This window comes from Fibrobacter sp. UBA7003 (assembly GCA_002449765.1).
Taxonomy (GTDB): domain Bacteria; phylum Fibrobacterota; class Fibrobacteria; order Fibrobacterales; family Fibrobacteraceae; genus Fibrobacter.
The window spans coordinates 287,186-344,856 of sequence record DJXN01000015.1 but is presented as its reverse complement, the minus strand read 5'-3'; the positions used below and the strand labels follow the sequence as shown (position 1 = coordinate 344,856).

At 53.4% G+C, this 57,671-nt stretch carries 49 protein-coding genes and 2 tRNA genes (1 of these 51 cut by a window edge); 25 read left to right on the top strand and 26 right to left on the bottom strand.

Features of this window, described 5'->3' with window-relative positions; all coding sequences use genetic code 11:
- The 6 genes from B2952_RS13585 to B2952_RS13560 all read left to right on the top strand — a co-directional run.
- On the top strand, positions 1-1,584 hold the 3' portion of the coding sequence (locus B2952_RS13585; RefSeq protein WP_290733662.1) for an ABC transporter ATP-binding protein. 147 nt of this gene lie to the left of the window's left edge; 1,584 of the gene's 1,731 nt are visible here — the last part of the coding sequence; the start codon falls outside the window, past its left edge; its stop codon occupies positions 1,582-1,584.
- Between the two features lie 90 nt (positions 1,585-1,674).
- Positions 1,675-2,241, top strand: coding sequence for a DUF3793 family protein (locus tag B2952_RS13580; RefSeq protein WP_290733660.1), 567 nt, complete (start codon positions 1,675-1,677; stop codon positions 2,239-2,241).
- A 42-nt stretch (positions 2,242-2,283) separates the two neighbouring features.
- On the top strand, positions 2,284-2,712 hold the full coding sequence (locus tag B2952_RS13575; protein WP_072799357.1) for a flavodoxin: 429 nt from the start codon (positions 2,284-2,286) through the stop codon (positions 2,710-2,712).
- Positions 2,713-2,798: 86 nt separating this feature from the next.
- On the top strand, positions 2,799-5,153 hold the full coding sequence (locus B2952_RS13570) for an efflux RND transporter permease subunit (RefSeq protein ID WP_290733656.1): 2,355 nt from the start codon (positions 2,799-2,801) through the stop codon (positions 5,151-5,153).
- 15 nt (positions 5,154-5,168) lie between these two features.
- Positions 5,169-6,200, top strand: a complete 1,032-nt coding sequence (locus B2952_RS13565) for a DMT family transporter (RefSeq protein ID WP_290733654.1) — start codon at positions 5,169-5,171, stop codon at positions 6,198-6,200.
- A gap of 25 nt (positions 6,201-6,225) precedes the next feature.
- Positions 6,226-7,014 carry a ZIP family metal transporter gene (locus tag B2952_RS13560; protein WP_290733652.1) on the top strand — a complete coding sequence of 263 codons (789 nt, stop codon included), beginning with the start codon at positions 6,226-6,228 and terminating at the stop codon, positions 7,012-7,014.
- A gap of 9 nt (positions 7,015-7,023) precedes the next feature.
- Here the strand turns inward: B2952_RS13560 and feoB are convergent, their stop codons facing one another.
- The 6 genes from feoB to B2952_RS13530 form a co-directional block, all read right to left on the bottom strand.
- Entirely contained in the window at positions 7,024-9,072 is a 2,049-nt protein-coding gene (gene feoB / locus B2952_RS13555; protein WP_290733650.1) for a ferrous iron transport protein B, read from the bottom strand.
- 2 nt (positions 9,073-9,074) lie between these two features.
- Entirely contained in the window at positions 9,075-9,326 is a 252-nt protein-coding gene (locus B2952_RS13550; protein ID WP_290733648.1) for a FeoA family protein, read from the bottom strand.
- Positions 9,327-9,547: 221 nt separating this feature from the next.
- On the bottom strand, positions 9,548-9,952 hold the full coding sequence (locus tag B2952_RS13545; protein WP_290733646.1) for a hypothetical protein: 405 nt from the start codon (positions 9,950-9,952) through the stop codon (positions 9,548-9,550).
- A gap of 42 nt (positions 9,953-9,994) precedes the next feature.
- Positions 9,995-11,335, bottom strand: a complete 1,341-nt coding sequence (locus B2952_RS13540) for a tetratricopeptide repeat protein (protein ID WP_290733644.1) — start codon at positions 11,333-11,335, stop codon at positions 9,995-9,997.
- Between the two features lie 3 nt (positions 11,336-11,338).
- Entirely contained in the window at positions 11,339-12,304 is a 966-nt protein-coding gene (locus tag B2952_RS13535) for a type I restriction enzyme HsdR N-terminal domain-containing protein (protein WP_290733642.1), read from the bottom strand.
- 54 nt (positions 12,305-12,358) lie between these two features.
- Positions 12,359-12,661 (bottom strand): hypothetical protein, encoded by a 303-nt coding sequence (locus tag B2952_RS13530; RefSeq protein ID WP_290733640.1) that lies wholly within the window; start codon positions 12,659-12,661, stop codon positions 12,359-12,361.
- Between the two features lie 560 nt (positions 12,662-13,221).
- Here B2952_RS13530 and B2952_RS13525 point away from each other — a divergent pair.
- From B2952_RS13525 to serC, 11 genes are all read left to right on the top strand, one after another.
- A complete protein-coding gene (locus B2952_RS13525; protein ID WP_290733638.1) occupies positions 13,222-15,597 on the top strand; it encodes an efflux RND transporter permease subunit in 2,376 nt (791 codons plus the stop codon).
- 9 nt (positions 15,598-15,606) lie between these two features.
- Positions 15,607-16,389 carry an outer membrane lipoprotein-sorting protein gene (locus B2952_RS13520; protein ID WP_290733636.1) on the top strand — a complete coding sequence of 261 codons (783 nt, stop codon included), beginning with the start codon at positions 15,607-15,609 and terminating at the stop codon, positions 16,387-16,389.
- A 144-nt stretch (positions 16,390-16,533) separates the two neighbouring features.
- Positions 16,534-17,745 (top strand): DUF1302 family protein, encoded by a 1,212-nt coding sequence (locus tag B2952_RS13515; RefSeq protein ID WP_290733634.1) that lies wholly within the window; start codon positions 16,534-16,536, stop codon positions 17,743-17,745.
- Positions 17,746-17,754: 9 nt separating this feature from the next.
- On the top strand, positions 17,755-18,477 hold the full coding sequence (locus tag B2952_RS13510) for an energy transducer TonB (RefSeq protein WP_290733632.1): 723 nt from the start codon (positions 17,755-17,757) through the stop codon (positions 18,475-18,477).
- Between the two features lie 11 nt (positions 18,478-18,488).
- On the top strand, positions 18,489-19,070 hold the full coding sequence (locus B2952_RS13505) for a MotA/TolQ/ExbB proton channel family protein (RefSeq protein WP_290732137.1): 582 nt from the start codon (positions 18,489-18,491) through the stop codon (positions 19,068-19,070).
- On the top strand, positions 19,071-19,463 hold the full coding sequence (locus B2952_RS13500) for an ExbD/TolR family protein (protein ID WP_290724109.1): 393 nt from the start codon (positions 19,071-19,073) through the stop codon (positions 19,461-19,463).
- Between the two features lie 113 nt (positions 19,464-19,576).
- Complete coding sequence (gene metF, locus B2952_RS13495) at positions 19,577-20,464, top strand: methylenetetrahydrofolate reductase [NAD(P)H] (RefSeq protein ID WP_173380941.1); 888 nt, start codon at positions 19,577-19,579, stop codon at positions 20,462-20,464.
- A gap of 67 nt (positions 20,465-20,531) precedes the next feature.
- Positions 20,532-20,840, top strand: a complete 309-nt coding sequence (locus tag B2952_RS13490; RefSeq protein WP_290733630.1) for a hypothetical protein — start codon at positions 20,532-20,534, stop codon at positions 20,838-20,840.
- A gap of 106 nt (positions 20,841-20,946) precedes the next feature.
- Positions 20,947-21,471 carry a hypothetical protein gene (locus B2952_RS13485; RefSeq protein ID WP_290733628.1) on the top strand — a complete coding sequence of 175 codons (525 nt, stop codon included), beginning with the start codon at positions 20,947-20,949 and terminating at the stop codon, positions 21,469-21,471.
- Between the two features lie 63 nt (positions 21,472-21,534).
- Entirely contained in the window at positions 21,535-22,299 is a 765-nt protein-coding gene (locus tag B2952_RS13480) for an EI24 domain-containing protein (RefSeq protein WP_290733627.1), read from the top strand.
- 107 nt (positions 22,300-22,406) lie between these two features.
- Entirely contained in the window at positions 22,407-23,513 is a 1,107-nt protein-coding gene (gene serC / locus B2952_RS13475; protein ID WP_088656955.1) for a 3-phosphoserine/phosphohydroxythreonine transaminase, read from the top strand.
- A 72-nt stretch (positions 23,514-23,585) separates the two neighbouring features.
- On the opposite strand, the gene B2952_RS13470 is transcribed toward serC, so the two are convergent.
- From B2952_RS13470 to B2952_RS13440, 7 genes are read right to left on the bottom strand one after another with little or no spacing between them, the layout of a single operon-like run.
- Positions 23,586-23,918, bottom strand: a complete 333-nt coding sequence (locus B2952_RS13470; protein WP_290724119.1) for a GerW family sporulation protein — start codon at positions 23,916-23,918, stop codon at positions 23,586-23,588.
- A 21-nt stretch (positions 23,919-23,939) separates the two neighbouring features.
- Positions 23,940-24,785, bottom strand: a complete 846-nt coding sequence (locus B2952_RS13465) for a hypothetical protein (RefSeq protein ID WP_290733624.1) — start codon at positions 24,783-24,785, stop codon at positions 23,940-23,942.
- A gap of 25 nt (positions 24,786-24,810) precedes the next feature.
- A complete protein-coding gene (locus B2952_RS13460) occupies positions 24,811-25,635 on the bottom strand; it encodes a hypothetical protein (RefSeq protein WP_290733622.1) in 825 nt (274 codons plus the stop codon).
- Positions 25,635-26,486 carry an archaetidylserine decarboxylase gene (gene asd / locus B2952_RS13455; RefSeq protein ID WP_173380934.1) on the bottom strand — a complete coding sequence of 284 codons (852 nt, stop codon included), beginning with the start codon at positions 26,484-26,486 and terminating at the stop codon, positions 25,635-25,637. The genes B2952_RS13460 and asd overlap by 1 nt, the downstream gene beginning before the upstream one ends.
- Before the next feature lie 24 nt (positions 26,487-26,510).
- The gene (locus B2952_RS13450) at positions 26,511-27,347 is read right to left on the bottom strand and encodes a hypothetical protein (RefSeq protein ID WP_290733620.1); all 837 of its coding nucleotides are present in this window, start codon (positions 27,345-27,347) and stop codon (positions 26,511-26,513) included.
- Positions 27,348-27,370: 23 nt separating this feature from the next.
- Positions 27,371-28,315, bottom strand: a complete 945-nt coding sequence (locus tag B2952_RS13445; RefSeq protein WP_290733618.1) for an asparaginase — start codon at positions 28,313-28,315, stop codon at positions 27,371-27,373.
- Positions 28,315-29,271 carry a hypothetical protein gene (locus B2952_RS13440; RefSeq protein WP_290733617.1) on the bottom strand — a complete coding sequence of 319 codons (957 nt, stop codon included), beginning with the start codon at positions 29,269-29,271 and terminating at the stop codon, positions 28,315-28,317. Before B2952_RS13440 ends, B2952_RS13445 begins: the two co-directional genes overlap by 1 nt.
- A gap of 104 nt (positions 29,272-29,375) precedes the next feature.
- Between B2952_RS13440 and B2952_RS13435 the strand changes: the two genes are divergently transcribed.
- The 4 genes from B2952_RS13435 to ychF all read left to right on the top strand — a co-directional run bounded on the left by B2952_RS13435 (position 29,376) and on the right by ychF (position 33,549).
- Entirely contained in the window at positions 29,376-30,200 is an 825-nt protein-coding gene (locus B2952_RS13435) for a TIGR02147 family protein (protein ID WP_173380930.1), read from the top strand.
- A complete protein-coding gene (locus tag B2952_RS13430; RefSeq protein WP_290733615.1) occupies positions 30,200-31,759 on the top strand; it encodes a hypothetical protein in 1,560 nt (519 codons plus the stop codon). The genes B2952_RS13435 and B2952_RS13430 overlap by 1 nt, the downstream gene beginning before the upstream one ends.
- Before the next feature lie 103 nt (positions 31,760-31,862).
- Positions 31,863-32,366, top strand: coding sequence for a hypothetical protein (locus tag B2952_RS13425; RefSeq protein ID WP_290732163.1), 504 nt, complete (start codon positions 31,863-31,865; stop codon positions 32,364-32,366).
- Positions 32,367-32,451: 85 nt separating this feature from the next.
- Complete coding sequence (ychF, locus tag B2952_RS13420) at positions 32,452-33,549, top strand: redox-regulated ATPase YchF (RefSeq protein WP_173364943.1); 1,098 nt, start codon at positions 32,452-32,454, stop codon at positions 33,547-33,549.
- Positions 33,550-33,607: 58 nt separating this feature from the next.
- Here the strand turns inward: ychF and B2952_RS13415 are convergent, their stop codons facing one another.
- The 4 genes from B2952_RS13415 to B2952_RS13400 all read right to left on the bottom strand — a co-directional run bounded on the left by B2952_RS13415 (position 33,608) and on the right by B2952_RS13400 (position 43,007).
- Entirely contained in the window at positions 33,608-34,189 is a 582-nt protein-coding gene (locus B2952_RS13415) for a hypothetical protein (RefSeq protein WP_173364944.1), read from the bottom strand.
- Positions 34,189-36,468 (bottom strand): formylglycine-generating enzyme family protein, encoded by a 2,280-nt coding sequence (locus B2952_RS13410; RefSeq protein WP_290732169.1) that lies wholly within the window; start codon positions 36,466-36,468, stop codon positions 34,189-34,191. Before B2952_RS13410 ends, B2952_RS13415 begins: the two co-directional genes overlap by 1 nt.
- A gap of 90 nt (positions 36,469-36,558) precedes the next feature.
- A complete protein-coding gene (uvrA, locus tag B2952_RS13405) occupies positions 36,559-41,871 on the bottom strand; it encodes an excinuclease ABC subunit UvrA (protein WP_290733612.1) in 5,313 nt (1,770 codons plus the stop codon).
- Between the two features lie 92 nt (positions 41,872-41,963).
- Complete coding sequence (locus B2952_RS13400; protein ID WP_290733610.1) at positions 41,964-43,007, bottom strand: T9SS type A sorting domain-containing protein; 1,044 nt, start codon at positions 43,005-43,007, stop codon at positions 41,964-41,966.
- A 220-nt stretch (positions 43,008-43,227) separates the two neighbouring features.
- On the opposite strand from B2952_RS13400, the gene B2952_RS13395 reads away from it, so the two are divergent.
- Both B2952_RS13395 and B2952_RS13390 read left to right on the top strand, forming a co-directional pair.
- Positions 43,228-46,626, top strand: a complete 3,399-nt coding sequence (locus tag B2952_RS13395; protein ID WP_290733608.1) for an MFS transporter — start codon at positions 43,228-43,230, stop codon at positions 46,624-46,626.
- Positions 46,627-46,727: 101 nt separating this feature from the next.
- A tRNA-Ala gene (locus B2952_RS13390) sits at positions 46,728-46,800 on the top strand.
- Positions 46,801-46,862: 62 nt separating this feature from the next.
- Here B2952_RS13390 and B2952_RS13385 read toward each other — a convergent pair.
- The 7 genes from B2952_RS13385 to B2952_RS13355 all read right to left on the bottom strand — a co-directional run bounded on the left by B2952_RS13385 (position 46,863) and on the right by B2952_RS13355 (position 53,140).
- The gene (locus B2952_RS13385; RefSeq protein WP_290733606.1) at positions 46,863-48,173 is read right to left on the bottom strand and encodes a hypothetical protein; all 1,311 of its coding nucleotides are present in this window, start codon (positions 48,171-48,173) and stop codon (positions 46,863-46,865) included.
- Positions 48,170-48,613: a hypothetical protein gene (locus B2952_RS13380; protein ID WP_173364951.1), complete on the bottom strand. Its 444-nt coding sequence runs from the start codon at positions 48,611-48,613 to the stop codon at positions 48,170-48,172. Before B2952_RS13380 ends, B2952_RS13385 begins: the two co-directional genes overlap by 4 nt.
- 165 nt (positions 48,614-48,778) lie before the next feature.
- Entirely contained in the window at positions 48,779-50,233 is a 1,455-nt protein-coding gene (locus B2952_RS13375; protein ID WP_290724145.1) for a sigma-54 interaction domain-containing protein, read from the bottom strand.
- 13 nt (positions 50,234-50,246) lie between these two features.
- Complete coding sequence (locus B2952_RS13370) at positions 50,247-51,374, bottom strand: serine/threonine protein kinase (RefSeq protein WP_290733604.1); 1,128 nt, start codon at positions 51,372-51,374, stop codon at positions 50,247-50,249.
- Positions 51,371-52,078, bottom strand: a complete 708-nt coding sequence (locus B2952_RS13365; RefSeq protein ID WP_290733602.1) for a tetratricopeptide repeat protein — start codon at positions 52,076-52,078, stop codon at positions 51,371-51,373. Before B2952_RS13365 ends, B2952_RS13370 begins: the two co-directional genes overlap by 4 nt.
- 143 nt (positions 52,079-52,221) lie before the next feature.
- Entirely contained in the window at positions 52,222-52,659 is a 438-nt protein-coding gene (locus B2952_RS13360) for a DUF3332 family protein (RefSeq protein ID WP_173364955.1), read from the bottom strand.
- Between the two features lie 70 nt (positions 52,660-52,729).
- The gene (locus B2952_RS13355; protein WP_173380918.1) at positions 52,730-53,140 is read right to left on the bottom strand and encodes an NUDIX domain-containing protein; all 411 of its coding nucleotides are present in this window, start codon (positions 53,138-53,140) and stop codon (positions 52,730-52,732) included.
- Between the two features lie 99 nt (positions 53,141-53,239).
- Here B2952_RS13355 and B2952_RS13350 point away from each other — a divergent pair, with 99 nt between their 5' ends.
- Together B2952_RS13350 and B2952_RS13345 are read left to right on the top strand one after the other, a co-directional pair.
- Positions 53,240-54,739, top strand: a complete 1,500-nt coding sequence (locus B2952_RS13350) for an extracellular solute-binding protein (protein WP_290732195.1) — start codon at positions 53,240-53,242, stop codon at positions 54,737-54,739.
- Between the two features lie 24 nt (positions 54,740-54,763).
- On the top strand, positions 54,764-56,491 hold the full coding sequence (locus B2952_RS13345) for a sensor domain-containing diguanylate cyclase (RefSeq protein WP_290733600.1): 1,728 nt from the start codon (positions 54,764-54,766) through the stop codon (positions 56,489-56,491).
- Between the two features lie 51 nt (positions 56,492-56,542).
- On the opposite strand, the gene B2952_RS13340 is transcribed toward B2952_RS13345, so the two are convergent.
- Together B2952_RS13340 and B2952_RS13335 are read right to left on the bottom strand one after the other, a co-directional pair.
- A tRNA-Pro gene (locus tag B2952_RS13340) sits at positions 56,543-56,616 on the bottom strand.
- 98 nt (positions 56,617-56,714) lie between these two features.
- Positions 56,715-57,449 carry a hypothetical protein gene (locus tag B2952_RS13335; RefSeq protein ID WP_173380915.1) on the bottom strand — a complete coding sequence of 245 codons (735 nt, stop codon included), beginning with the start codon at positions 57,447-57,449 and terminating at the stop codon, positions 56,715-56,717.
- Between the last annotated feature and the right edge of the window lie 222 nt (positions 57,450-57,671).

The window sequence follows — 57,671 nt, the reverse complement described above, 5'->3', positions numbered from 1 at the left end:
GTCGGTGAATTTGCAGGCAAAACTCCGCACGGGACCTTGTTCTATGTGGGAATTGCGGTAGTCCTGTTTGTCGTGATGCTAGTCATTTACAGGTTCTCGTACAGCGCCACCTACGATAGCGTGTACGACGAAAGCATGCGACGTCGCGTCTCGATTGCCGAAAAACTCCGCAAGTTGCCGCTTTCGTTCTTCGGCAAAAAGAACCTTTCAGACTTGACATCGACCATCATGGACGACTGCAATGCTCTCGAAATGATTTTCTCGCATGCGGTGCCGGAACTTTTCGCTGCCATCGGGAGCGTCACCATAATCGGAATCATGCTGTTCTGCTACAACTGGAAAATGTCTATCGCACTTTTCTGGGTGGTGCCCGCAGCAGCATTGCTCATTGCGCTTTCCAAGAAAATTCAAGACCGCTGGTTCGAAAATTCATATAACGCCCGCCGCGTGATTATGGAAGATATCCAGGAAGGTCTCGAAAACGTGCAGGAAATCCGTTCGTATTCGGGCGAAGCGGCCTACCTCGATCATTTTGACAAGGATTGCATCAAATACGAAAAATCGCAGATGGATTCCGACGTGAAGGTGGGTTCGTTCCTGAATTCGGCGCAAGGCATTCTCAAGATGGGCCTTGCCACGGTGCTGATTACTGGCGCACGCCTCTGGACCAAGGGCGAAATCGATGTATTCACCTATCTGGTGTTTATCGTGTGCGCGGCGACTGTTTACAACCCGGTTTTCCTGGTGTTCAACAACCTCGCTGAACTGTTCTTCGTGAATGTGCGCTTGCGCCGTTTCCGCGAAATGGACCAGATGAAACCTCAGGATGGCGTAACTGTATTCACTCCGCAGAATTACGATATCGAATTCAAGGATGTCGACTTCAATTACAACGAGAACAAGCAAGTCCTGAAAAAAGTTTCGTTCACGGCTAAGCAGGGCGAAATCACCGCACTTGTGGGCCCGAGCGGCAGCGGAAAGACGACTGCTGCAAAACTTGCAGCACGCTTCTGGGATATTCAAGGCGGCAAGGTGACCCTCGGCGGGCAGGACATCAGCAAGATTGACCCTGAAACGCTCCTCAAGAATTTCTCCATCGTCTTCCAGGACGTGGTGCTGTTCAATACGAGCATCAAGGACAATATCCGCATCGGCAAGCGCGATGCCAGCGACGAAGAAATCCTGAAGGTGGCAAAACTCGCGGGATGCGATGAATTCGTGCAGAAGATGCCGCAGGGCTATGACACCGTCATCGGCGAAAACGGTGATACACTCTCGGGCGGAGAACGCCAGCGAATCTCGATTGCACGCGCCCTGTTGAAGGACGCGCCCATCATCTTGCTCGACGAAGCGACCGCAAGCCTCGACGTAGAAAACGAATCCAAGATCCAGCGCGGCATTTCGCAGCTGGTGAAGGGCAAGACCGTCATCATCATCGCACACCGCATGCGCACCATCGCGAACGCCGACAAGGTCGTGGTGCTGCAAGACGGCCACATCGCCGAAACAGGCTCCCCCGCCGAACTCAAGGCGAAAGGCGGCCTGTTCAGCAAGATGCTCAAATTGCAAATGAACAAAAATTAATACAAAATTAGCCTTGACAAACATCAAGGCTTTTTTATATATTTGTTAGAGAAAACTAACTTTACAATTTATTTGTAGTTTGCAATAAAAATGAATCGCCTTTTAGACCACCGTCTCGTTCGCCAATGCGCGCCAACACTCGCCGGACTCAAGGTCGGAAGTTTATTCTGCCTTGAATCTTCATCCAGCGAAACGCTGTGTAAACAACTCGCCCACTGGAACAAGGAACTCAACCCTCGCGGCGTGTGCGTGCGCGTTATCGCAGAACGCTGCGGTCGCAGTTTTATCTACGTCTATCGCGAAGACGCCCTGAAAAAGCTTATTGCCGAGCCGGAAATCCGCCATTTTCTCGCTGCCTACGGCTACGCAGACTTTAGCACCGACTGTGCACTCGCATACATGACGGCGCGCATCCGCAAATGCCACTGTTTTCCGCACGAAGTCGGACTATTCTTGGGCTACCCCCTCGAAGACGTGAAAGGGTTCATTATCAACGGCGGCAGGAATAGCAAATATACGGGCTACTGGAAAGTTTACGGCGATGTAACCGAATGCGAAAAACGGTTCGCCTGCTTTCGCAAGTGCTTCGACGTTTTCAACAAACTATTTGAAAAAGGATACTCGCTGCCGATGCTGACCGTCCGAAACGCAGCGTAATCAAACGACATTTACCTCTTTAATTCACCTAGGAGAATCACAATGGAAAAAATCGCAGTCATTTACTGGAGCGGAACCGGCAACACTGAACTGATGGCAAAATACGTCGCCGAAGGTGCAAAGGCCGCCGGCGCCGAAGCCGACGTGTTCAGCGTCTCGGACTTTTCGCAGGGCCAGCTGGGCGAATACGCCCGCTATGCTCTCGGATGCCCTGCTATGGGAGCCGAAGAACTGGAAGATTCCGAATTCCAGCCCTTCTACGAAGCCGTCAAACCCGCTCTCAACGGCAAGAAAGTCGCCCTGTTCGGCTCTTACGGCTGGGGTGGTGGCGAATGGATGAACCCGTGGAAGGCCGACGCGGAAGCCGCCGGGCTCGTACTTGTGGCAGACCCGCTCGCCATCGAGAACGCCCCCGATGACGCCGGCAAGGCCGCCTGCCAGGATCTCGGCAAGGCGCTCGCCACCGCCTAAAAAGAACATTTCTTTCTTATAGTGTTTTGGATTGAAGCAGCCCTGACGGAATCACACTCCGTTGGGGCTTTTAGAGGAGTTATACAATGCAAGTTTCTCGTGTCAACAAGGTTTTTGCCCGATTGGGGCGTTTTCAGGTTCGTTTTCGCTGGTTGATTCTGCTGGTAACAGCCGTCGTGACGGTTTTGGCGAGTCTCGGGCTCCCGCATCTGCAGATGAGTAGCAGTGAAGAGGACTGGTTCGATGACTGGGATAAGGTGAAAATCGACCAGGCGCATTTCAACGAAAAATTCGGTAGCGACGACGGCTACATGGTGATGGTCCGCGCCGACGACGTTTTTGCGCCAGAGGTGTTGCAGGCAATCGACAGGCTTTCGCGTAGGCTCGAAAACGAGGTCCCGTATGCCGACCGCGTCGTTTCGCTGACGCACAATTTGTCGATTCCGGTCGCAAATGACGAGGGTTTCGAAGTCATAGACCCGTTCGAGGGCGGCATTCCCGATAACCCGCAGGAACTAGAATCGAAAAAGCGACTGATTCTTTCCCGCGAATCGCTCGTGAACAACATCGTTTCTGACGACGCGAAAGAAACCTGGATTATTCTCGCGCTGAAATCATACGAAGGCGGCGTCAATTTTGGCAAGGACAGTATCGCGCCTTTTGCCCGCGAGGTCATCTATTCCGACGAATTCAAAAGCGACAAGTTCGAGATGCTCCCGACGGGCATGAGCTACACCGAGATGGAAGAAAACGAAGTCATCTCGCGAGAATGCGCCATGCGTATCGGTTTCGGGTTCCTGGTGATGCTTGTATGCCTTATCTTGTTTGTAAGGTCGTTGCGTGGCGTGGTGGTGCCCGCGATTGCAACAGTCGGCGGCATCGCTTCGGTACTCGGCATTAATGCGTGGCTCGGCGTTGTCGGCGACGAGAGCATGGTCGCGCTCCCGGTGCTTTTAGGCATGGCACTTTCGGTGGGCTATTCCATTCACTACATCAATTCATTCCGCATGCACTTTAGGCGCACGGGCAACCGCCGCGAATCCGTGATTTACGCCGTCGAAGAGACGGGCTGGCCCATCCTCTTTACCGTCATTACCACGGTCGCATCGCTGATTTCGTTCCTGTTCGCAGGCATTCGCCCTATCCGCTGGATTGGCGGGATTTCAGCGGGCATCGTCACGATGGTTTATCTGTATGTCATCATCTTGATTCCGATTCTCATGAGCTTCGGCAAGAACGCAGAACCCGACCCGACGCAGGTAAAGTCCGCAGGGGCCACCAAGGCGGACATTCTCTTTGAATTCTTCGGGCGCAAGGTGTGCAGGCACAGCGTTATTGTCGCAGTGATTTCGGCTGCAATTATGCTGTTGCAAGTTCCAGGCATGATGCGTATCGACGTGAATATGGACTACACCGAAACTATGGGCGAAAAGATTCCCTTCGTGGTGCGGCTCAAGGACATGCTCAGCGGAAAGCTCGGAAGCCTTTACGACTTTAACGTGATGGTGGAATTCGATGACGCGGATGCGCTCAAGGATCCCGCCAATATGAAGCGCATCGAGCAACTTGAACAAAAACTCGGAACGCTCCAGCTCACGAAAATTTCGGGCGACAAGCCGCGCGTGCAATCGGTGACGCGCCTCGTGAAAGAGATGAATCGCACGCTGAACGCCGACAGCATCGAGTATTACAAGATTCCCGACGCGCAGGACATGCTCACGCAACTGCTGTTCCTGTACGAAATCTCGGACCCCGACGCGCTCTTTGAACGCATGGACGAAGAATACAAGACCACGTTCATCCACATAGAACTTTCGGGCTATGATGCCAACAAAATCGTAGAAGACCTGGATTCGGCAAACGCCTATGCCGCCCGCATTTTCCCCGACGCAAAAGTCTCCGTGGTGGGCGAAGTTGTGAACTACGCCGAAATGAACGGCAAACTGGTCGGCGGACTTCTGCGCTCCTTCGGCGGTTCATTCGTGATTATCGCCATCATGATGATTCTTGCGTTCGGAAGCATCAAGGCGGGCCTTATCGGGATGATTCCAAACGTAGCGCCGGTTCTCCTGATAGGCGGCGTCATGGGCTATTCGGGCATGCCGCTCGACATGATTACGATGATCGTGATGCCAATGATTTTGGGCATCGCCGTCGACGATACCATCCACATGAACAACCACATCAAATACGGCTTTGAACGCACGGGCAGTTACAGGCACGCGTTACTGCTCTCTTACCGCGAAATCGGAAAGACCATGGGCATGACCACTTTCATCCTTTGCGCGATGTTCTTCGTGTTCATTTTCAGCCCCATGGGGGCCCTCCACAACGTGGGTTTGCTCTCCATCGTGGGCCTCGGTGCCGCACTCCTTGCCGACTACACGCTCACCACCGCACTTGTGTACCTGAGCAAGCCATACGGGATATCTTCAAATTAATTCTACATTTAAATCATGGACAAGAATGTCGTTGCGATTGGTTATGCTATAGCGGCGGCCGCATTTTATGCACTGAATGTCCCCTGCTCCAAAATGCTGCTGGCCCACATTTCGTCTATATTCATGGCGGGACTGCTCTATATTGGCGCGGGGCTCGGCATCGGCATTCTCTACCTGTTCCATATCCGGCGCGAGTCCCAATCGGAACGGCTCCGCAAAAAAGATTTCCCCTACACGCTGGGCATGGTCCTGCTCGACATCGCCGCACCCATATTGCTCATGTTCGGCGTCAAGTACGGAACATCCAGCAACGCCTCCCTGCTCGGGAACTTCGAAATCGTCGCGACAACGTTGATTGCGCTGTTCATCTTTAGAGAAAAGGTGTCTACGCGTTTGTGGATTGCCATTTTATTTATAACATTATCCAGTTTCATTCTCTCGTTCGAAAATGCCGATGGATTCAACTTTTCGATCGGATCCATCTTCGTTCTCGGCGCGACCATCTGCTGGGGGCTAGAAAACAACTGCACCCGCAAAATTTCGGACAAAAGCACATACCAGATTGTGACCATAAAAGGCCTCTGTTCCGGAATCGGTTCCATCGTCGTTTCGCTTACTACAGGCGAAATGAACTTCGCCGCAAAATACATCCCGCTCGCCCTGCTGCTCGGCTTTGTGGCTTACGGCCTGAGTATTTTCACCTACATCCGCGCGCAACATTACCTGGGAGCCGCAAAGACCAGCGCCTTTTACGCCTTTGCGCCCTTTATCGGCGTCTTGTTTTCTGTCGTGCTCCTGAACGAAAAAATCACGCTGCAATACATCGTGGCGTTCCTGGTCATGATTGCCGGAACCATTTTCGTGGTCTGCGATACGCTTGTCCGCTCACATTCGCACATGCATCAGCATATTTTCACGCACACGCATGGCGGCATAACCCATACGCACGTTGTTGTGCATTCCCATTTGCACAACCATGTCTTCTCCGATGCAAAGCACAGCCACAGCCACGACATTAAGGACCTAGAGAAAAACTCGACACACTGATACGCATTATGCTATCTTTCAAAGTATGAACGAGCCGGTTATACAAATTGCACAAGGTCTAGCCATCCCGTTTTTAGGGACGGTTCTCGGTGCCGCATGTGTTTTCTTTATGAAGAAGCAGATGGGGCAAAATCTCAAACGTGGCCTTTTGTCTTTTGCGGCGGGCGTCATGGTGGCGGCTTCTATATGGAGCCTGCTTTTGCCCGCAATCAGCGCGAGCGAATCGATGGGCAAACTGGCTTTCATCCCGGCGACGGTCGGTTTCTGGGCGGGCATTCTGTTCCTGTACATTTTGGATAAAATAACGCCGCACTTGCATTTGGGTAGCGCCACGCCAGAAGGTCCCAAGGCAAAACTCAAGCGCACGACCATGCTTACGCTAGCGGTGACTTTGCACAACTTGCCCGAGGGCATGGCTGTCGGTATCGTTTTCGCAGGCTGGCTTTCGGGGAATGTGGCCATCACGCTTTCGGGGGCGTTTGCGCTTGCCATAGGCATTGCGATTCAAAATTTCCCTGAAGGGGCGGTGGTTTCGCTCCCGCTCCGTGCCGAAGGGGCTTCCCGCAAAAAGGCTTTCGCCTTGGGAGCGCTCTCCGGAGCCGTAGAACCCGTAGGCGCGTTAATCACGCTGCTTGCGGCTGAGGCGCTCTCGCCGTTCATGCCCTACCTGCTCTCGCTTGCGGCGGGCGCCATGATTTATGTTGTAATCGAAGAAATGCTCCCCGAAGTCAGCGAAGGAGAGCATTTTGATGCCGGCACCATCCTTTTTGCCGTGGGCTTCACGCTCATGATGGTGCTCGACAGCGCGCTATAAAATTTTCCGTTAAAAAATCAGCAATCCGATGTGGTAGCCGATAAAGGCGAGTCCAAGAGAAATCGCCAAATAATACCCCATGATGGTGGCTAGCCACTTGAACGAGCCTGCCTCGCGATAGGTGGTGCCCATCGCCAGTACGCAGGGAACGTTGAACATCGACGCAAACAGGAACGCGAGCGCTTCGGGCTTGCTGATGGTACTTGCAAGAGCCTCGCCCAAGTTTTCGCTTGCAGCCACGCGGGTCACAAGAGAGAACGCCTCGCCGGTGTGGTTGAAGAGCGTGCTCATAATGCCAAGCGAAGCTTCCTTACTGAACATACCGCCCAGATAAGAAACGAAAAGTTCCCAGCGCATGCCAAAGAACATCGTCACCGGCTCAATCGCATTGCCAATTTTGTAAAGGAGCGTATTTTCCACATTCCCGTCGCCTGCGTAAGAGAGCGCCCAGAAAAGGGCCGCCACCACCAGGATCATCTTCAAGGCCTTCTTGAAAATGCCCCAGGTGCTGCGCCCGACCATCGCGGCAATCATCTTCCAATGCGGCTTATGATACGGCGGAAGCTCCATAATCATACCCACACGTTCATTCTGCGGTACAAGCTTTTTGCCAAACAGGCGCGAAGACAGATAGAAACTCGCAAAAATCAACGCCACATAGCCAATACCGAACAACGGAGCCGCCGACCCGAAGAAAGTAGACGCCAGGAACAGCACCACCGCCACCTTGCTCCCGCACGGAATCGCCCACAACAGAACGAGCGCAAGCAGGCGCTGACCGCGGGTATCGAGCACGCGCGTACCGCAAACTGCACCCGCCGTGCAGCCAATTCCGGAAAACAGCGGCATAATCGCCTTGCCCTGTAAGCCCAGGCGCGAAAGCCAGTTGTCGAACGCATACGAGAAACGCGCCATGTAGCCAATTTCTTCGAGAATGCGGAATACGAAAATGATGGCGAAAATGAAACTCGTCATACAAATCGTGATGCAAGTTCCACCGACAAGCACCAAGTTGATGAACGAAATCACCACAGGCCAGACGCCAAGTGCGCCGCCAACACGTTCTACGAGCGACTGCAATACAGGCTGCATTCCAAAACCGATTCCCATGCCCGGGAAAGCGAGAATCATGCACGCAATCAGCGAGACGACCATAATGCCGAACGCAAAGAACTTGCCCTTGATGTGGTGCGTGGCGATGCGGTCCCACTTGCTAAAGACCTTCTCGATGGACTTGGGCGTCGCCAATTCACGCACAATCTTCGAAACCCAGCGATACTTGGCTTCACCAGTAAGCATACCGCCGTCACGCCCTTCTTCGCTATCGAGAATCGCGTCAATCGCATTTTTATGGGCAAACGGAAGCATTTCATTCACGACACCGCAAATGAGCTTGTCTTTTTCAAGGAGTTTTTCCGCAATCCAAATTTTTTCGCATACGCCATATTCAAAGTCACCGAGCGCGGCTTCGATGCGGCTAATGAGATTATCCGTTTTTTCAGCAAGCTCTCCCCCGCCAACGAGTTCCTCGCGCAGGCTCCCGCTATCGAGGCAAACAGGCGTCTTGATAGCCGAAACCATCTTCTTGAAAAATTCAGGATAACGTTCCGTTTCGGCCGCACTGAAGCCAAGCACCGGAACGCCAAGGCGCTTTTCAATCGCAGCCACATCGATCTTCTTGCCTGCCGCTTCGGCCACATCCATCATGTTGAGCACCAGCATCACGGGCAAGCGAATGCCCACAAAATCCGCCAGCATGTAAAGGCTGCGTTCCAGCTGCGACGCATCTACCAGGATGCAGACGAGGTCCGCCTTGCCGCTCTGAATGTAGTCGCGGGTGACGACTTCTTCTTCGGAGTTCGCCGAAAGTCCGTAACTGCCCGGAAGGTCAATTACTTTATATGTCGTGCCGTCAAAAACAAATTCACCCTCGGCCTGCTCCACCGTTTTGCCGGGCCAGTTGCCCACGCGCTGGTGAAGTCCCGTTAAGTTGTTAAAAAGCGTCGATTTACCGGAATTGGGTTGCCCGAGCAAAGCAATAGTCTTGATTTCGCTCATCTTTACGATTCTACCTTGACAAAAATCTGTGAACTTTCCTTATGGTTGACAGCGATAACCGTATCGCGGCAAAAAACGAGCACCGGCGAAAGTTTATCGTTCTTGAGGAGCGTAAAGGCGGAACCCGGCGTAAGCCCGATGGAAACGATTCTTGAAATAAAGCGGGAATCGCCCTCAATCTGGGCAACAGTTCCGCAACGATTTTCGCCCATTTCGGCGAGGCTCAAACGGTCAACAAAATCAGCATTTTTCATGCGCCAAAAGTAGCCGAAAAACGCTCAAAAAACCGCTCCAAACGGGTTTTGAATGCTCCGAGGGGATTTAGAGGGGAAAGCCTTCCCCTCGCTCCAGCCCCGCCCCACCCTTATTGTCATGCCCGACTTGGTCGGGCATCTCTTAAGCCCACCCCAACGGGGCTTCCGCTACCCCTTCTATGCGGGCTTCAGACGCCAGCCCGCAACGCCTGGCTTTATTATTAGTTCACGTTTGATTTGTTAGTATGGTTATCATGCTCTTTCTTTGTTTCTACAGACTGAACTGTTTGATGAATCTGGTGATAAAAATTGCACAAAACCCCGTCTTTTTGCTTTTCATTCATTTCTGACCACAGCTTCGACAATTCAGAATTATCCATCCGTTTCATCCATTCGTGTAAAAGAATTATTCCAAAAGGTAGCTGAACATAAAGGAGAAGTAAAGGCTCATTAGAATTAATATAGTCTGCATATCGATAAACATCCTGCATGAACTTATCAACATCGTCTCCAAACCACTCCTTTGCTCTCTCATAGAAATGTTGGCTTTTCCGTGATTCTGCCGATTTCGGGTCATAATCTGTTTTTTTATTTGGGTTAGTATTTTCTGAATCTGTTTTTTTCATGATAATGAACCCTCTTTTTTGAAAAAAAGTAATACAAGTGTATCAACTCATAACTTTTGATTTTCTTTGACGAGATATTGCCACGCCAATTCTTTTCGCCTGTTCCCGACATTTCTCTAAATCAGAAAGTATAGTTTGAAAATATTCTGCTTCGCGATTATCTTTAGCACAAACGGCTTTTTCACGACAAGATTTTGCCAGTTCGATTATCTTTGGATTCACTTCCATTGGATATCCATATTTTCGGGACGATTCACGAACATCTTCAATTGAAACATCAACCAGTTTGCTTGATTTACTATCAGTCCTATTATTTCGTTTGCCCGGTTCCTCTAGGGGCTTAATATACGCATCGCATAATTTTTTCACACGCAAATTTGTTGTGCGTTCTGATCTAGAAAAGATTTGAAAATCCTGAGCGACATTCTTTCTGGTTTTATCCGAAGACACATATTGCATTTTCAAATAAATACAACATAAAACATCCTTGTTCAAATTCCTGCCATCGAAATAACACATCAAAGCATCATAAAACGCCCTAAAATGGGATGGACGATACGCATATTTTAGGCCTCGAATGATTGTATCTAGGCTTTGTTTCCACTGCCTTCGCTCTAGATACACACGAGCGAGAAACCACAAACCATATGCGGAAACCGGGTTCCATTTCAGTGTTTCATTCAGATACTTTTCTGCTTCTGAATATTTTTTCATTTCAAAAGCAATGGCAGCATTCTCTAAATAAATGTATTCTACCGGACAAATAAAGTTAATGTTCCTAACATTAGAATTTGACGATTTGTTATAATGCTGATAAACAAACCATTCCATTTCGTTCATAATAGAGACATATTGGAAGGATTCATTTGAAACAAACGGATTATCGTCTAATATTTTGAGTAGAGTTTTTGACTGTTTTGACGCATCTTCGAAATTCTTTTTTCTCAACATTCCATTCAACGCCAACAGTTTATCTTCGACGCCTTTGCGTCCACCATATTTTTCTAGACTGGCGCGAAAGAAGTCAGCCTTTATTTGAAAATAATAGTCTTCTATGATATCTTGCTTTTGTACAGGTGAATTCTTTTTCCACTTTTCGTAATTTTCCACCTTGTTCATGAACCTCATCCAATCATTCATAAGAATGATTGCACACGAAGCATTGTCAAATTCAATAGCCTTTAAGACGAACGAATCTAATTCAGGTTCATCTCTCTCAATACGTTCATTCCACTGTTCACCGTATTTTTCTAAAAAGAGTTCGGCATCATCCTTGCCGAGAAGTTCTTTAACGAACTTTTCAAAACGTTTGATATCGGCATCCTCTGATGTAGTTTTTGTTTTGGGCATAGGATTTATTCTGGCATTTTCAAACCATCTCACACATTATGATAAAAATTCGTAATATCGCTTAAGACCATTCTTAATTGCGGCATGCCTTTCTAGACCAATTTTAGCATACTTACCATCGCTCTCATAATCACGAACTAAATCTCGAATGGTTCCCTTTGATGCATTCCATATATCAATATTATTTCCTAATTTGCATTGGTGTTGTTCAATATAATTAACCGCACTTGCATATCCGCTTGCCACATTTGGAGAATACTTATGTGCAGTAAGCCATTCTTTAAATTTTTCCATCCGCTTATTTGCCGTATTTCTACGGTTACGTAGTAAAGGTTGTGGCGAAATCTGGTTATGTTCACTATCAGCCTTTTCAAATTCTTCTTTTGTAAAACCTCTTTCATTTATGAAATACTTCTTTAGCAATTCCTTAATAAGGCTATCATTTATTTCATTTTTTATTTGAGCAACATTTTTGTTAAAATTGTTTTGTTTTTGCTTTAGCAATTGACGTTCTTCATTCTTTTTTGCAATCCATTCTTTAATTTTTCTTTCGTCAAAATTGGATGAATTAAACAATTCTACAAAAGAAATTCCATCTAAATTATTCTCTTCAAAAGAAATCTCTACATAAGGTTGCTTTTCAGCATCTCGTCCATATTGATAGTCATAGACATACAATTTATCGCAAACAAGAACGCCAATAGATACACGATCTATTTGTTTAAGATATGAAAATAACTGATTTCTGCCTTCGTGCAATTCAAATCTTTTTAATTCTACAATACACATTTCCTTATTTTCTTTGCAAAGGACAATGTCAGCAATTTTATCCGTAGAACCGATTCTAATTTTCCGTTGAGAATTGATACAATCTTTCTTATATTCTAAATAATCTCGGAGAATAACGGATTCCCACATTGTTTGAACTGCTTCTTCCTTTTTTCCAGAAAGATCTTTTTCTTTCTCAACTATTTTGTTCCAAGCATCTTGATAATTCATCATTACTCCTTTCAAATATTTGAATTACTTTTTTGAGTTTTGTTCCCAGTTTACTTGCTACCTTGATAATAAATACAGACTCGATCCAATTGCAAACCCATGCACCAAGACTTCCAACAACAATTTCTCCTTACATTTTTCATCCGTTCTCAAATACTTTTTCATGGCTTCTAATTTTTTGCATGAATAAGTATGTTCATCATTAGACTTTGTACAAGAATTTTCACTATCAAGATAATCATATAAATTAGGACATTCCCCAATATAAACGAAACTAGTACCAATCAATTTATCCGTATCGTAGTCAATGTTGCACGAACAAAGAAATATGGCAGCCAAAGCCAAAATCGTCTTTCTCATCTCCCACACCCTTCTGCCAAAGGCAGTCTGCGAGCAGCGGTCTTATTCAGAGAACCGTTCTAAACCCATACTTTTTGTTAAAACAAAAAAAGTATGGTGTCGCTCGGCTCATTATCTGGAGGCTCTGGTAAACCCGCAACTTTAAGCACGACAGTAAGCGAAAACTCACCGTGGGCAAACGCCCAACGACCCACACCCGATCGGTGTGAGCGTTCGTCTTCTTCCCAAGTTGCAGGGGCAAGCCCCAAGAAATTTTACCAGAATTTCCAGATAGGGAACAAGAGTACTACTCTAATTCATTATGTCAATAGAAATATAAATTCTTACGTCTTTCTAGAAACAAAATAAGCCCATTTTTTATGAAAAACAGGCATATTTGGACGTAAAGTCGTCCTGCACGTGCACTTTTGCTCTAAAAGTCGGACAAAAACAAGAAAACCATACCATTTAAAAAGCAGTCCACACTGTTTTGCGTGGACCCATTTGGTTTTTAGAAAACCATTTGGAGTAGAATTTTTAGACCCAAATCCCTATTTTTGCCCAGCAAAAAAGAGGGAAAAATGAGTATTCCAAAAATCAACATTGAAAGAATCAACGAGCGGTTCGGCCGTTTTGGCGAATTTTTGCTCAACCACCGAGCCATTTTGCTGGTGGCGTTTGTCGTTTTGCTTGCGGTTTCGATCGTGGGCATGAAAAAAATCTACGTCGAGGCGTCGTGGGACAGCTACTTTATCGAGGGCGACCCGATGCTTGTCGAAACGGACAAGTTCAAGGAAACTTTCGGTAACGACTACTTCGTGGGCGTGCTGGTCGAGAGCGACCATTCCATCTTGACGCCGGACAACCTGAAGCTTTTACGCGAACTTTCGAACGAACTGCGCGACAGCCTTTCGTATTCCGACGGCAAGGCGACTTCGATTGTCGATTTGGAATACATGCTCGGTACCGAAGAGGGCATGGAAATCACGCAGATTGTGCCCGAAGAAATCCCGACGGACGAGGCGGGCCTCGCTGAAATCGAAAAACGCCTGGCCGACAAGCCGGAACTGGCGAAGAAGCTGATTTCGAGCGACCGCAAGCAAGCCTTCATCAACATCAAGCTGCGCCCCTTCCCCGAAGATTCCGTATGGAAGGCCGAAGGCGAAGCGAAGGGTGAAAAGGCTGAAGCTCCCGACATGCAGACGGGCCGCGAGACAACAGAAATCATCGCGAAGGAAAAGTATGCGCCGCTGCACCCGCGCGCCACAGGCATGCCCTACCTGAGTTTCCAGAAGCTGAAATACATCGGCGAAGAGATGGGCCGCATTTTCATCATGACAATTATCTGCGCCATCATCGTGATGTTCTTGGTGACGCGTTCGCTCCGCGGAATTGTCTCTCCGCTGATTACGACTTTTGCAGGCGTCATCATGACATTTGGCCTGGTGGGTTATCTCGGGCTTTACATGGATGCGACCAACATCATGGTGCCTGTGATTTTGGCCTTCGCCGTCTCGATTGCATACAACATACACATCAATTCTTTCTTCCGCAAGAACATGATGCTTACGGGCAAGCGCAAGGAATCGGTGCTTTACGCCATGCGTGAAACCGGCTGGTCGGTGCTGTTCTCGGGCCTTACCACGATTGTCGCGTTGCTCAGTTTCCTTTCGGTGATGCTCAAGCCGATTCGCTCCGTGGGCATTCTTTCGTCGATTGCGGTCGGATTCATTTTGCTTGTAGCGTTGACCATTTCGCCGATTCTCTTGAGTTTCGGCAAAGACAAGAAGCCGAACGCCAAGGTGCTTGAACGCGGCGACACGCACATGGGAATCATTCTCGATTCTGTCGGCAAGTTCGTTCTCGGGCACGGAAAGCCCATCGCCATCGTATTCGCCGTCGTGACCGCGATTTCTGTTTTCGGGCTCACCAAGATAGAACCCGCCTTTGATGTGGAACGCACCATGGGCCGCAAGGTCGAATACGTGAACAAGATGCTCTACGTGGCAGAATCCGAAATCGGAAGCTTCTACTCTTACGACTTGGTGATTGACTTTGGCGCAAACGACAAGGCCAAGGAAGTCGAAAACCTGAAAAAGCTCGATGAATTGCAGGAACACGCCGGCAACTACCCGCTTACCAAGCGTTCCACCTCGATTCTTGATATCGTCAAAGATTTGGACCGCACGCTGAACGAGAACCGTCAGGATAAATACGCAATTCCCGAAACTGAGGAAGAAGTCGCACAACTGCTTTTGCTCTACGAAAACGCGGGCGGCAGCGAGGCAACTTACTGGATGGATTACGATTACAGGAAGCTCCGCCTGATGATTGAAATTTCAAGCTACAACTCCAACGAACTCCAGAAGGAAATCGAAGACTTGCAGAATTTCGCACGCGAGCTTTACCCGGACGCAAAGGTGACTGCCGTGGGTAACTTGCCGCAGTTCACCGCCATGCAGCAGTACCTGGAAGTGGGCCAAATGACTTCGTTCCTGATTTCTGTAGTCATCGTGGCAGTCCTTTTGATGATTGTCTTCGGCAGCATTCGCACGGGCCTTATCGGCATGATTCCGAACATTGCGCCGGGTATTTTCGTGGGCGGTTACCTCGGGCTTACGGACATTCCGCTTGACATGATGACAGCGACGCTCATCCCGATGATCATTGGCCTTTCCGTTGACGATACGATTCACTTTATCAACCACGGGCATGTGGAATTTGACCGCACCCACGATTACCGCGAATCGATTCTCAATGTGTTCCGCACGGCGGGCCCGGCTCTCGTGATGACGACGATTATCATGGTGGCGACCTTTGCGGGCTTTACCACCTCGGCCGCAACGCAGATGTTCAACTTCGGTTTCGTGGTGTTCGTGGGACTTGTCTCGGCACTGCTCGCAGACCTCTTCGTGACACCGCTTTTAATCAAGAAATTCAAGATTTTTGGAAAATAGGAGAAAAATATGAATATGAAATTCGCAAAAAAAGCTGCGACAATTATTGTCGCCTTGAGCGCCATGGTAAGCGCAGAAACTTTGACCGGCCGCGACATCGTGCAAAAAGTGCATGACCGCCCCGATGGCAACACCCGCAGTTCCGAACTCTCGATGACACTCATCAACAAGAGCGGGGCCAAGCGCGAACGCAAGATTACCTCGTTTGCGATGGACGTGGGCAAAGACACCAAGCAGATTATGTTCTTCCGCTACCCCAACGACGTGAAGGGCACGGGATTCCTAACCGTCGATTACGACGACATCAACAAAGATGACGACAAGTGGCTTTATCTGCCCGCCATGAAAAAGACGCGCCGCATTAGCGGAAAGAGCTCCAAGACGGATTACTTCATGGGTTCCGACTTCACTTACGACGACGTGGGCCAGCGCAACATCGACGAAGACACCCACAAGCTCCTCCGCGAAGAAAAGGTGGACGGAATCGATTGCTGGGTTATTGAATCCGTGCCGAAAAAGGGCGACGAAATTTTCTCGAAGAAAATCTCCTGGATTCGCAAGGACTGCCTGATTGCCGCCAAGGTGGAATACTACGACAAGCTCGGCAAACTGCAGCGCTCGCTGAAAGTTGAAAACGTGGTTCAGGTAGACGGATTCTGGTCTATCGCCAAGATGAGCATGGAAAACGTGCAAACCAACCACAAGACGCTCCTTGAATTCGGCGACATCAAGTTCAACATTCCGCTTGACGCAAAGACATTCACCGTGCCGCGCTTGGAACGAGGATTATAAGGAACTATCCCCACTTTTGTCATGCCCGCGACCTGTGGTGAGCGAAGTCGAATCAAGGCGGGCATCTCCCCTTTACAAAACATTTTTTTAGTAGAAAAGGAGATTCCCGACCAAGTCGGGAATGACAAATTAAGGAGAAATAAAGTGACGAAGCAATCTCTAGCAGCATTGTTATTGGCGGCGACGACCGCTGTTGCCCAAGAAAGCCCGTTTCAATTCAACGGCTTCGTGGACACGTATCACGCCGTCCAGACGCAGCATCCGCACGATTTTACCACGTCGCGGACGCGCCTGCGCGCAGAACTTCGCGTAGATTACGAGAACGCCTATTTGTTCACCAGCCTGAATGGCGTACAAAACAGCATTCTCGAAGACCGCACCGGAGTGCAGTTGCAAGAGGCGTATTTCAACTACCAGAATGACTTTCTTGAAATACGCGCGGGCCGCCAGATTGTGGTATGGGGCGTTGCCGACGGGCTTCGCGTTACCGACCTGATTTCGCCTGTAGATTACACCGAATTCATGTCGAGCGACTACGACGACATGCGCATGGCTGTCGACGGTTTCCGCATCAAGTACCCCGGCGAACGCGTGAATGCTGAAATCGTTTACGTGCCCGTGCCGCGATACTTCCAGATGCCCATGCAAGAAGATAACCCCTGGCGTCCTGAATTGCCCGAAAAAGCGAGCATCGATTTCCCGGAAGGTCCCGATGCCAAATTCAAGAACGGAGATTTCGGAACGCGAGTTTCGTTCTTCCTCTCGAATCTGGATTTCTCCATTTCGGCGCTTCATACGCACAACCAGTCGCCCGTTACGGTCGCAGGCTACGACCCCGTCAAGGATTCCATTGTCATCCACGGCATACACGAAACCATGACCATGATCGGTGGCGACATGTCGATGCCTATCGGCGAATTTGTGCTCCGTGGCGAAATCGCAGAATACTTCGGTGAAGCGCTCGGTTACGCAAGCAATCTCGATTACGCTCGCAAGAACACCTTCAATGCCCTCGGAGGAATCGACTGGTACGCCGGGGACAACTGGACTTTCATGGTGCAGTATTTACACAAGTACATCGCCGACTATTCGCATAACTTGGCCGCCGAAAAGAATTCTTCTGAAATGACCTTCCGTATTTCAAAGGAACTGCTGAACAACACGCTCAAGCTTTCGCTCTACGGCATGTTCGACATCGACAACCTTGCCTATTACGCGCGTATTTCGGGAGATTACTCCGTCACCGACCAAGTAATGATTTCACTTGGGTACGACCACTTTGGTGGAAAACGCGGACAACTCGCAGGCTACGACAAGAACCGCGAAATCTGGGCGAAAGCGAAGTATTACTTCTAATAAGACCTGATGAATTTTGAAATTGAACCGACATCGCGCCCGCGCAATCCCTATTCCGCATTCACGATGCGGCGCGTATTTTGCATTGGCATTGTCGTTGCCATTTTGCTGCACGTGGGCTTTTACGCCTGGGGATTCCTGAAGCGGACGCAGGTGGTTACCACCCGCGAAGATGCCGAAGTGATTCATGTGGAGCGTTTGCTCTTGCAGCCGCCTCCGCCTCCACCCGAAGTCAAGAAAATCGTGAAGAAAGTGGTCCGCGCGAAAATTATCCCGAACATTGTGCAAGATACGGTGCCAGAACCTGAACCCGAGCCAGAGCCGGAACCGATTGTGGTTACAGACGCGGAACCCGTTGTAGAAGCGCCTCCCGAGCCCGTGGCACCTCCTCCATCCCCGCCGCCACCGCCACCACCGAAACCATCGAAGGATTCGCTGATGAAGGTGACTCGCGCTTATCTGATGGGGCTGAGCAAAGCTTTTGAAAAGCAGAAGGACTACCCCGCTACGGCCCGCCGCCTAAAGCAAGAAGGCACCGTGCGCGTGCAGTTTACGGTTGCAAAAGACGGAAGCATCAGCGGTGCGGTTGTGGCAAAACCCTGTCCGTATTCTTCACTGAACGAAAGTGCGCTTGCCGCCGTGCAGGCCGTGCCCAAGTTTGACCCGATTCCAGCTGTACTTGGCAAGGACACCTGGAAAATGGAGATTCCAATCAAGTATAACCTTCATTAAACAGGAACACAATGAACTACATCTTAGACTTTATTCAACAGGGCGGCGTTATCGCCTACGTGCTCGTGGCGATGAACTTCGTCGGTTATTCCATCATCGTATGGAAAATCATCTCGCTGATCCTCTTCAACAGGAGCATCCGCAAGCGCCTTCCGGCGAAAATCCTGCATCGCGTGGTGACGCACAATACCGACCATCACATCATTATCGAAAGCATCCGCACCGAAATTGCGCTCGCCTTCTCGCCGTTACAGAAGGGTATGACTACGATTGAAAACATCGCGAGCATCTCTCCGCTGCTCGGCCTTTTGGGCACCGTGTTCGGCATATTCAACGCCTTCAGCGTCATCGCTGTTTCGGGCCTTTCTGATGCGGGTGCGTTCGCTACAGGCATCAAACTTGCTCTCATTACGACGGTGATTGGCCTTGTGGTCGCCATTCCGCACGTCATTGCGTTCAACTACCTGAACGCCCGCATGGAATCCGAGCAGGACAATGTGGAAAACGACGTGCTTTTGCAGCTGGGCCGCATTCTCAAAGAAAAGGACCACATCCGTTCTCAGAGCGCCGATTCCGCAAACGAGGATGCATAAATGGCCAAGCGCACCCGCCGAATCCGCCCCGACATGACGCCACTCATCGACTGCGTCTTTTTGCTGCTGGTGTTTTTCCTGGTGACATCAGTCTTCAAGCAAGACGAATCGGTGCTCAAGCTGATTCTGCCCGAAACACAGACCGAAACCAAGCGCGACACGCCCGAGGGTCTGTACATCGAGCTTTCGGAGACGGAACTCGCCTTTAACGGCCAGCGCGGCACGCCCGACGAACTCCGCGAAAAGGCAGCAACGGTGCAGAACAAGAAATCCCCTGTCGCCATCAAGATCGACAAGGGAACCACTTACGAACGCATCGCCGTCATCCTCGACATTTTACAGGTGCAAAAACTGTACAATATCCAGCTGATTAACGAGATGGAAAAAGAATAGCCTACTTACACGCGCCCACTTGCCAACTTCATTGAAACTATATATATTTATGCATGTATTAACATATTTGCATAAACCTCGGGTGCCGGTCCGACCCGCCCCACGGAGAGACGATGAAGATTATAGACATTCTGAAGCAAGACAAGATGAGCCTTTCGTTTGAAGTGTTCCCGCCCAAGAAAGAGACGAGCTTCGAAAACGTGAAGGCGGCAACAGAATCCATCGCGGCCCTCGGCCCCGCATTCATGAGCGTCACCTACGGCGCAGGCGGTGGCGTAAGCCATTTCACCCTCGACATCGCGAAGAACCTCAAGGAAAAGTTCAACATCCCGATGCTCGCCCACCTCACATGCGTCTCGAGCAGCAAGGAGACAGTGCACCAGCGTATCGAAGACATGAAGGCGGCGGGCATCAAGAACGTGATGGCGCTCCGCGGCGACCTCACTCCCGAACTCATCGAGAAGGGCCGCGACAACTGCGACTACCACTACGCCGTCGAACTCATCCGCGAACTCAAGGCTGCCGACGCCGACTTCTGCATCGGTGCTGCCTGCTACCCCGAAAAGCACCCCGAAAGCGCAAACCAGGCCGAAGACATCAAGCACCTCAAGGAAAAGGTCGACGCAGGCGCGGATTTTCTCACCACGCAGATGGTTTTCGACAACAACCTGTTCTTCAGCTTCCTCTACAAGCTGCGCGATGCGGGCGTGAACTGCCCCGTGCTCCCCGGCATCATGCCCATCACGAACGCGAACCAGGTGGAACGCGCCATCAAGCTTTCCGGCTCCTTCATGCCGCAGCGCTTCAAGTCGCTGGTCGACAAGTTCGGGAGCGACCCCGAGGCCATGAAGCAGGCGGGCATCATCTACGCGAGCGACCAGATTATCGACCTGTATGCCAACGGGATTACAAACGTGCACGTTTACTCGATGAACAAGCCCGATGTGGCCGAAGGCATCCTGAAGAACGTTTCCGCTATTCTCGGGAAGAATTTTGCCTAAAAAATTGTCCTCTTTTCCTGCCTTTATGCTATATTAAGGAAGGAAATACCCTCCAAAGGACAATCAGATGACCGACGAACAATTCCGCCTTTTCCTGGATGCGATAAACGCCCAGACAGACGCCATCAAGACCCAGACCCAGGCTTTAGCACAACTCAAGAGCGTCCTTGTTCTGAACACGGCTCTCAGTCTCAGCAAGACCCGTTCTACCGAAAACATTCCCCTCCAGGAAGAAGGCGGACTTGCCGGTGCTATCGAGGATATCGGCAAATTCCTCGAAGAATCCAAGGTTCCCGAAAACTGGAAGGACAGCGTCACTAACGAGATTTACGTGAAGACGTTCTCCGGCAAACCGCTAAAAATGGAAGAAATCTGACAATCATTCCATTTTGGACGATAATGCAACAAACTCTCCGGTTCATTTTATATATATTGTGCTAGAGCCCACCGGGCAAACAAGTTTTTTATCACAAGGAACAAACATGCTCTCTTACGCAGACGCCTACAAGATTGCCGCCGAAGTCCACAAAGGCCAGAAGGACAAGGCCGGCGGCCCCTACATTGACTTTCTCCAGAACGTTGCGGATTACCTCAAGAACAAGGGCGAATCCGAAGACGTGCAGGTTCTTGCGATTCTGCAGGACCTGATTACGGGCGCCACCAAGAAGACCCCGGAAGAAGTCATCGCGATGGGCGTTCCGGCAGACATGGTCGAACTTATCCAGAAGATGACCTACCACAAGAACCAGGGCTGGATTGACGAGTACAGCTGCAGGCTCATGGAAAAGGGCGTACCCGCAGAAGACGCGACTTACGACGCCCGCGAGAAGGACTTTGTGCGCTTCGTGGAAACCCTCAAGGACAATCCCGTCGCAGCAAAAGCCAAGAGCGCCATCTTGAACGTGCTCATGGAAGACAAGTACATCCACAGGCAGGAACGACGCGAACTCAAGACGAAGTTCCGCCTCAAGAAGTACAAGGCCGCCATCGAAGCCCTCGGCGTGTAGGCCACAAAAGACACCTTTTCGCCCCGCACTGCGGGGCATTTTTTGTAAGGGAAAAAGCAAGGAATGATTCGAATAAAGGAACAGATTGTAAGCGGGCTCGTCGCATACCCCAAGGCGCTCCGCCTGATATGGACAAACAAGCTCACCAAGTACCTGGTGCTGCCCGTCGTTTTGAACATCATTGTGGTTGTCGCGCTCATTTTCGCGGGATTCGGTATCGGCGACTGGATCAACGGCACCATCGAACGACACACCGAGAACATGAACGGCTGGATACAGGCCGGCATGGTCGCCATCAAGATTGTCCTCCCCATCATATTCTTCATCGTCTTCATTTTCATCGGTGGCACCATCGTGAACGTCTTGATGTCGCCCATCTACACGATGCTTTCGGAAAAGGCAGAAACCATCCTCACAGGCAACGAGTTCCCGTTCGACGCGAAACAGACTCTGAAGGACATCTGGAGAGCGCTCCTCATTGCCCTCCGGAACACGGCGAAGCAGCTGGTCCTGACCGCACTCTGCCTCCTCCTGAACCTGATTCCCGTCGTCGGGAGTGTCATCTCGATTTGCCTGATTTTCATCATCAACGCCTACTACTTCGGGAGCGGCTTCATGGACTACACCTTCGAGCGCTGGCGTTACTCCGTCAAGGACAGCCTCAAGGGCACGAGCGAACTGAAGTACCTGGCTATTGCGAACGGGGCCGTGTATTCGCTACCGTTATACCTGTTCTGCGGGGCATTTATCGCAGCCTTTATCGGGGGCGTTTCGGCAGTCGCCGCGACAATTTCGCAAATAGAGATAAAGGGAAAAACGAGACGATAGGTAGCACCCGTAGACCATTGCCGAGCATAGCGCATTTTGCTATTTTTACGCGCGTAATTTAAGAGTCCCCGTAAACCATGCGGGGCAAAACAAAAAGGAACACAACCATGGCAAATAAAGTCTATAACTTTAGCGCAGGACCGTCTGTCCTGCCCGAACAGGCACTCAAGGAAGCATCTGCTGCATGCATCGACTTCGAAAACAGCGGCATCAGCATTCTCTCCATGAGTCACCGTTCAAAGCCGATTGAAAACATGTTCGCCCAGACGGAACAGTACCTCCGTGAATTGATGGGCATCCCTGAAGACTACGACATCGTTTTCCTCGGTGGTGGTTGCTCCCTTCTGTTCTGCATGCTCCCGATGAACTTCCTCAACCAGGACGCTACGGCAGACTACGCTCTGACTGGCGTTTGGGCAAACAAGGCTTACAAGGAAGCCAAGCAGTTCGGTAACGCTCTCGCCGCTTGCGACACCAAGTCCGAAACTTACAGCCGCATCGACAAGAACCTGAAGCTTTCCGACAACGCCACGTATCTCCACGTGACTGCCAACAACACCATCTACGGTACCGAATGGCACAACTTCCCGAAGCCGAAGTCCGGCTTCCTCATGGCTGACGTGAGCTCCGACTTCCTCGCCCGCAAGATCAACGTGTCCGACTTCGGCGTTGTGTACGGCGGCGCCCAGAAGAACATCAGCTGCGCAGGCGTGACTGTTACCATCATCAAGAAGGGCCTCCTCGGCAAGGTGAACCGCACCATCCCGACCATGCTCAACTTCCAGACCCACATCGATGCGAAGAACATGTTCAATACGCCTCCGGTTTTCGCCGTGTACGTGATGAACCGCACCCTCAAGTGGCTCAAGGAATTCGGTGGCGTGGACGCTATCGAAAAGGTGAACCGCAGCAAGGCTGCTCTCCTTTACAGCGCCCTCGACGCTTCCAAGGTTTTCGTCGGTACCGCTGCCAAGGAAGACCGCTCCATCATGAACGTTCCGTTCGTGTTCAACAAGGACGTGGTCGCTGCAGACAAGGCTGACGACCTCGCCAAGGAATTCCTCGAATTCGCAAAGGCTCGCGGTCTGCAGCAGCTCAAGGGGCACCGCTCCGTGGGTGGCTTCCGCGCATCCATCTACAACGCGATGCCGGTCGAAGGCGTGCAGGCTCTTGTCGACTGCCTCGGCGACTTCGAGAAGAAGGTACTCGGCTAAAAAAAAGATCCCCGTGCAAACGGGGATGACAAGCTGTTTTAATCGTCACCCTCGCAAAAGCGAGGGTCTTTTTTATTCTGCGTCAGACTTCTTGAATTTGTTCACGACGTCGGGAACGATGTCCATGACCTTCGACACAAGCGAACTGTCCTTGCTAATAGGCATCACGCGCACATCGTCGCCCTTGATGACGAGGAAGGCGACCGGTTCGACCGAAGCGCCACCGCCGGAAGCGGACGTATCGCCCTTGGACTGGTGACCGCCAAAGCCGAAACCGACAGACACGCGGCTCACGGGCACAACGGTAGATTCACCGGCCTGGATGGGGTTACCGATAACCGTTTCAGCCTTAGTGATGAAACGGAGCTTTTCCAAAAGAGTTTCTGCAAGTTTTTCAATAGCCATGTTTTTAATATAGATTAAAGATTAGAATCTGGCTTCATAAATGCGGTCGCTCGCCGTGAAAAAGCGACGTTCCAGGTCAAACCAGCCAAGGTAGCCCCACACGACAACGATTCGCCCACCGGGTAGACGCGAAGCAATGCCGTTCACTCCTTCGCCGGCGTTGAAGTAAGTATTTTCCACATCGCGGACAACGCCCTTGGGTTCAACCTTTTTCAGTTGCGCAGCCCACCGGTCATAGGTATCGGAATCCACCTGTTCCCAGCTTCGCGCAACGTTCCACTGCAAATTCGCATCGCGATAACTCTGCACCAGAACCGGGAAATACGACTTGACGCCCAAGAAATTCTGCGTCTGGATCGAAGTCCGTCCCGCCTCGCGATGTTCGAAGGGCAGGCTCAGGAATTCCTGCGGGAACCCGCCGCGATAGCCGGGGAAATTGCGGACATACTGTTCGAGGTCGCTCCTTTCGTACCGGCGGAAACTGTCGTGACGGAATATGAAAATGCGAGCGTCGGAGCGAATACTTTGTTCCAAGAACGAGCCGCGGAGGATTGGAACAATCCCCTGGAAACGACCGCTGTTGGTGTAATAATCCATCGCATAGACATCGCTCTTGAATTCGAGAATAGACACATCGAGCGTATCGCCCGGCATTACCGGATAGCTAAAGTCCATCCGCTTCACAAGCGAAGGGATGTTCTCACCCACCGGATTTTCGTTCACGTTCACATGCGACGGACGAATGTTCTTATAAAGAATCGAGGCATGGTCCAGCGGCGGGACTTCCTTTTCCTTGCATGCGCAAACAGCCATCGCCACGAAGGCGAAAGCGGCAAGCAGGCAAAGGCGTGCGACCCGGCAATTCATGACGTTAAATTTAGAATTGAAGAATCTAGTCATGCCGAACCGCATTGTTGCAATGTTCATAGAGAGGGCATTTTGCGCACCGGCACGTCGACTCGCGACAAATAAAGTCGTTTTTTCCCCATTCCAGGTAAAACTGGAGCGCATGCGCTGCCACATAGGGGCAATCCGGACTAAGGATCTTGCAATAATCGTCCAGCATCTTCTGCTTTTTTTCCGGTTTCAGGTCCGCAAAAGAATCGTCCCGAGCAGGCCCCAGCATCGCAAGGAAACGCCTCGCCCCCATCGTCAAGGGGAGGGGCGCCGGACGTTTGGGAGATGCGCAACCAAGCCCCAGGCCAATCGGAGCGGGAATCAGCAGACGGTAGATGGCGGCACAGGCCTTCGGCCTCGGGTTTCCTTTTCCAACAAAATAAATTTCACCGAGATCGCGCCATATTCCCTCGGGGGTTCTGGAATTGAGCCACTCCAGCATGTTGCCGTGACGACGCACAAAGAGCCCGACACTCCAGAAAATTCCGGGAACATCCGGCAAGAGTTTCCATTCGTAGCCTTCGAGGGCAGATTCCGCGCACGACTGAATTTCCTTGACACTCGGCACAGGGAGATTCCAAAGGCGGTCGCCCGGGAACTGCTTCTGTAGCGCCGAGAGAACCGAGACAAACGCCGGATAATCGATTCCCTGGAACAAAGTCGTCCCCAAAAGCGTCCACGCAATTTTGGCCGAGACGTCGGATTCCCTAGACGAAACGGCGACAACCGGATCGGGGACTTTGCTGAAATGTCGTATAAAATCGACGGTCGACTTGAAAAGCGCAGGCTCGTCGCTTGCAAACCGCCTCGCCGAAACCATTAGAGTGCCTCGCCCACCTTGACCGCCATACCCACGCGGCTCTGGAAAAGGCCCGGATTCCTTTCGCGGATTTTCTTGTCCACCACGAGAATCACGGTGCTACCCATCTCGAATCGGCCCAACTCGCCACCTTTTTCCACCTCAATTTTTTGAGGCGGATTCCAGTCGTAGCGTTTGCAGTCCCTGGGAAGCTTGCCCGCATTCACCAGGAGGTCGTCAGTATAGGCGACCCCGATGCGGCCCACGTTGGTAGCCCCCACCTTCACCACGAGCATCTCGGAACCGTCGTCCAGGCGGATGTGGCTCGTGAGGCGTTCGTTGATGCAGAAGAGGCCTTCCACTCGTTCCACGCTCCCGACATTCACCGGCCAGAGCGTCCCGGGACAGTAGCTCGCCCCCACCACTTCCCCCTTCACGGGACTATGGATGCGGTGGTAGTTGAACGGAGCGAGGTAAATCGTAGCAAAGGCGCCGCCCTCAAAACGTTTCGCCATTTCTTCGTCGCGGAGCAAATCCTTGAGCGTATAGGTCTTGCCCTTCGCCTGAATCAGTTCCTGTTTCTCGTCGAAAGTGGCTGTCTGCGAAAGGACGCCATCGACAGGCGAGACAATCTCGGAATCCGCAATCGGACGCATGCCGGGTTTGAGCCTGCGGATGAAAAGTTCGCCAATATTCCTGTAATGCGAAATCGGGTATTCCGATTCCTCCATGTTCAGCTTGTAGTAAGCGGCAAAAGCGTTGCGCGCAAGCTTCGAAAAAACGGGAATGCGAAGACGCGTAAAGACACCGAAGGCGCGGCTCGCGGCGTTCTTCGGCAAGAGTTTCATGAAAACGTAAAAAGCGGTATTCATAATTTGCAAGATAGAAAAAAGTCGCTAGTGATTTTCGATTTTGCCCACATCCGTGCTGAACATCTTCCACAGGCGAGGCGCAAAGGGGCGAGACCATTCCTTCTCGGGAGCGACCCGGCTTGTCGTTGCCGCCGTAAATTGCGAATACGTCAAGAAAACAAGCTCCCCATACCGCACATCCCACATGGTCCAGAGGATTTCCCAGGTAAAGCCGCCCTTCTTGCCCAAATCGGGAAGCATTTCAACCTTGAGGTAAATCGGCATGGTGACATACCTGATTTCGTAGCGGGATGCGATATCGTTCAACAGGTTCTTGAGCTTGGCAGGGACCTCGCGCTGCAAATCCTGCTCTACGCTGTCACGCGACACCCAGGGAGCCATATCCGAAAGCGGCTTCCCATCGGCGAAGACGCTTTTCAGCAAGCGGAACGACAACGTGTCCAGATAGAGAGAGTCGGCATCGGGCAGCCTCATCCCCGGAAGCAGCAGTTCTCGCCGCATTTTAGGGAAAGCTTTCGCGAACAGGGAATCCTCGACATGCGCAAGGTCGAAATCGAGAGCATCCGCGCTAAAACTGTGGCACATGCGGCAATCATCCGGACGTTTCGCCACCACCTTGAGCGTCGGGAACACCCCAACGACAGCCGAAGAATCCAGGCGCGAATAGGCAATGCCGTTCCATTCGCGATACGACTTTTCGTCGCTGATCTTGAGTTCGATATCGCCACGGGTTCCACATTCCTCGCACGGCGCATCCCGCATGCCGGAATCTCCGTCACCGGAGCCGCCGCGGGCATCGTCGCGAAGGCCGGCACAACCCACAAGCGAACAGATAACAAACAAAGCAAAAAAACGTTTCATCTTCATCAAAATAACAAAAAAAGCTACAGGGAGAAAATCCGCCGCAAGTCACTCACCCTGTCCGTCACAGTCAGGGCGAGGCGCAAAAGGACTGCGGCCTTTTGCGGCGGGAGCCGTCCGGCACATATCCGGCCTGGGGCCAGGCGCTCGTTAAGCGTAACGAGCCCGTGGTGGATCCGCGTCGAGACCACCACGGGGATATCGATGCCGGACAGGGCTTCCGCCCAGCCACGGCTGAACTCGCCCGACCCCGCACCCGCAATCACGAGCCCGTCCGAAACGCTAGATGCATACAGGAGGATTTTCGGGTTCGCATCCACAGAGAAATACACGACGTTCACGCGCGGGAGCGAATCGAGCCCGGAGACATCGAAAAAATTCTGTTCCTTGAGCGCATTCCAGTTGGAACCTTCGCCGGGATAGTTCACGCCCATGGGATTCATGGCGCTCGCGCTGCACTTCTGCACGCTGCGGGCATCGAAAAGTTCGCCACCGAAATAGACCCACACCTTGTTTTCGGGAGGGTCGTCATCCACGGCAAAACCGGCTGCAGCACGCACGGCACCAAGGAGATTCGCAGGGCCATCCGGATTCTTCGCCGTCGAAGGTTTCATCGCGCCCGTCAGGACAACCGCCTTTTCGCACTTGACGGTGAGACTCAGGAAATAGGCCGTCTCGTCCATCGTGTCGGTCCCATGCGTTATCACGATTCCATCGACCGACTCGTCTTCCTGCAGTTCCTTCACGCGGTTCGCAAGCGAGATCCATATTTTGTCTGTAATATCGTCGGAATTGATATTGCAGATTTCTTCGACCCGCACGTCCGCATATTCCAAAAGTTCCGGCACGGAGGCCACCAGGGTTTCGCCCGGGACCTTTCCCGATTCGTAATCCAGATCCTTGCCGCTCTCGCCGACGCCCGCAATCGTTCCACCCGTCGTAAGGACAACTATCCTCTTCTTCGCCATCACATCACCTCTTTGATCAGCAAGTCCGTATCAACGCCATAGAACTTCTGCAGGGCCTCGTCGACACTCATCGTGCGCAGGCTCTTGACAAACATCTTGAAATGCGAGAAGTCCGCATTCCGCGAAAGCATGCGTTCCACCATTTTTTGCGAATACCAGTACAGGCGATTGGCCACGTCGGCATTCGGCTCCTTGACAAACGGTTCCGTGAGGGCTTCCTTCGAAGGAATCCCCCCAGCCGGACGTGGATTCCCCGTCCGCGAGCCGTCTATAACCTGCGCTATGCCCTCGTTGATCCACAAGGGCACCTTGGCATGCGTCATCGCCCGCACAAAGGAATGCGTGAGTTCATGGAAAAGAACCGGACGGTATATTTCGCGGTAACGCATCATCTCTACGGGTACACGGAGCTTTCCATCGAAAACCGCGCCAACCCATTCGGGCCGCGGCCCCATGCCCTGGTACTCGTTCGACCTGTAAAGCACGAGGCTCATCTTGTTCTGGGGCCTAAAATCAAACAGGCGGCAGAGGGAATCATAGGCGACTTCGAGAACCGCAAGCGCTTCCATCACATCGCTTTTCGAAGGATGCCCCTCGAATTCTACGCGGAAATGCATCGAGCGCTCTATTCCGAGTTCTTCCATTTCGCGTATGAGCTGCGCCGACTTTTTCTTCAGGAAATCAAAATCAGGAGTTTTCACCCCGATGCTGTCGACATAGCGGATACATTCCTCGTACCTTTCCTGCTCGTACAGGATGCCCGCCAGGTGGAGTTGCAGGTTCGAATCGTGAGGAGCATCACACAAAAGGGCTCGGACGCTCTTCTCCGCACATTCCCAATTCTCCGATTCCAGGCATTCCGTGGCGCTACGGACGAGAGCTTCCCTACGCTCGAACTCGAATTTCTCGGCCCTCTGCGCCTCAAAAAAACGCCAGCCCGCATAGAGCAAAAGCATTGACAAAAAGGTAACGATTAAATTTTTCATTTCGGGAAAACCGCCCTGTCCAAAATATATATTTTTTTACAAACGGCCACTTCCTGAGGCCTTGGGACAGCAACATGACCATATACGACTACACAGATTACCGTGACATCATTCGGGATTTCTATCTCGAAAAGAAGAACGGCAACGGCCGGTATTCCTATAGCGTGCTCGGGCAGGCCATCGGCCTCAACGCGAGCCACGTCTTCTGCATCGTCGAAAAAAAGAGAAACCTCCCCGTCCGCTGTGTTCCCGCCGTCAAGAGAATTTTGGGCCTTACCGGCCGTGCCGCACGCTACTTCGACTTACTCCTCGCCGCATCCCGCACCAAATCCGAAAAGACAAAGACCGAAATCCTTGCAAAGGCCTTCCTGCTGCGCGATGTCAAGACGCACAGCCTCGCCGACAAGGAACAGAAATACCTGAGCGACTGGTGGACCCCCGTCATCCGCGCCCTCATCGAGGTGAACCAGGGCAAGGTCGACGCGAAGGAGATTTCCGAAAGCCTTGAACCCTCCATCGAGGAGGATAAAGTCCAGGAAAGCATCGATATCCTGAACGAACTCGGATTCATACAGGACCTCGGGAACGGCCGCGTGAAACTCGCCGACGCCCATATCAACATCGCCGGAGAGCAGAGGGCGCAGGCCATACGCCAGTTCCAGGCCAACGTCATGCAAATTGGCGCCCGTTCCCTCAACACCATCGACCCGGCCGACAGAGATATTTCTACACTTACAATGGCTGTGGACCAACAGGGTTTCGAAGACATCAAGGCCATGATCCAGGAATTCCGCAAGGACGTCCAGATCCGGGTCGACAAGTGCGGCAAGCCAACCCGCGTGTTGCAGATGAACCTCGCCCTGTTCCCCGTAGCCTTCAATAAGAAGAAAACAAAATAATGAAGTTCGCGTCGAAAATATTATTAGCGGCTCCCCTTGCGTTTTTCGCGGCCTGCACAAACTCCGGCACCGCCGGCAGCACGACAGAAACCGAAAACGCAATAGCCAAGGAAGAAGGCGGCACCGTCTCCATCCAGGTATTTAGCGGCACGGACAAGGCAGAAAAGGCCTCCTACAAGGTTCTACCCAGCTGGTTCGTCACCGATTCTACGGAAACCATCCATTCTGAAGACTACGCCTACATCGGCGAGACGGACAACCTCGGCAAGATTTTTATCGAGAACCACAAGGAAGGCTCCTACACCATCCAAATCGAGAAGGGCGATTCCGCCGCGGTGTTCCAGTACACGCTGAACAGCCTCACCAAGAACTACACCCTTTCCAAGGCGAACCTCCGCAAGCGCGGCGCCATCAAGGGATGGATTTCGCTTCCCGAAAACGCGACTCACGCCTGGGTCAACGTGGAAGGCATCGGCCGTATCCAGAAGACTGATTCGCTCGGGTTCTTCCAGTTCGATTCGCTCCCTGCAGGCAAGCTTTCGCTCAAGTCGTGGAGTCCAGAAAGCAACGAATGTATCGCCGACGCGAACGTTTCCGTCATCTCCGACGAGACAACCCATGTCGGCCATGTGCTCTCCCCGGCAAAGAAGGGCTACGTCCATTCCATGAAGTTCAAGCCCGTCGACCTCGTCTCCGACTGGATGCGCCCGATTAAAGCCCCCTACGTGCTTGTCCTCCGGCTCGATTCCACGAACTTCAAGTTTGCCGAAGCAAGCGAAGACGGTAGCGACCTGCGGCTTTACGCAAGCAACGGAGCCGAAGTCGAAATGGAAGTCAACGGCTGGGATGCATCCATCAAGAGCGCGACCGTCAACATCCGTCTCGAGAACCTGAAGGACACTTCCGACACCTGGACTCTCGAATGGGGCAACACCGATCCGAGCGACAGGGAGCCCGCCGATATCTGGAGGGACATCAGCGATTCGCTGTGGTACGACCTCAATACCGTCGAGATATTCCATTTCGACAGCGGGACCATCCGCAGCGATCTTCCCGCCCCCCTGACAAGGGACAACTGGTACATCCAATTCCACAAGAAGGATTCGCTGACCGATTCCGTAACGACTTCGTTCCTCAACTCCCTGAGCGTTCTCCAAAGCGATACAAAGGGCCGTTCCGGCAAGGTGATGCATATCGAATACGATGTCGAATACCCGGATATCGTCGTCTTCGGCACACGCCTCACCCGCCACCCGCACGACTGGAGCCGCATGGATTCCGTGGTCGTATGGCTGCGCGGCGACTGTGAATTCGAAGTCATCCTCGAATCCCTCGACGAAGATCTCAACTACAAGGCCTCGTACAAGGGCGAAGCCAAATCGAACTGGCAGAGGCTCGTGCTGCGTCCCGAAGACTTTACCTACAAGCTCCGCGATTACCACGGCTGGGACATCACGCGCAACAAGATAACGAACTTTACCGTGTTCATGTACAACGGTTCCAATCTCTGGCTCGACAACGTCCGCGTCTACGGTATCAACCGCGACGACCTGCGATAAAAGCAAACAACATAAAGCAACGCAAAAACCTCGGCATAATCGCCCGGGGTTTACTATATTGTAAGCACAAACACCCTCATTGGGGTAAAAAAGGAGACAAAACGTGAAGTTCAAATCCATGGCTCTATTTCTGTTCATTTTCGCGCTCTTCGGCAATGCGTTCGCAGATGACGGAGATGTCAAATTATCCCCCTCCATCGCAGGCAAGAAGCTTTCCTTCCATGACAGGAATTGGTTCATGGGCGAACAGATTGTCGACGCCGATGTCGCCATCAACGCCATAAAGTCGAAAGAAGAATCCTCAAGTGCCTACAGCACTGCCATGGGATTCTACTATCCGGGCCTGGTGCTTGCCTATGCAGGCGGCGCTGCACTGGGATACGGAGTCGTAGAATGGATCTGGGGAGACGGAGACCTCGGCATGTACCTCACCCTCGGCGGTGCCGGAGTCATAGGAATCTCGCTTCTGCTCTCGCATATCGCAGACGGCTACATGCACGACGCCATCGACCTCTACAACAAGGGAATCGGCATTTCGGAAACATCGCTCCGCCTTAAGCTCGTCCCCACAGAACAGGGCGGAATCGCCGTGGCGCTTGCATTCTAGAGCCACCCTGCAGCTCGCTTTTTTCTAAATTTACCCGCGTTCAAAGAGCGCGGGTTTTTCCGTGCATTTTCAATCGGAGTTTACCATGGGTTTCAAATGCGGTATCGTAGGCCTCCCGAACGTAGGCAAGTCCACCATCTTTAACGCAATCACCAACGCCGGCGCCGAAGCCGCGAACTACCCCTTCTGCACTATCGAGCCGAACGTAGGCATGGTGAGCGTCCCGGACAGCCGCCTCGACGAACTCGTGAAGGTCTACAACCCGAAGTCCATCGTCCCCGCCGTCACTGAATTCGTGGACATCGCCGGCCTCGTGAAGGGGGCCGCCCAGGGCGAAGGCCTCGGCAACCAGTTCCTCACCCACATTCGCGAATGCGAAGCCATCATGGAAGTCATCCGCTGCTTCGACGACGAGAACATCGTGCACGTGAGCGGTTCCGTGGACCCGGTGCGCGACGTGGAAGTCATCGAGACCGAGCTCATCCTCAAGGACCTCGACACCGTCGAAAAGCGCCTTTCTACCGAAGCGAAGGGCGCCCGCACCGGCAACGCCGAAGCGAAGGCTCGCCTCGCCGCCTGCGAACTTTTGAAGAAGACCATGGAAGAGGGCAAGGCCGCACGCACCGTGATGCACGACAGCGACGAGATGGAGCTCATCGTCAAGGACCTTGCGCTCCTCACCGCAAAACCGCTCTTCTACTGCGCCAACGTGAAGGAAGACGACATCCTCACCGGAAACGCCTACGTGGACAAGCTCAAGGAATACGCCGCCGCAAACGGCCACGAAGTCATCGTCATCAGCGGCAAGATTGAAGAAGAACTTTCCGCGATGGAACCTGCAGACAAGGCCGAATTCCTGAAGGAACTCGGCATGAAGGAATCCGGTCTCGACGCCGTGGTGCGCAAGGGCTACGAAATCTTGGGCCTCCGCACGTTCTTCACCGCGGGTGAAAAGGAATGCCGCGCCTGGACGTTCCACGCGGGCTACAAGGCCCCGCAGTGCGCAGGCGTCATCCACACCGACTTCGAACGCGGCTTCATCCGTGCAGAAACACTCAGCTATGCGGACTTCCTCAAGCACGGCAGCTGGAACGCCGCAAAGGAAGCGGGCCTCGTCCGCACCGAAGGCAAGGACTACCTGGTACAGGATGGCGACATCATGTACTTCCTGTTTAACGTGTAACTACGAACGAGGAAAGCCGTCCTTATTTTTGTAGACCTTAGGGAGGGCGGAGCCTTCCCTATTTTCTTTTCGCTTTGAATTCTACGATAATCGGGCGGATGATTGCGGCGAGGTTCATCGCCGTTCCGATGAGAATCAGCACGGACGCAGCATAGATTCCAGCGCCCGGCTCCACATGCAGAACCTGCATGCCCATATTGACACAGGCGCGCCCTATCTGCGAGAAGAACGCCCATAGCGCAAACATCGAGAGCATGCCCATTGTCAGTGAGCCAAGCGCCGTAAACCAGGCAAAGGCAGCCGCGAGCACCAACGCGCCAACTATCCCGAACAGATGCGGAACCGGTTCCAGCTGCGGGAAACCGGGGAGCGATTCCTTGAACCTTTCCAGGGACTTCGGGTTGCTCTGTTCCATCTTCTCAAGGTAACCCTTGGCAGGCTCCTTCAGCGCTTCATGCATGTCGAGTCCGGAAGCAATCTCGTAGAACGACGGTTCCGCAATGACCTGCGTGTCGCCACACGATACCGTCATAAGCGGCATCAGCAACCCGAGAAGGGCCAGCAGGTAGGGAACCGAGATAATCTTCCGGAATAGCTTGAATCGCTTGTCGCTCTTGAGTTCTTCAGCGGCCGTCGCCATTAGCGTCCCTCAAAAAGTTTCTTCGGGAATACGCAGCGGAACCCGATGGCGTCGGACCAGTAGCGCGGATCTTCGTCATCGCTTTCCGTCAGGTTCTGCATCGATTCCTTGTCCTTCCAGGAACCGCCCTTGTAGACCTTGGTCGAACCCATCATCGCACCTGTCGGGTTAGAGGATTCCACCCAAAACGAGAACATGAAGTACTTGTCGCGGGTCCATTCGGCAACGTTTCCGGACATGTCGTAGATGCCCCATGCGTTCGGCTTCTTCGATGCGATAGGCTGCGGGCCGTAGGCAGGGCTCTTCTTGCCCATCTTGTACGAATTCTCGCGGTAGACGGCGTAATCGCCGACATCGCCGTCCTCGTCCAGGACCCAGATGGCGCCTTCGTTATTGTCGGCACGACCGGCAAATTCCCACTGGGCTTCCGTCGGCAGATCACCGCCAAGCATCTTGCATGTAGCACGAGCATCATCCCACGTGATATTGTGGACCGGCTTCGAAGGATTCTTGTAGACAGAGCGGTTCTTGATATGCTTGGTCGTATCCGGTTCGCGGAGCATGGTCTGGTCGAAGAGCTGCTGGCTCATCTCGGTCGTCATGATAGCGAACGGGGACATCTTGACTACGCGGCCCTTGTAGCGGAAGGAACCCGAATCAATCAGAGCGACCGCGCCGTAGGTGTTGTCGCGGATAATGCGCGGAATGCTCATCTTGCTGAAGCCCGGCATATCGACATCCTTCGCATAGACGGTATCGTTCTTCTGCTGCGCGGCGACAGCCTTCGCCTTCGCTTCGGCGGCGGTCTTCTGCTGGAGAGCAATATCGTCCGCATCATACTGGTTCAGCCATTCCTGCACCTCCGGTTCGTCCACGATATATTCCGGCAAGATGAAGTCGCCCAGTCCCACCAGGTTCTGGCCATTGTATTCGAACTCGATGCGAGTGTAGCGGTAATGGTGGCGGCCAGTAATCACGCCGTCCTTACGGATCCACACCGGCTTGTTCTGCTTGAGGCTTATAAACACCTTGACTTCGCCCGCATGGTTCTGGAAGAGGGAATAGAGACTGTCAGCATTCATGCCCTTGGCCGTTCCCTTCCACATCACGTCGAAGCGCTGGCCATCCTGGCCGAACTTGAACTTGACTTCTTTCATGGGTGCCGACGCAGAATCGACGCCTTCCCCTTCGACCACCCTTTCACGGACGGGCTCAAAGGAAACAGGAGCCATCGTTCCACGGAGCGGGAGCGCCTGCAAGCTGTCGAGCTTTTTCTTGAAGGCCGTATTGATTTCGCTAACGCCCTTCATGTGGGAATTGCGCCACGCTTCTTTCGCCCTAAGACGCACGCCTTCATAAGCGGACCTGTAATTTTCATAAGTAGCATCGCCTTCGTAGAGGCCAACCGCCACAGCAGGCTTGACCTGGGGATAGCCCTTCGCAAAAGCGTTCGTATCCAGGATATCCACGACCTTCTGCAGTTCGGCGATGAACTTGTCATAGAGGATTTCCGTTTCTTCGAGGTTCTTGGCCGCCTTGACAGAAGCTTCATCCATCGAAAGTTCGACCTTCTTGTCGGCCTTGGAGGAATCAATCTTCATTAGCTTGGGCTGCATCACGAGAATTTCGCCGGACTTGACCGATCCGATATCCACCAACGGAAGAAAACCCGGGGCAGAGAATTCGAACACGTAGGCGCCTTCCTTGAGCGGATAAATTGCCTTCGGAAGCTTTTTCAACGGAGCCTCTTCGAATGCGGACTCGAGCCCCTTCACATCGCTCTTGAAGACCACGACACCGGGCAAGGCAGTCTCATTCAGAATCTGCCACTTGCCGTTCTTGATGAACAGGAGCTTCGGCACGCGGGGAGAATAAATGAAATACTTGTCGAAGTAGAGATCGTCCTCGTCCTGGAAAGCCTTCTTGTTCTGCGAAGCGTAGAAACGCATCTGGGCAACTTCGAAGGAGTTCAAATGCGCATCCTCGAGGCTAAAGGCGTGAAGTTTCTTGAAATTGTTGTAGTTCAGCTGCCCCGGAACCCACTGGTATTCCTTCGGACCCTTCTTGTGCCTCCAGTAGAGGGTATTTGTCTTCAGCGGGAAGACCGGCTTCTGCGAAACGAGGGACGGCCCCTTCATCTCGACAGCCATGTTCGCAATGGGATCAACCACGCTTCCGGTCGTAAACTGGTTCGGTGCGACCTTGAAATTCTTGTCGGCATCGGCAAAAGAAAGCGCCGGGACCAACAGCAATAGAGGCAGCAAACGGGCAAAGGACATAACTTCTCCTGTTAATTACTCACGGCTACAGAAAAAACCATAGCCCAACCATATTTAAAGATAACATCTTTGTAAGGACTTTGTTCGTGATTATTGGTTGTTTTTGCCCATTTCGAGCAAATATCCGCCCTTTTCGCCACCGACGGGCCCGAGTTCCACCTTCCAGTCGGCGAGGCGGATAATGTCCGGGTGGTGTTCGATGACAATAATGGTATCGCCACGGGCCGAAAGCTTGCGCAACATGTTCCAGAGAATCTGAATGTCCTTGAGGTGGAGCCCTGTAGTCGGTTCGTCGAGCAGGTAGACCATTTCCTGGGCAGGCTTGCGGGCAAGTTCCGCCGCCAACTTGAGGCGCTGGGATTCGCCGCCGCTGAGCGTGGTGACGGACTGGCCGAGTTTCACGTACGGGAGACCCACATCGCGCAGGCATTCCAGTTTCGGGAGGATTTTCGGCTGGTCCTTGAAGAATTCGCAGGCTTCGGCAACGCGCATGTCGAGCACATCGGCGATATTCTTGCCCTTGAAAGTAACGGTGAGGGTTTCCTGGTTGTAGCGTTTGCCACCGCAGACATCGCAGACTTCCCACACATCCGAAAGGAAGTGCATTTCCACCGAAATGGCACCGCGGCCTTCGCAGGCCTCGCAGCGGCCGCGAGCCAAGTTGTAACTGAAGCGCCCGTAGTCGAAACCTTTCAACTTGGCTTGCGGCAGTTTGGCGAACAGCTTGCGGATGTCGTCAAACACGCCCGTGAAACTCGCGGGCGTGCTGCGAGGAGTCCCCGAAATCGGGCTTTGGTCCACCAGAAGAACTTCGCCGTTCTGCTTTTTGCGACCGCGGGCCTGGAATTTCTTCTTGAGGCGCGGGTAGATTTCGTCCATGACCATGGAGCTCTTGCCCGAGCCAGAAACACCGCAGACCACGCTGATGGCGCCCTTCGGGAACTTTACAGACAAATTCTTAAGATTGTTGTGATTCAATTTTTCGAATTCGTAGAATTCCGTGGAATCGGTAATGGGCTTTGCCGCAATTTCGTTCGCCATCGGGATGGTGTGCGTCAAATACTTGACAGTCTCACTGCGCGGAAACTGCTGCAAGGCGTAAGGCTTGGAAAGCTGTTCCGGAGAACCTTCGGCAACGACTTCGCCGCCAAACTCGCCCGCCGCAGGCCCCATATCGATAATGTGGTCGGCGGCCTGCATCATCTTCATGTCGTGTTCCACCACCACGAGCGTGTTACCCAAATCGCGCAGGCGGTAAAGCGTATCGAGCAGCATGGCGGTATCGCTTTCGTGCAAGCCCACCGTGGGTTCGTCAAGCACGTAAAGTACGCCTTCGAGGCCGCTACCGATCTGGCTTGCGAGACGAATTCTCTGAGATTCACCACCGCTGAGCGTGTCGCCCGCGCGGTCAAGGCCGATGTAGCCGAGGCCTACCCCCTTCAAGAAATTGAGGCGCCCCACAATTTCGCGGAGCAAAGGTTCGGCAACCGTCATCTTGCCGTCGGGATTTTTGTCCTTTCCGAAATTGTCACGTTTGAAGTTTTCGTTGCTGAACCATTCAAGCGCCTGGGCGATGCTCATGTGGTTCACATCCATGATATTCTTGTCGCCAATGCGAACCGCCAGATATTCAGGCTTCAGGCGTTCGCCGTGACAATCGGGGCAAACTTCGCCGTCCTTAAAGTGGCCGAGGCCAAGGCAGGTTTCGCAAGCGCCCCAGTGCGTATTAAAACTGAAGTGCTTGGGATTCAAGGCTGAATCCATGTACCAGCCACATTCAGGGCAACCCGGCTTTTCGGAGCAGGCAAGGCGTCCGCCCTTCTCGTCTTCCACATAAAGGATTCCGTTGCCATCGCGGTAGCCACGTTCAAAAGCTTCTACCAAGCGGGCGCGGTTTTCTTCCTTGACCACGACCGTATCGACCACAGCGAACAACTGCTTTTCGCGGGTCGGGATTTTCGGCAGCGGAAGTTCCACCAGTTTATTGCCGAGGTAAACCTTGCGGTAGCCTTTTTCCGTGAGAATCTTGGAAAGCTTCAGCACGTCCTTGATTTCGAACGGGGCAAGCACCGTGACTTTCTTATTCAAGTCGCGGTCGAAGGCGTATTGCATCAGGTCGCCCGCGCTGTACGAAGACACAGGCTTCCCGCATTTCAGGCAATGCGGGGTGCCGACCCTCGCCCAGAAAATGCGGAAGTAGTCATAAATTTCGGTGAGGGTCGCCACCGTAGAGCGCGGGCTCTTGCTTGCACTCTTCTGGTCGATGGCGATTGCCGGCGCGAGGCCCGAAATGGAATCGATGCTTCCGTGGTCGGGACGTCCCAAGAATCGGCGGGCATACGTGCTCAACGTCTCTACAAAGCGGCGCTGGCCTTCGCTAAAGAGCGTATGGAAAGCGAGGCTCGATTTTCCGGAGCCCGAAACGCCCGTCACGACCGTAAGCTTGTGGCGCGGAATCGTCACGTCAATGTTCTTGAGGTTGTGCTTGCGGGCGCCATGCACCTCGATATCGAGCGACAAGTCCTCGCCGCCCTTGAGCGTACGATCAAAATGATGATTTTCACCATGCTTTTTCGCAAGCACCGGCGCAAGGTAGCGGCCCGTTTCCGACTTCTTGCATTTCGCAATCTGTTCCGGCGTTCCCGTCGCAATCACGCGACCGCCGTGAATACCCGCATCCGGGCCCAAGTCAATAATCCAGTCGGCGCACTTGATTACGTCCAGGTTGTGTTCGATAATCACGACGCTGTTGCCGAGGCTACGCAGACGATTCAGGCAATCCATGAGCTTGCGGATATCTTCGAAATGCAAGCCCGTCGTCGGTTCGTCGAGCAGGTAAAGCGTCTTGCCGGTACCCGGGCGGCGCAGTTCAGAAGCAATTTTAATGCGCTGCGCTTCACCGCCGCTGAGCGTTGTCGAAGGCTGGCCCAAAGTGAGGTAGCCGAGGCCCACCTCCACGAGCAAATTCAGCGGTTCTGCAATCTTCGGAATATCCTTGAAGAATTCCGCTGCATCGGCAATGCTCATGTCCAAAATTTCGGAGACGTTCTTGCCCTTGAAATACACTTCGCGGGTTGCATCGTTAAAGCGCTTGCCGCCGCAAACTTCGCAAGTCACCTGAACGCTCGGCAGAATGTGCATGTCCACGATTTTCACGCCAGCGCCTTCGCAGGCATCGCAGCGTCCGCCCTTCACGTTAAAACTGAATCGGCTCTTGCTGTAACCGCGAATCTTGCTTTCTTCCATGCTGGCGAAAAGGTCGCGGATATCGTCCCAAATTTTCGTGTACGTTGCCGGGTTGCTTCGCGGCGTGCGGCCAATGGGCGTCTGGTCGATTTCAATCACCTTGTCGATGTTTTCGAGGCCTTCCAGATGGTCGAACTTGCCTACCGGTTCTTCGGAATTGTAGAACACGCGGGCCAATTCGCGGCGCAGAATCTGATTAATCAGCGTACTCTTGCCGGAGCCCGACACGCCCGTCACCACCGTGAGCGCACCGTCCAGCGGAATTTCCACATCGATGTTCTTGAGATTATTCTCGGCGGCACCGCAAATCTTGAGTTTCGGCGTATTCTTGTCAATCTTCTTGCGCTTTTCGGGAATCTCGATTGCCTTACGGCCGCTCAGGTACGCACCCGTCAGCGACGCCTTATTCTTTTCGAGTTCCTCGACGGTTCCAGCCGCAATTACGCGACCGCCTTCCACGCCGGCACCCGGCCCCACGTCAATCACGCAGTCCGCATGGCGCATGGTGTCTTCGTCGTGTTCCACGATAATCAGGGAGTTACCCTGCGCACGCAAATGTTCCAACATCCCGAGCAGTTTATCGTTATCGCGGGGGTGGAGCCCGATGCTCGGCTCGTCAAGCACGTAAAGCACGCCCTGCAGACCGGCGCCCACGGCACTTGCAAGCCTGATTCGCTGCGCTTCACCGCCCGAAAGTGTAGACGCCTTGCGGTTGATATTCAAGTAGCCAAGCCCCACCGCATTCAAGAAAGAAAGTCGCCCGCGAATCTCCTTCAGAATTTCCTTGCCAATTCGCTTTTCCTTTTCGGACAAGTCAATCTTGTTGAAAAATTCCACCGACTTCTCGACGGACCATTCCGTCATCTCAGTCAGATTCACTCCATGGAACGTGACCGCATTCGCCGTACGGTTGATGCGCGTGCCGTGGCATTCAGGGCAAATGCCTATCTGCATGTACTTGCGGAAGTGGTAGATGTGCCACATGTCCCACAGTTCTTCCATGATGGGCATGATTCCCCGTTCGCTCCCGCTGGGCGTGCCGTACAAGACGGCATCCTGTTGCGCCTTCTTGAGCTTGTTCCACGGCGTATCGAGCGAAAAATGCATCTCGTTCGCGATGTTGCGCAGGTTGCGGCGACCGAAATCGCTGAAAATCAGCGTGCCGTCGTCCTTCTTGATGGTCGCAATGCAGCCGTCCTTGATGGACTTCGTCTTGTCCGGGATAATCAAATCCAAGTCGAACTTGTAGCTTTCGCCCATGCCCTTACAGGCGGGGCAACGGCCCTTCGGATCGTTGAAGCTGAAGAACCGCGGTTCCAGTTCCGGAATGGAGATGCCGCACTTGGGGCAAGCCAAGAGCGTGCCCTGCAGGCGATATTCTTCCTTGGCCGACGCATTTCCAGTCTGCGACGCATCCCCCGCACCCGCAGAACCAGCCGCAGCCAGCAAGAAACTCACCAACTTTCCGTCGGTCAATTTCAGTGCGCCTTCCAGCGCCTCGCGCAGGCGGCTCATGTTCTTGCGTTCCAGCGTCAAGCGGTCAATCACCGCTTCAATCGTATGCTTCTCGTAACGCACAAGCGCGGGAACATCTTCCAGGCGGTAAATCACGCCATCCACGCGGGCACGCACAAATCCGTTTTCCTTGAGTTCGGCCAGTTCCTTGCGGTATTCGCCCTTGCGCTCCTGCACAATCGGCGCCATCACCGTAATCTGCTTGCCCTCGTCGCTCACATACAAATTATCGACAATTTGGTCTACCGTCTGCGCCTGAATCACGCGCCCACAATCGGGGCAATGCGGCACGCCCAAGCGCGCAAAAAGCAAACGGTAATGATCCAAGATTTCTACCACCGTACCCACTGTGGAACGCGGGTTACGGTTCACCGTCTTCTGGTCGATCGAAATCGTCGGCGAGATACCGCGCACGCTCTCCACCTCGGGGTGCTTCATGCGGCCGATGAACTGGCGCGCATACGCCGAAAGCGACTCCACAAAGCGGCGCTGGCCTTCCTGGAACACCGTATCGAACGCGAGGCTCGACTTGCCCGAACCGGAAACGCCGGTTACCACCACGATGGAATCGCGGGGAATGGAAAGGTTCACATGGCGGAGGTTATGTTCGTGCGCATCGCGGATTTCGATAGACTTGGTCATGCCCCAAATATAAAAAAAGACGGCCTAGCCGTCTAATTTTTAGTGAACATTTGTGCAAAATTTCAATACAAAGCGACCTTTTTACGGAGCATCTACTTCAGCACAATCTTCTCGGTCAGTTCCAGATTGCCCTTGACCTTGAGCAGGTAGCTACCGGACTTTACGCCGCCGAAATCGATGTTCCCAGCGGCATAGCCACTACGGACCACGTTGCCCTGCATGTCGAAAAGTTTGTACTGCACGTTCTGCCCAAGTCCGTTCAAGGTCACCAATCGGCCCAACACAGAAATCGATGCAGACGAAACGGTTTTCAATCCGCTAAGTTTGGTGAAACATCCAGGACCACCACACGGCGGACATTGCGCATGTCCATCGCCATCGGACTTGCATCCGGATCCGGGCCAATAATCCTTAACTGTCTTTCCGCCCTTACAAGTCCCTTTGGGACCGACCTCGAAAATACGAAGTTCGCCATCCGCCACAGACGCACCGCCATCGATTTTAAACATGACAGACCGAGCGGCCTTGAACGCCTCCATGCAACTGGCAACTTTGTTAGAATCAGCAGCCCACGTCGGCTGAGCAAAATCCTCGATTGCCTTGTCAACCGTCGTCGGCTCTACAGCCTTGGGAAGCTTCGCAAAACATGGGGTGTTGCCGGTTTTGTCTGTAATGACCTCAAGCCATACTTCCATATCTGAGGTATAAGTGGCACAAAGCCCCCCGATCGACGAAATGTCGAGCCCAGGGTCGCCCATTTGAACTATATTGAAGCCGAACTTGACGAAGTTGTAAGGATATTCTTCTGTTTGCCCCGTAGTTGTCGGGTCTTCCAGACGGTACTTGACAGCCAAGTAGCCGAGACTGTCAATCATCGGAGCGATCAACGAGCCGTTATAACCCGTGGTGTCGTACGGATACGCGATATAAGACCCACCATGGTCATTCTTGCGGTCATCAAGATCGTACCAATAGCTGCCAAGTATTCCTGGGTCATGCGAAAGATTTTCTGGATTAGGGGTACTTATCCACATTTCTGCATCAGTTCCATCGAACCAGATTTCAGGATTCACATACTCTGCAAACGCAAACGACGCTGCAACGGCCATACCAACAGCAAGAACTTTTGCTTTCATAGACTCCTCCGTCTCTAAGGATTGGTGATCCCAATACCATCCTTGCCGAAAATATAACTTTCTTTTCGAATAAAAGAAAATTTTTTTCAAAAAAAACTTTCCGACTTGGAACATGCCCGACGACCGGCCAAAAGTAATAAAATTGTAAGTTTTTTGACCTTAAGCGAACACTTCCCTATATTCTACATAATTCTATTATTAAGCATCTTTTCGAGGATCTATGAAACTGAGCAAGTACCCCAGCGTCTTCGCGTTCCTGTTGTTCGTCTTTTGCAGCATTTTTGTGCAGATGGGCCTGTTCGTCCACTTCCAGCGCTGGCTGTCATTCTCATTCGAGGGGTCCGCGTTCTGGTGGCGCAGTATGTTACTCCAGGTCGCCATTTTTGCCCCGAGCATATTCATGATGCCCGCGGCAAGCTACTTCGCAGGCCACTTCCACAAGGGTCGCGTGATGGCATGGTCGTCCGTGGGGATGCTGGCCTCCGTCATCGCGATTGTCGTGTGCTACGTGGCCGGCGCCGAATGGGTCGCCTACGGTCTTCTCGGCCTCTACGGCATTTTCCTCGCGGTACTGAGCCCCGCAAAGCTCGGCATCATGAAGGAGATGGTCGAAAGCGAAGACCTCGTAAAAATCAACTCCTGGTACATGGTGCTCTCCGTCCTCGGCACGGCGGGCGCGGCGTTCTTCGCCATGGGGCTTTCGGGCAGGCCCGATTCCCCCGTAAGCATTGACCTTACTCTCTGGATTTACCTTGGACTCAGCGTCGTCGCGACCATCGCCGGGTTCTGCATCCGCGTCGGAGCACACCACGATTCGCTCAAGCTTCGTTCCCCGATGCGCAACTTCTCCGCCACCTGGAGCCACCCCATCGTGCGCCTTTCCATCCTCGGGCTTTCCGCGTTCTGGGGCGTGACGCAGATATTCCTCATCCTCATCCAGAACATGACCGACATGCTCAACACGGCGGTCATTCCCATCTCGATGTTCATCGTCACGCTGGGCTACGTCATCGGCGCCCTGTCGGCAAGCTGGGCATCCAAGGGATTCGTCGAGACCGGATTCATCCCCTTCTCGGCCGCCGTATCGGCTGGCACGATGGTCGCACTACCCTTCGTACACAACGACTGGCTCCAGGGCATCCTCTATGGCATCATCGGATTCTGCGCCGGCTCCGCATTCGTCATCCTCCGCACGGTCATCCAGAGTTTCACGCGTCCCGACACAGCAGGCCGCATCCATGCCGTCGCCAACTGCATCCAGATGGCGTTCCTCGTGCTCATCATGGGCGGGCAGACACTATTACTCATCTTTACGCCAATAACGGTCGACCACTGCTTCATGATCCTCGCGGTCATCCTGGCGCTGACCTTCATCACGAACCTCAGGCAGACCCCGATGGCCCTGCTGCGCGCGGCACTGCGATTCGCATTCGCTTTCGTATTCCGCTACCGCGTCAAGGTGATGGGCGTGCAGAACATCCCCGAGACGGGCCCCCTCCTCCTGGTGGGGCCGCACTTCAGCTTTATCGACTGGGCCGTACTCCAGATGTCGAGCCCAAGGCCGCTCCGCATCGCAAGCAACAGGAACACGTTCGCCGACTGGTACCTGCGCTGGCTTTCGCACGGAAAATTCGTCATCGACATCAACAGGCGCGACCCGGCCCCCGCCATGGAAGAAATCCGCAAGGCGCTCCTGAATGGCGAAGCTGTCGTCATCTTCCCCGAGGGCGAAGTCTCGAAAACTCCCTTCGTTTCGACATTCTCCCTCGACTACTCCAAGGCAATCGAGGGTACAGGCGCCCAGATTGTGCCGTTCTACATCCAAGGGCTCTGGGGCAGCCGCTACAGCCAAGCCTCCGAATGCGTCAACCGTCCGCAATCCTTCAACCGCGTCATCAGCGTCGGATTCGGGAAGCCGCTCCCCACAGACGCCAGCGAGAAGCAAATCCGCAAAGACCTGCAGTTCCTCGCCACCGACATCTGGAACATGGCGATGGACCACTCCGAATCGATTGTCCCGCTCTGGTTCAAGGCCATGCGCAAACGCCGCAGCCGAGTCATCCTTATCGACCCCGCAGGCAACCACGTGAGCGGCTACGGAATGATTCGCCTCTGCCACTACTTCGGCAAGAAAATCCGCTCCGTCGCAAGGAACGACCAGAACGTGGGATTCATGCTCGCGACCAGCCGCGACGCGGCACTCGGCATCATGTCCATCCTGGGCGCCGGAAAGACCAGCGTGAACCTCAACTATTCCTCCCCCGTCGACACCATCCTCGGCTGCATCGAGAAGGCCGATGTTTCCACGGTCGTCACGACACGCGCGTTCTACGAGAAAATCTGCGGCAGGAACCCCGCGTTCGGGCAAATTGCCGGGAAATGCAAAATGATCTACCTCGACGAGGAAGAAGCGAAGATTACCACGTTCGACCGTATCTTCTCAACGTTCATAGTCATCGCGACTCCCAAGCCCATCCTCCGCAGGCTCTGGTTCACTTCCGCCAAGCTTTCCGACGATGCAGTCATCCTCTTCAGTTCCGGTTCCGAAGGTTCGCCGAAGGGCGTGGAGCTCACGCACAAGAATGTCATCTCGAACGCGCAGCAGGGCGACCACATCATCAAGCTCCGCCGCACCGACGTAATGACGGCGCTCCTGCCCCTGTTCCATTCCTTCGGCTTCACGCTCACGTTCATGATGCCGCTTTTGGACGGCGTTCCCATGGTGCTCTGCCCCGACCCGACCGACATCAAGACGCTTGCCCGCGTGTGCGCCCAGTACAAGACGACCATCATGATGGGCACGCCCACGTTCCTCCGCGCCATCGTCGTGAGCCGCTGGGTCCACCCCATGTGCCTCGATTCGCTCCGCTACATCATCGCAGGTGCCGAAAAGCTCCGTCCCGAGATGCGCGAGACATTCAAGCTCAAGTTCGGAAAGGATATCTACGAAGGCTACGGCTGCACGGAACTCACGCCGCTTGCCACGCTCAATGCCCCGAACGCACTGCTCGACGACTTCCTCACCCTCGAAAAGTGCTGCGACCTGTCGAGCATCGGCATGGGAGTCCCGGGTTCCATCGCGGCAATCATCGACCCCGAGACCAACGAGTTCATGCCGCAAAGCGAAGAGGGCATGCTTGTCGTGTCCGGCCCGCAGGTAATGAAGGGCTACCTCAAGGATCCGGAAAAGACGGATTCCGTCGTCATCGAGATCGACGGCAGACGCTGGTACAAGACGGGCGACAAGTGCAAGCTCACCCCCGACGGGTTCGTCCAGATTCTCGGCCGCTACAGCCGGTTCGCGAAACTCGGCGGCGAAATGATTTCGCTTACCGCCGTGGAGCTCCGCATTGCCGAATCGAAAATCCTCGACAACATGGAATTCGCCGTGACCGCCGTCCCCGATTCGGTGAAGGGCGAACGCATCGTGCTGCTCGTGAATGGCGACTGCGACGTCGAGGAAATCTCGCGCAGGCTGCGAAAGTCCGGAATTCCCCCGCTGATGCTGCCGGGTTCCGTATTCAATGTCGAAAGCATCCCCAAGCTCGGGAGCGGCAAGTGGGATTTCAACGGCATGAAGAAACTCGCCACCGAGCTCGTGGAAAACAGGAACAAATAGCCAGTAGACGAATCTATCGCCAAATCTGCATCAAAATGCGATTTTTGAGGCATCCACACTTGACGGAAGCGCACTTATAAGATATATTTGGCATCACTTACGGGGATATAGCTCAGTTGGTAGAGCGACAGGTTCGCAATCTGTAGGTCATGGGTTCGACTCCCACTATCTCCATGAAAAGAGGACGGTTCATCCGCCCTCTTTTCTTTTCCCCAAAATCAGCATCAAATGCTGCGCTAGATGTCGAATTTCACCCCGAGCTTCACTTCGTTCACGAGGCTGTTGTCGGGGAAATAGTTCTTGAGGCTGTTGGGAAGCCAGTAATGCAGGTAGAGCTGCTCGAAGCCAACGTAAAACGTGAAAATGTTCGGGTTCCATCCGAGCGAAAGGCCCCACGAGACAGAGAACTTGCGCATCTTCTCGTATTCGCTAGACGCGCCATCCACCAAGAACGCGTACAGCAGGTTCATCTTGGATTCCAGGGAAAGCCTGTTCCGGAACCGGTACGAAATCTTCGAGCGGACCGTAGGGCCAATCCAACGGCTCATACGGTATTCCATTTCCACATCGGAAGTTTCCGCCTGCGCCATCTGTTCTAGCCAGTCGGCGTAGGCAGCATCCATATACGATTGCAGGATGCCATTCCTGGAATCGGCACAGACTTCCTCGCCATGGTCCCTGACGCACTCCCCCCAGAAATCCGTAAAGGGGGGCATCGTCCCGGGGGGCATGCTTCCGTCAACACACATTCCGAATTCGTTCCGCTCGCAATCTTCCGAGAGCTTGTCGACATAGCCGATGACATCGGCGAGGGAATCGGCCTCGTACTTAACACCCGCATAGACCTGGCCGTTCAGGCCCAGCGGCACAGTCCGGTGCCACGTCGCATAGACGGCCGCAGTCGTATTCCCGCCCCAACGGGTATAGCCCCAAATCGCGGCTCCGATACGCTGTTTCTCGAAGCGTTTCGCATCGAACTCGAACCATAGGAACGCGGCGGGTTCAAACTTATCCATGTCGTAGATGTTGTATTCCATGCCAACATCGAGCATGAGGCTTTCCCCAACAAGGGAATACTCAATCCCGGGCACCAGCATCCAGGTACAAGTGTCCAGCACGGGGACGTTGTCCGCAAAAATGCGGTCCATCGCAAAAGAGAGGCCAAAGGAGTGGATCCAGTCGCCCACGTTCCAGTCCAGGAACGCGTTCAGCGTCAGGTAAGCATCTCCGCCATATCGGGCGCTCGAATCCGAAGCGGAAAAATCATCGTAGCGCAGGGCATAGCCGCCCACATCGCCCTGAAGACGGAACGAGACCGAACTGCCGTCACGGGAGATTCCCAGGGCATCGTAGTATTCGTTCACAATTTCGCGGATTTCGTCGGTATATTCGCCGCCGATATCGATGGCGCGTTCAAACAACGAAAGGGAGCCGGAAACATCCCCGGCTTCTTCTGCCTTCAACGCCTGATAGTAAACCTCCTCCTGGGTCTCGGCCAAGAGGACAGACGAAAGCAATAGTATCAGTACTACTGCGATTTTATTCATTTCGGAGGCATCGGACCCCAGCCCCACCAAGGAAATGGCATGAAGCCGGGATTGCCCCGCATCGGATTCATTTCGGGAGAATCAGCGCGTTCCGGACGTTCAGCCTCCGGACGACGCTCGCGAGGCTCTTTTTGATGCTTTTTCCCTTCGAAGTGAGACTCTTCGTTCCGATTTTTCGAAACCTTCTGACGTATATCCTGCTTCTCGACGTTGGAACTTTCCCTCAACCTGGAGAGGATCTGTTCCCTCGCCTGCTTTCTTTCTGCACGTAGCTTTTGCCAGTCTGCACTTTCCTTAGCGCCCAAATCCGGGGTTCCTTGCGAAACTTCCGTCTTTTCGGCAGGGGTCGGAATGCTGGACTCCGGAGCAGCAAGGCCATCACGGGCGAACGAGAGCGCCGCCGCGATGAGAACCATTGATATGAAAGTCAAGCGTTTCATACTCTTCCTACTGCAAAAACCGTGCCAACATCCCTTTAGGCTTTCTTTCTAGGTTTTTTAGCCACCTATCGTCAATAATATAGATAAAATGCATCCAAAAGCAAAGTAAAAATTGATACCCATTGTCCCACCGGGTTCAAAAGTCCCGTTTTTCCAAATTACGCATCAGTTCCGGAAATCCTCTTTCTTGATACCCAGGCGCTCCATCACCTCGCGAAGCACCTTGCGGTCAATCCCGAGGATCGTGGCCGCCAGCGTGAGGTTCGCGTTGCTGTCCCGCAGGGCCCTAGAAATGACGTCGCGTTCCACGGCCTCGCGGGCTTCCTTGAGCGTGCGGGGACTTTCCTTCGTCTGCTCCTGCAGGTCGTCGAGTCCCAGATCCTTGGGCTGGATGACCCCGTGGACCGCCTGGACAAGCGCCTTCTGGATGCGGTTCTCGAGTTCGCGGACGTTTCCCGGCCAATGGTAGCCGAGCAGCGCCTTCTCGGAATTGCGGCTTAGCTTGAACTTTCCGCGACCGTATTCAGCGCCATACCTGCGAATAAATTCTTCGGCCAGGAGAACCACGTCCTGTCCGCGTTCACGCAGGGGCGGAATCGAGAGGGGCATCACCTGGATACGGAAGTAGAGGTCCTCGCGGAACTTCTTTTCGCGCACGGCCTCTTCCAGGTCCACATGTGTCGCGGAGATGACGCGCACGTTCACCGGGATTTCGCGGTTATCGCCCACGCGCGTGATATGCTTTTCCTGCAGCACGCGCAACAGTTTCACCTGCATGTTCAGCGGCAGGTCGCCGATTTCGTCGAGGAATATGGTGCCGCCGTCGGCTTCCTCGAAAAAGCCCTTGCGAGAATCGATGGCACCCGTGAACGAGCCCTTCGCATGCCCAAACAGGAGCGATTCGATCAGGTGTTCCGGGATGGCGCCGCAATTCACCGCAATGAACGGGCGTTCGGCGCGCGGGCTCTGCCTGTGGATGAACCTCGCGAAAACTTCCTTGCCCGTGCCCGTCTCGCCACGGATAATCACCGGGAGCGGGAGCGGTGCGAGCTTTTCGGCCAAGGCGACAAGTTCGGACATCGCCGGGCTCGAATACACGATTCCATCCTTGCGGACAACGTTCTTCAAAACGTCCAGGGATTCCTTGTCGCGCAGGCGGTCGTAGGCCGCAAACGCAAACTTTTCACAGACAGCGACAAACGAATCAAACAGTTCGCTGTCTTCATCGGTAAAGGGTTCCTTGCGGGCGGCGCGCTGCAAGTAGAGGTAGCCCGATTCGCTATCGGGAGTGCGGAAAGGCGACACCATGATACTCGTGAGCTGGTTTTGCACAATCGACTTCGAGAGGTCCGCCCCATCGTCGTCGAGCTGGTTCCACACCACCGCCTTGCCTTCGCTTTTGGCCTGTTTCACCGCCGAGATAGAAATGGATACCTGTTCCGGATTCGAGAAGTGGAGCGGAGAATCGCCGGCGATATCAAGGACACCGGCATCCGCATGCAGCACACCCTTCGCGACCGAAAGTATCTTCGGGAAGAGCTCTTCCGGCTTGTCCTCGTCGAGAAGCGTCTTCACCACATCCAGCATTTTCTCTGTTGCAAGCATCGATTCCGATTTCATAAACATCCTTTCCTTATTCTTCGCCGTCATTCGTTCCCGGAACCGGCAAGGATTCCAGGACAGCCTCGGGCATCTTTTCGAAAGGTTCCGGGGATTCCGCTTCCGGAACCTCGGTCTCAAGAGCCCTCGACTTTTCAAGCATCCGCTTGCCCGTTTCGTCTACGGAATTACCCGCAGGCAACAGCAGCAAGAATAGAGCCATTACAGACAATATAAGAACAATCGCAGCAAGAAGCAGCGCAACTCGCCGACGCCCTGTGCGTTTGGTCACGGCAAACGCTACAGGCAAATCGCTCGTTTCACCTCTATTGCAACAATTCGTTCCGATTTTTGATTCGACCGAAGCCAAGAACGCCTTGCGGGTAGAATTCCAAACAACTTCACCGCCGCATTCGGCATCGAAGGCGATTTCGAGCAGTTCGTCGAGTTCGTCGAAATCTTCCACGCGGTCTTCGGGACTAGAACGGAGCAGTCCCTTCCACAGAGGTTCGAGCCTCGCTAATGTTTCTGCGCCCACGCCCTTCGCATAAAGCAAAGTCGTCGGGTCGAGACCATCCGCAGAATTCGCGGCAGCCGCATACGCGTCGAATTTTTCCGCCGAAAGCAGCGGTTCCCCCGCGAGCCAGCAATACAGGAGCATGCCCAGGCTGTAGAGGTCGCTCTTTTCCGTGGCGGGCTTCCCCTGAAAGCGTTCCGGAGCGGCAAAGGCGGGAGCACCGGGACCGACTATTCCGCAGTCGATAACGACGGGTTCGCCGTCGCGACCGAAAATCACGTTCGAGGGGTTCAGGTCGCCATGATGGACACCCTGCCTTGCAAGGTCCGAAAGGGTCCGCGTCACCTTCCGCAAGGAATAGAGCGCGACCGCAGGCGGCAGCGGCGCGACGGTATCCGATTCCGCGCCTTCGATAAATTCGTAGACCAGGTAGGCCCGGCCATCGCGCACCCCCGATTCAAAAATCCTGTAGGCACCGGGGAAACGGCCACGCAGCAGGACTTCGACCGAGCGACTGTCGATGCGGACGCCTTCCGCATACCACTTCAGGACAAAAGAACGTCCGCCGGAATTAAACTTGTAAATCCGGGCCTCGCCGCCTTCGTGCAGGAGGGTGCATCCGCAAGCATCGTCGAGTACGCTCATAGTTCCCCGGATTGGACCATGGCCTTGAGGGAATCCTCGGCGACACGCGTCCAGCGTGCAAGAGCGGCATCCTTAGGCAGGGCCTCGTGCCCCATCGACCAGATATCCCAGGCCGATTCCACATCGTGCTCTTCCCAGTAGAGATTTCCGAGGTTCAGGTACGCAGACGCGAATTTCGGTTCCTTCGTCACGATGTAAACGTAAATCTTTTTGGCTTCCTCCACACGGCCCTGGTTTGCAAGGATTAGAGCCTTGAGGTTATAGCTGAAGTAGTTCGCCGTATCGAGCAGGATGGAATGGTCCAACAGCGGCAGCACGTTCGTGCGGGAATCCTCGGCAAGGGTCGCACGGGCAAGGTAGAAGAGCCCCGTCGAGTAAGCGGCGTCAATGCGACCGCTGCTATCGACATTCGAAAGGATGCGGAATTCCTTTACGGCACGTTCCCAGAGGTCGCGGGTCGATCCCTTGAGCCTCTCCTTGTCCTCGGCGATAGCGTAGTACGCAAGGGCCAGGCCGTAGCGGGCATCGCGGTCGGCGGGTTGCACGTCGAGCGCCTTCGAAAAGTTCAGGACGGCACGGTCATAGTCGCCGATGCGGAGCGCCTCATTCCCGCGCTTCACGTCATCTTCGACGCATGCACAAAAACAGACTGCGATAGCCAATACCGCAATCAGACGTCCCAACTGTAGAAAACGCCCTGTCATACCCCCAAAATACATTAAAATTTCGGATTTTTTCGATTTTTCTAAAAAAAAACGCCCGTAAACAAAGTTTTTCGGCAATTCCATAGAAAAAAAGAAATCCCCGCCGCAAAAGGCAGGGATTCCGAAACATTTTCAAAGTAGAATTACTTTTCGATGTCGTACTGAGCAACGAGGTTGCCTTCAGCGTCGAGAGCGCGGACGACGTTTTCGTCGCGCTGGAGCGTGAGGTTAGCCTTTTCGCCAGCAGCGGTGGTCACTTCGACAGACATCGTGCCATCGGCGTTCTTCACAGCGGCGATGGAGTTGCCCTGAGCATCCTGCTCGAAGTAGGAGTCACCAGCAGCGAGCGGGTTGGAGCCAGTCCAGAATTCGACAGTGTTGAGGACGAGGCCGTCGATGAGGCCCAAGCAAATCCAGTAAACACCGAAGATGTTGAGGATGAAGTGAACGATGGAATTGAGCCACTTGTTACCAAGCGTGCCGTTCCACTTGTGAAGCTTTTCGAAGCAAGCGTTGCTGCCATAGCAGCCGGTGAGGGTGATGAGGCTTGCGCAAATGAGGGTAGCGATACCTTTTTTCATTTTATTTACTCCTTAAGGATTGAGTTCATCGTTTTTTACGACTATGGGAAAATATAACTAAAAAAACATCTTATTGCGGGAAAAATACGATATTTTTTTGCAACACTTTGACAAGCGTCACAGCGTCCGGAATGAGCGGAAAACGCTCCAACTTCTTGATATGAACCCATTTAGCATCATCGTAGCCCGAAAGCACCATGGAAAAATCGGGGCATTTTACCCTAAAGGCGTGCACCCGGACGCCCCGGGCGCAAACCGAATCAAAGGCCCCCAAACAGCCAAATTTTTCCAAATTCAGCGAAAGTCGCTCAAAAAACGACCTTTCGAGGCTCTCTTCGAGGGTCTCCCCGGCATCGAGAACCGCAGTCGGGAACTCCCAGCGACCCGCATAGGGCCCCCCTTGAACCCTCTTACAGATAAGGATATTTTCGCCGGACACGGCTATTCCACAAGCAACATGCATCTGCTCCCCTTTTTTCAATTTTTTGCCAAGGAAAATACAAATTATTTGTTATTTTGAAAAGGACTTTTATTCAAAATCACTTTTTTTGTCTTTTTGGGGTACAGTCAAGGAGTTTTTATGTCATTTTTCACAAGGACGCTCGCCATCGCGGCAGCTCTTTCCGCATCCGCCGCTTTTGCCACCGACACACTCTCGGTATGGATCATGCCCAACGGCGCCTCCCCGCAAGAAAAGCTGGAACAGCAGCTCGCCAAGTTCACCGAGGAGACGCACATCCCCGTCCAAGTCCAGGTTCTCGACTGGGGCGAAGCCTGGAACCGAATCGCATCCACCCTCGAGACAGGCAAGGGCGCGCCCGACGTGCTGCAGCTCGGCACCTCGTGGATTCCCTATTTTGCCTCCCGAGGCGAAATCAAGCCCCTCAACCCTTACCTGGGCAAGATTATGCCCGACAGGTTTGTCGCGGCAAGCTGGGGCACCACGCACATCGATGCCGACACCACCATCTATTCCGTTCCCTGGTTCATCGACATCCGCCCCGTCCTCGCCAACAAGCGGATCCTCAAGAAATACGGCATCGGGAAAGATGACATCGCCACCTACGAAGGCTTTTCTGCGGCGATCGCCAAGGTGAACCAGGGCAGGGAACTGCTCGAAGACGGAGCCAAGGTCCGCGGCTACGCCTTCCCCGGCAAGAGCGACTGGAACATTCCGCACAACTTCGCGCCCTGGGTCTGGAGCGAAGGCGGAGACTTCATCGCCAAAGACAACGACGGCAAGTGGCAGGCGAACATCCTCACCGAGCCCACGCTGAAGGGTATCGCCAAGTACCTGAACTTCATCCTCGACACTCTAGTCTCTAGCGAAACACTGCAACTCAACACGGCTCAAATCGCCCAGCAGTTCAACAACGGCGAACTCGCCTTCATCGTGAACACCGCCGAAATCGTGATGCAGACACGGTTCAACGGTTCCATGGGAGGCCTTTCGAATGCGCGTATCGGAGCGGACAGCGTCACCGTATTCCCCATCCCGAAGGGAGCTGCCGGAAGCATCAGCTTTGTCGGCGGATCGAACCTCGCCATCCCGGCAAAGAACAGCAATCCAAACGCACTCAAGCTACTCCTGTACCTCACCAATGACGCAAACCTCGATGCCTACACCAAGCAAATCGGGTTTTTGCCCCCATCCAAGACGGTCCTAGAATCCTGGGCCGACGACGAAGCCTACGGCGAACTGGTCCACCTCCTCGAAAACGGTCGCACCTACACCGCCATTCCCGAATGGGGCGACATCGAGCAGGCGCTCGTCTCCATGTTCAGCGCCGTGTGGGAACTGCTCGAGATTCCCGCCCTCTTCTCCGAGGAAAAGCTCTACCAGACATTCAAGGACTACACCGACAACATCAACAACCGCCTAGGCTACACGCCCACGAAAACGATGACTTTCGCCGAATTCCAGGAAATCTGGAAAAGGGCCAAGCAAGCCGGCAAAAAGCAGGTATCCCCAAAGAACGACGCGAAAGACGGAAGCGGATTCAATCCCACGGTGTTCATTTTCTTTTTCGTCCTGGTCATCAGTTTCCTGTTCTCGTACACGCGAAAAAGGAAGCAATAACCGATTTCCGCATGGATTAGGCCTATGAGCAAGACGAAGACAGCGAAAGTAACCAAGTTCTCGAAGAGTATCATTCTCAAGAGCATCTTGCTCTTGACTTTTGCGATGGTGCTCATCATCACTGGCGGCACCTACATCTCCTCGAGCAGGCAAATGCAATCGACCCTCGCAGGCGCATTCGAGACAAACTACGTGCAGCTCCAGCAGATGGCGACCGTTGTCCACAACGAACTCCTGCAGTTCGGCAACCAGCTTTCGCTGCTCGCAAAGACATCCGAAATTCGCAGCATGGATCCGACTGTATCGGCCGGCTACCTCAAGAGCTACAACATCTCGCCGCTGTTCACTTCGGGCGAGCGCGTTTCGCTGTTCGACCGCAAGGACAGCCTCATCAGCGACAATTCCATGGTGGGCGCAACCGCCGTCGCCAAATACCCTGTCGATCTTTCGAAGCTCACCCCGCACCGCATCCACGTGTCCCGCTGGTACCGCGACCCCGACAACATGAAGCCCAAGTGCGCCTTCGCGACCGTCGTCGCCGATGCCGCCAAGGGAAACGGCAGCCTCGTCGCCAGTTTCTCGGCGCAAAGGCTCTGGAAGCTACTTGCCGAAAACAAGGTCGGCAAGAAGGGCTACTTCGTCGCCATCAACGGCCAGGGCGAAATCCTTTACCATCCCGACCTCGAGACCTGGCTCGACGGGCACCACAAGATTTCGGAGCTCGGAATCGAGGCTTTCGACCCGAAGACCTTCGAGATACCGACAGCCACGTTCCTCAGGCTCAAGGACGGCGAGTCCTACCTTTCGACATACCACTATGACGCCACCTACGACATCGGGCTTCTTTCTCTGCAACCCAAGGCTGAAATCGACGCGCAGGTGACATCCATCAGGCTTTCGAGCCTCATCATCCTCGCCGCAAGCTTCATCGCAATCTTGCTCATCGCCTTCTGGATGTACCGGACACTCGCCGTCCCGATGAAAAAGCTCATCGTCCACACCATCAAGATTGCGAACGGCGACCTTTCTAGCGAGGACATCGACCTCGGCAACCGGCAAGACGAAATCGGCATCCTCACCAAGCATTTCAACGACATGAGCCGGACCATCAACCGCCAAATTCACGAACTGAACGCTCACCGCGAACTGCTCGAACAGGAGGTCCAGGCCCGGACCAAGGAACTGGAAGAGGCGAACAAGAAACTCGACCTGATTTCGAGGACCGACGAACTCACCGGGCTTCCGAACCGGCGCGACATGCTGCGAACCATCGACAACGAAATAGGACGCGTGGCGAGGACACGCAAGTCGTTCTGCTTCATCTTTATCGACATAGACCACTTCAAGGAAGTGAACGACACTTACGGGCACGCCTGTGGCGACGAAGTGCTGAAGGCCGTATCGCACTCCATCCGCGGGATGCTCCGCAAGTACGACGTCATCGCGCGCTACGGAGGCGAGGAATTCCTCACGCTGCTTCCCGAGACCGACCTTGCCGGAGCGGCCATCGTTGCCGAACGCTTCCGCAAGAAAATAGAGAACATGACCGTCGAATACGGGAAACTCTCCATCAAGGTGACCATCACGCTCGGAGTCGCGCAGTTCGACGCAGCCCTCGGCGCCGACAAGAGCATCCAGATGGCAGACAAGGCCCTGTACGAAGGCAAGGAGAGCGGCCGCAACAGGGTGGTGCTCTGGCAACCCGAAAAAGACGCAGCAAACGCCGCCAAGCAACACGAGCAAAACGCCTAAAGCAAAAAAGCAACAAAAAAGCCCGCCAGTTCAAAACTAGCGGGCTTTTCATCGGGATGACTGAATTCGAATCAGCGACCTCTTGAACCCCATTCAAGCGCTCTACCAGGCTGAGCTACATCCCGAGGTCTCTCGTAAGAGTATGCCAAAGTTAGTTAAACCTCGGCATTTTTTCAAGGCAAAACAGCGAAAAAAGCGAAATTATCGCCAATTCGGGGCCGGACTACTCGTTCCAGTAGCCCACGATAAGCACTTCCGGAGTCGCCTTCGGATACTTCTTGCTCTTGAATGAAACAATCTTCCTGATGCTCTTCTGCTTTAATTCCCAGCCCTCGCGAGTGAGCCCCTTCGTCGAGAGAGTCACCTTGATTCCGGGAACCTTGCCGCCTTCCTTGATCTTGTCGAGCTTGTCGACATTGAGCATCACGGGTTTCGACTTCATTGCGAACTGCTTCGCCGATTCGGGCGAAAGTTCTATGTCAGGGCGGGCCTTCTTGTCGGTCTCCCACACGTAAAACGTCCACTCGCGCTTCTCGCCTGCCTTGTAGAAACCGGCATCGAAAAGTTTCTCGCCGAAGAACACGGGAGCCTTCACCACGCCGGAGAGCTTTGCCGTGTAAGGTTTGCCTCCCGCAGTCACCAGTACGACCGTCGGATCAATTTTTCCGTCCATGCCGGCAAAATCCATGTCGAATTCGATAGTGACAGCCGCTTTCGGGGCAATTTTCTGCGGGAACTTGAAATTCGACATGCCGATGCCCTGTCCGAACACGTTTTCGAGCACAATCTCTGCACCCGTGGTGTTCGCGCCCTGCAGCACGTAGTGTTTCTGGTCGCCCTGGGCAACCTCGCCCATCGGGTAAACCTCGGGAACAAAGCGGATGGCCTCGTCGGCAAAGGAGGCTGTGGCAAAAGCGAGCGCCGCGATGAATGCGGATTTCAAAATCTTTGATGTCATGGGCAAGAATATAGCAAATTCAACGCAGGGGCTGCCCGTGCGGAAAAGCAGGCTTTTGCGGGTGGAGATTGGGAGGGGAACGCGACTTTCAAAATAGCCGCGGGCGCCTAGAAATAGCCACGGGGGCTCGAAAATAGGACTAAACGGCATCTTTTCGCCCATTTAGTCCTATCGCCACTTTAACTGCGACGGCCTCGGTAGGACTAAACCACAATTTCACCC

Coding starts and splice junctions, on each gene's coding strand:
- B2952_RS13450 (WP_290733620.1), bottom strand. CDS start 27,347: ATGAAACGTTTTTTTGCTTTGTTTGTTATCTGTTCGCTTGTGGGTTGT.
- metF (WP_173380941.1), top strand. CDS start 19,577: ATGAAGATTATAGACATTCTGAAGCAAGACAAGATGAGCCTTTCGTTT.
- B2952_RS13545 (WP_290733646.1), bottom strand. CDS start 9,952: ATGAAAAAAACAGATTCAGAAAATACTAACCCAAATAAAAAAACAGAT.
- B2952_RS13550 (WP_290733648.1), bottom strand. CDS start 9,326: ATGAAAAATGCTGATTTTGTTGACCGTTTGAGCCTCGCCGAAATGGGC.
- feoB (WP_290733650.1), bottom strand. CDS start 9,072: ATGAGCGAAATCAAGACTATTGCTTTGCTCGGGCAACCCAATTCCGGT.
- B2952_RS13430 (WP_290733615.1), top strand. CDS start 30,200: ATGAAGTTCGCGTCGAAAATATTATTAGCGGCTCCCCTTGCGTTTTTC.
- serC (WP_088656955.1), top strand. CDS start 22,407: ATGGCAAATAAAGTCTATAACTTTAGCGCAGGACCGTCTGTCCTGCCC.
- B2952_RS13530 (WP_290733640.1), bottom strand. CDS start 12,661: ATGAGAAAGACGATTTTGGCTTTGGCTGCCATATTTCTTTGTTCGTGC.
- B2952_RS13385 (WP_290733606.1), bottom strand. CDS start 48,173: ATGAATAAAATCGCAGTAGTACTGATACTATTGCTTTCGTCTGTCCTC.
- B2952_RS13435 (WP_173380930.1), top strand. CDS start 29,376: ATGACCATATACGACTACACAGATTACCGTGACATCATTCGGGATTTC.
- B2952_RS13575 (WP_072799357.1), top strand. CDS start 2,284: ATGGAAAAAATCGCAGTCATTTACTGGAGCGGAACCGGCAACACTGAA.
- B2952_RS13380 (WP_173364951.1), bottom strand. CDS start 48,613: ATGAAACGCTTGACTTTCATATCAATGGTTCTCATCGCGGCGGCGCTC.
- B2952_RS13490 (WP_290733630.1), top strand. CDS start 20,532: ATGACCGACGAACAATTCCGCCTTTTCCTGGATGCGATAAACGCCCAG.
- B2952_RS13485 (WP_290733628.1), top strand. CDS start 20,947: ATGCTCTCTTACGCAGACGCCTACAAGATTGCCGCCGAAGTCCACAAA.
- B2952_RS13395 (WP_290733608.1), top strand. CDS start 43,228: ATGAAACTGAGCAAGTACCCCAGCGTCTTCGCGTTCCTGTTGTTCGTC.
- B2952_RS13335 (WP_173380915.1), bottom strand. CDS start 57,449: ATGACATCAAAGATTTTGAAATCCGCATTCATCGCGGCGCTCGCTTTT.
- B2952_RS13580 (WP_290733660.1), top strand. CDS start 1,675: ATGAATCGCCTTTTAGACCACCGTCTCGTTCGCCAATGCGCGCCAACA.
- uvrA (WP_290733612.1), bottom strand. CDS start 41,871: ATGACCAAGTCTATCGAAATCCGCGATGCGCACGAACATAACCTCCGC.
- B2952_RS13525 (WP_290733638.1), top strand. CDS start 13,222: ATGAGTATTCCAAAAATCAACATTGAAAGAATCAACGAGCGGTTCGGC.
- B2952_RS13370 (WP_290733604.1), bottom strand. CDS start 51,374: ATGAGCGTACTCGACGATGCTTGCGGATGCACCCTCCTGCACGAAGGC.
- B2952_RS13440 (WP_290733617.1), bottom strand. CDS start 29,271: ATGCTTTTGCTCTATGCGGGCTGGCGTTTTTTTGAGGCGCAGAGGGCC.
- B2952_RS13365 (WP_290733602.1), bottom strand. CDS start 52,078: ATGACAGGGCGTTTTCTACAGTTGGGACGTCTGATTGCGGTATTGGCT.
- B2952_RS13565 (WP_290733654.1), top strand. CDS start 5,169: ATGGACAAGAATGTCGTTGCGATTGGTTATGCTATAGCGGCGGCCGCA.
- asd (WP_173380934.1), bottom strand. CDS start 26,486: ATGAATACCGCTTTTTACGTTTTCATGAAACTCTTGCCGAAGAACGCC.
- B2952_RS13470 (WP_290724119.1), bottom strand. CDS start 23,918: ATGGCTATTGAAAAACTTGCAGAAACTCTTTTGGAAAAGCTCCGTTTC.
- ychF (WP_173364943.1), top strand. CDS start 32,452: ATGGGTTTCAAATGCGGTATCGTAGGCCTCCCGAACGTAGGCAAGTCC.
- B2952_RS13570 (WP_290733656.1), top strand. CDS start 2,799: ATGCAAGTTTCTCGTGTCAACAAGGTTTTTGCCCGATTGGGGCGTTTT.
- B2952_RS13465 (WP_290733624.1), bottom strand. CDS start 24,785: ATGAATTGCCGGGTCGCACGCCTTTGCCTGCTTGCCGCTTTCGCCTTC.
- B2952_RS13410 (WP_290732169.1), bottom strand. CDS start 36,468: ATGTCCTTTGCCCGTTTGCTGCCTCTATTGCTGTTGGTCCCGGCGCTT.
- B2952_RS13480 (WP_290733627.1), top strand. CDS start 21,535: ATGATTCGAATAAAGGAACAGATTGTAAGCGGGCTCGTCGCATACCCC.
- B2952_RS13445 (WP_290733618.1), bottom strand. CDS start 28,315: ATGGCGAAGAAGAGGATAGTTGTCCTTACGACGGGTGGAACGATTGCG.
- B2952_RS13415 (WP_173364944.1), bottom strand. CDS start 34,189: ATGGCGACGGCCGCTGAAGAACTCAAGAGCGACAAGCGATTCAAGCTA.
- B2952_RS13360 (WP_173364955.1), bottom strand. CDS start 52,659: ATGAAAAAAGGTATCGCTACCCTCATTTGCGCAAGCCTCATCACCCTC.
- B2952_RS13560 (WP_290733652.1), top strand. CDS start 6,226: ATGAACGAGCCGGTTATACAAATTGCACAAGGTCTAGCCATCCCGTTT.
- B2952_RS13345 (WP_290733600.1), top strand. CDS start 54,764: ATGAGCAAGACGAAGACAGCGAAAGTAACCAAGTTCTCGAAGAGTATC.
- B2952_RS13460 (WP_290733622.1), bottom strand. CDS start 25,635: ATGGTTTCGGCGAGGCGGTTTGCAAGCGACGAGCCTGCGCTTTTCAAG.
- B2952_RS13535 (WP_290733642.1), bottom strand. CDS start 12,304: ATGATGAATTATCAAGATGCTTGGAACAAAATAGTTGAGAAAGAAAAA.
- B2952_RS13375 (WP_290724145.1), bottom strand. CDS start 50,233: ATGAAATCGGAATCGATGCTTGCAACAGAGAAAATGCTGGATGTGGTG.
- B2952_RS13400 (WP_290733610.1), bottom strand. CDS start 43,007: ATGAAAGCAAAAGTTCTTGCTGTTGGTATGGCCGTTGCAGCGTCGTTT.
- B2952_RS13505 (WP_290732137.1), top strand. CDS start 18,489: ATGAACTACATCTTAGACTTTATTCAACAGGGCGGCGTTATCGCCTAC.
- B2952_RS13510 (WP_290733632.1), top strand. CDS start 17,755: ATGAATTTTGAAATTGAACCGACATCGCGCCCGCGCAATCCCTATTCC.
- B2952_RS13500 (WP_290724109.1), top strand. CDS start 19,071: ATGGCCAAGCGCACCCGCCGAATCCGCCCCGACATGACGCCACTCATC.
- B2952_RS13520 (WP_290733636.1), top strand. CDS start 15,607: ATGAATATGAAATTCGCAAAAAAAGCTGCGACAATTATTGTCGCCTTG.
- B2952_RS13350 (WP_290732195.1), top strand. CDS start 53,240: ATGTCATTTTTCACAAGGACGCTCGCCATCGCGGCAGCTCTTTCCGCA.